This is a genomic window from Pseudomonas sp. B21-031 (assembly GCF_024748985.1).
Lineage (GTDB): Bacteria > Pseudomonadota > Gammaproteobacteria > Pseudomonadales > Pseudomonadaceae > Aquipseudomonas > Aquipseudomonas kermanshahensis.
On record NZ_CP087181.1, the window covers coordinates 3,321,791 to 3,377,704 of the forward strand.

Consider the following 55,914-nt stretch of genomic DNA (forward strand, 5'->3'; position numbering starts at 1 on the left):
TTGCAGCCAAGCTTCTCGAGTTTTTCCAACATGCGCGGCAGAACGGGCTCGGTGGACGATGTGCCGAGCACCACCAGAAACTCCTCGCGAAAATACCGCAGCAGCTTCCACAGGCTGAAGCCGTGCGCCCGGCAGATCCCCCCCAGCACGACCAGCACGAAGAATGCGCAGGCGATATAGAGTGTACCTACCAGCTTGGCCAATGCGCCCAGGGACGTCACGCCATACTGCCCGACAGTGAAGGCCAGTGCACCGAAGGCGCCGATTGGGGCGAAGCGCATCAGGTAGCCGAAAATACGAAACACCATGGTCGAGGCCGATTCCAGTACATCGAGTACTGGTTTGCCCTTCTCGCCCATTGACGACAGAGCAAAACCGCTCAGTACAGCGATGAACAACACCGGCAGCACTTCACCCTTGTTGAACGCCCCCATGAAGGTGTCCGGAATGATGTGCATGAAGAAATCGACCACACTGAGCTTGGCCGCAGAGGCGGTGTACTGGCTGAGGCCTACAGTGCTGAGCGTAGCCGGGTCGATGTTCATGCCAACACCCGGACGGAACAGGTATACCGCCCCCAGGCCAATGATCAGGCTGACCACCGTCAATACCAGGAACAGCAGCAAGGTCTTGCTCATCAACCGCCCAAGGGAGCGCTTGTCGGTCATGCCGGCGATGCCGGTGACGATGGTGCAGAACACCACGGGGGCGATCATCATCTTGATCAGCTTGATGAACGCATCACCCAGTGGCTTCAGCGCAACGGCCTGTTGCGCCCAGAAGTGACCAACCACCACGCCCAGCAGGACAGCGCAGAGGATCTGGAAATACAGTGACTTCGCGAGTTTCATGAGGCATCACCCATTGTTGAAATTGTGCGGATGCGATGGTTGCCAACGTGATCCGCCCCTTCCTACCCTGCCATCCTGCGCAAGGTCGGGGCGTAGACGAAGCCTGAAAAGAGTCGGCGTGCGGTTCTCACCACGGAGGCCTGAAGTGTCTTGCCATCGGCACCGCTGCGCGTAAGCGCCACGTCGATACCGCCGCTCGGGTGCTCCAGACGAACCTCTTTCAATTGCTGGGCTTGATCCCCAAGCATGTCCAAGATCACCGTGCCAGGGCTGACGCAGGCAGTCGCCAGGCCAATGGCACCGGTAATGGCCAGGGCGCGGTGGCAGTTATGGGGCATGAAGTAGCGGACCTGCAGCGTGCCATCATAGCGCGCCGGAGAAACCAACACTGGCTTTGGAATCACCATGCCGCTGACATCGCCCAGCCCCATCGCCTTGCCTGCCTTCAGGCGCAACGCCTCTAAACGTTGCAGCAGGCGCGTGTCCGCATCCAGCTGCGCCGGGGTCTCGGAGCCCGTGACACCCAACTGGCTGGCATCGACGATCATCATCGGCATGGCCATGTCGATGCAGGTGACTGGCACACCGTCGATGACATCCTGGGCCTGGCCAGTCGGGAACAGCTTGCCAGTCTTGCTGCCCACCGCATCGAGGAAGGTCAGGTGCACCGGGGCGGCAGTACCGGGTACCCCGTCGATCGCCGTACGGCCTTCATAACGGACGATGCCGCCAGGTGTTTCCACCAGCGAGTTGACGAAGGTGTTGGTGTTCAAATTACGGATGCGTACCAGGGTCTTGCCATCCTGGGGCTTGACCAGCCCTTGCTCAATGGCGAACGGGCCAACGGCGCACAGCATGTTGCCGCAGTTGGGCGCAGTATCGACCCGGCGCTGGGCAACCATGACCTGGACGAAGAGGTAATCGACGTCGGCGTCGGCATGCAGCGAAGGGCTGACGATTGCGACCTTGCTGGTTTGAGGGCTACCACCGCCGATACCGTCGATTTCCAGTTCATGTCCGGAACCCATCAGGTTGATCAGCAGTTCGTCGCGTTCGACCACATTGGCAGGAAGATCCCATGCATGGAAAAAGGGCCCCTTAGAGGTGCCACCGCGCATGAGCACGCAGGGAATTCGTTGCATGATTTTGCACTCTTGTTGATCAATGGACATCATTGATGTTGTGGGCACAAGACTGACAGCTCTGTATAAATCATTCCAATGCAAATATCGTAGGCATTATTGCGATTCACACATCAATTTACGACCAAGGTTTGGAGTCAACTCAGATGGAATATGAGCTTCAAGACATTCGATCTTTCGTTAAAATCGCCGAACTTGGCAGTTTCCATGAAGCTGCAGAAGCCTTGCACCTGTCCCAACCGGCACTCAGCCGGCGGATAAAGAAGCTGGAGGAAGGACTAGGGACCTCGTTGCTGGAACGCACCACCCGGCGCGTTAGCCTCACCAGCGTCGGGCGGGACTTTTTGCCCAAGGCCAGGCGCTTGCTGGATGACTTCGAAGATTCGATCCTGAGCATTCGCGAACTCGCCGAACGACAGAGCGGCCAGGTCACCCTGGCCTGTATCCCGACGGCAGCGTTCTATTTTCTGCCGTCGGTAATCCGCGACTACAACGAGCAGTACCCGAAGATCCGTATTCGCCTGCTGGACCTCAGCGCCAATGACGGGCTCGAAGCCGTACTGCGGGGCGAAGCGGACTTCGGCATCAACATGATGAGCGGCCAGCACCCAGACATCGAGTTCGTCTCCCTGGTGCAGGAGCATTTCGTCCTGGCCTGCAGAAGAGACCACCCGTTGGCGAACCGTGACTCCGTCACCTGGACAGAGCTGGCCGACTACCGGCTGATCGGCGTAGGCCGCCTGAGCGGTAACCGGATGCTGCTGGACCATGCGCTGTCCGGGCTCAACCTGCGGCCAAAGTGGTTCTATGAGGTTCAGCACCTGTCCACCTCGCTGGGCATGGTCGAGGCCGGGCTGGGCGTGTCGGCCATGCCCAGCCTGGCCATGCCAAGCGCCGACCACCCGACGCTGGTCAGCGTGCCGCTGATCGACCCGCAGGTAACCCGTACACTGGGATTGGTCTATCGCCGAGGGGCGTCTCTGTCGCCCGCAGCGGAGAAGTTCGTGTCGATCTTGTTGGACAAATGGCCGAACCGTTGAAAGCAATGCGCGTCTTCCGGCCTGACGCGACGCAGGGTAACTAGGGGCTGCGTTCATGGCTCACTCGTCCCCCAAACCCAGTGGGTTGGGCCGGCGCTTTTCGATCGCAAATTTGAGCAATGCGGCGCTGCGGAACAGGCCATGGGCGAACTTGCCGTATGGCAGCGTGATGAATAGCGCCATCACCGCACCCAAGTGAATCGCCAGCGCAATTGCCATTGCTGCAGTGTCACGCAGGCCCAGCAAGGCCAGGCCAGTAGCGCTGACCAGCAGCAGAAGCAGGATGAAAGCCCGGTCCATGGGGCGCTGGGCAACATCGCCCTGCTCCGGTGCCCTACGAAGGTTGAGCATCAGTAGCCCGGCCGGCCCGATGATCAGGCCAACGCCGCCCAAGGTTCCCAGCAGCACCGGTGCACTCAGCAATGGATACGGCGCCTGCTGGCCCAATAGGTAGTGGTACCCGGTAGCGACCACAGTGGCAGCGAAGCACAACAGGAAGCCGTAGAAGGTGAAATGATGGAAACGACGGCGCCAGAGCGTGTATCGATCATCGACATCAGTGCAGCCTTGGCCATGCCCACCGTCTAGATACGTCAGGGTCAACGCCGCGCTCGAGGCCTCGAACACTGCCCCCTTGGCCGGTTGCGCCAGGGCCTCGGCAGGCGAGACCGAACGCCAGAAACGCCGTATCGCCACCGTCAGCGCCACCGCTGCCGCGGCAAAGACACCGCCGAACATCAAGGCCAAGGTGTTGTGCGGGAAGACAGCATAGAAGTTCCCCGCCAACCGCCCCGGCAGCAACGTGCCGTTGACGTACAACGTCAGCAGCAAGAACAGTGACAACGCGATTACCAAAGCACCGGCGACGAAGGTGCCGTTGTGCCGATACAGTCGACCAAAGAGGGGCGGCCAGGCGTAATCGGCATATGTCTGCCCACGCACCCTGGCCATCGCCTGTGGCACGTTCACGGCAAATTCGTGGGGCTGAGCATACTGGCAGGCGTGCAGGCAGGCGCCGCAGTTGTGGCAAAGGTTGGCCAGGTAATGGATATCCGCCTTGCCGAACTCCAGCCTGCGGGTCATCGCGGGGAACACAGCGCAGAAACCTTCACAGTATCGGCAGGCGTTACAGATCCGCATTTGCCGATCGACTTCCTGCTCTTCCAGGTTCAACACCGGGATCAGTGCGAGGCCCGGCTGGGCGGCAGCCGGTTGGCGTGGTTCAGGCAGTTGTGCGGTCATGGCGATTCTCTTGTTCTGGATAGACGTGCCCTGCTGCAGCCGCGGCGCTGGTCCCCGCGATGCGGCCGAACGCGGTGCCGATGGACATGCCGACACCTGCGGTGTAACCCTTGCCCAACACGTTGCCCGCCATCATCTCACCGGCGACGAAAAGGTTCGGGCTGGGGCGCCCCTCGAAGTGAACCGCGGCGGTTTCATCGGTGCGCAGCCCCAAGTAGGTAAAGGTCACGCCAGGACGCAGGGGGTACCCGTAGTAAGGCGGAGTATCGAGCGGGCGCGCCCAGTGGCTTTTGGCCGGTTCGAGGCCCACGGTGTGGCAGTCATCAAGGCGCGTGTGATCGAAGGTTCCCACCTGGCAGGCACGGTTGTAGGCCCGCACGGTTTCAACGAAGGCCTGCACGGGCAAACCCAGCAAGCCGGCCAACGCCTCCAGGCTGTCGGCGGCGGTGCCCGGGAAAACCGGCGGCATGAACCGACCGAGCGCTTTCTGGTCGATGATCGAAAAACCAACCTGCCCCGGCTGATGCGCCACCAAGCGCCCCCAGATGGCATAGCGCTTGGGCCAAAAATCCTCGCCCTCATCGTAGAAGCGTTCACCGTCGCGGTTGACCACCACGCCCAGCGACACGCAGTCGATACGGGTGCAGATACCCCCGTCGTACAGGGGGGCACGGGCATCGATCGCCACCATGTGCGCCTGTGTCGGGTCGCCAATCTTGTCAGCGCCCTTTTCAATCATGCGGCGCAACAGCACGCCGTCATTGAAGCGCGTACCGCGAATCAGGAAATTGTCCGAAGGCCACTCCCCCCGCTCGTTCTGCCCCCAGGCCTCACGCAACCATGGGCGATTGGACTCGAAGCCGCCGGCGGCGAGGACGCAACTGCGCGCTTCGATGCGCTCGGCCGGCAGCTGTCGCCCGTGGGACTCACGTGCCGGCACATGGGCCGCAACGAAGCGACCGCCCTGCAGCTCAATGTCAGCCACCGGTGAGTCGTAGCGAATCTGTACCCCGAGGTTTTCGGCGCTACGGTAGTAGGCATTGACCAGCGCCTTGCCGCCGCCCATGAAAAAGGCATTGGTCCGTGCGGTGTGCAGCGCACCAGACAACGACGGTTGAAAATGCACGCCATGACGGCGCATCCACCCGCGGCAATTGGAGGACGCGCGAATCACCAGGCGCGCGAGCTTCTCGTCAGTCTGGCCACCGGTTACCTTCAGCAGATCCTGCCAGAACTCTTCTTCCGGGTACGCCTCCACCAGCACGTCCTGCGGGGCATCATGCATGCACCGCAAGTTACGCGTATGTTGCGAATTGCCACCCCGCCAGGCGCGGGGTGCAGCCTCGAGCAGCAGCACGCTGGCTCCGGCCTCGCGCGCCATCAGTGCGGCACAGAGGGCGGCATTGCCCCCTCCGATGACTAACACATCGATCATTTCGCCTCCAGGTCGCGAAGAGCCGAATGTTCGGGGGCTCTTCATGGCCACGGACTTTAATGAGTGCCCGGAGGGTGCGAAACGCGATCGCCGAGGGGAGGCATTTAGTTTTACTAAAGGGCTTGGGTGAGAGGCCCCCGAGCCTGGCTCAAAGCAACCGGGCCCCAGGCCATCGGCCCTGTTCCACCAAGTCCCGGGCGACCTCCTGCAATACAATCCGTGTCGCCAACGCGGCCGGCGAAAGCTCGTCATCAGTCAGGCTGACAATCACATTGCGACGCTGCGCCTGTGCTTCATCGATGGCGAACACGCGCAAGCCAGCCTGATGCGCCCGGGCCACCGTCGCGCCGGGCTGAAGGGTGGCGGCATGACCGGCACAGACGCAATCCATCAATAACGACAGGCCATCGACTTCCATGACGATGCTGGTCTCTAGCCCCGCCCGTTCGAAAATCGCGCGCATTGTCGTGCGCAAACCATGCTGTGTACTGGGCATCACCAAGGGTAGCGTCGCGATCTGCTCCAGTGTTAACGACTCGCCCCACTCTGCGTTGACCAGCGGCGCAGGAACCAGCACGAACAGTCGCTCTGTCAAAAGCGCCCGCACCTCTAATCGCGGCCCTGTTTCCGTCTGAAACAACACCGCCAGGTCAAGGTGCCTGGTATTGAGTTGGTTGGTCAGATAGCCAGACAACATTTCCACCAAGTGCAGACGAATGTTGGGATAGCGTTCGCGCATTCTGTCGATCAATGCCAGGCCAAGAATCGACGCCGTGGTCGGTGCCAGCCCCACGCTGGCATAGCCGCTCATGCGCCCGCTTTGTGCCGCCAGGACGGCATGTTCTGCCTGGCGAAGCGCCAGGCGAGCATGGTATTCGAAGGCCAGGCCCGCTGCCGTCGGAGAGACGCCGGTACTCGAACGTGTCAAAAGCCGGGTACTTAACTCGCTCTCCAGCTTCGACAGTTGCTGGCTCAATGCAGAGGCGCCAACCCCAAGCTCGACCGCAGCCCTACCCAGACTGCCGTACTCCAATACACCCAGAAAATAGCGAAGTTGACGCAGCTCCATACAAATCTCTTTCAACGACGGGCCCAAGTGCTGGGCCATGTTACCGAACGGTGCCAGTCCATGCTCGACACCGTCTGTGGATACGACGCACTGCGCTAGCGACGTTACAAGTTCAGCACTGGCCCGCGCGCCTAAGCGTCATTGCGCAGATAGGCCGACATAGCCAGGGCATCGCCCAACGCGGCACCGTTTGCAGTGTTGTCGAACACGCACCACGTAGGTAGCCGCGCAGCCCGTCGAACGTTCAACTGGGCCGCCAGGCGCTGCAGATACTCGCTGCCATAGGCGCTGCGGTAGATCTGCGGCTCGCCATGCAAACGCCAGTAGACCAGCCCCGGCCAGCCTCCTGGCAGCGCATCCACGCCAAAGCGCGCCGGGCTGGCAGCGACCTGAGCGACCTGAAAGTCGACAAGCAACGGCTGCGCTGCCGACCATGATCGATGCCTGGGTTCAACGGCCAGCGCCCCTGCATAACGCTTTCGCACGGACTCAAAAAATCGATAGGCCACGGCACCGTCGTACGCCAACGAAGGTGGCAACTGCACCAGCAGGCAGCCGAGGCGACTGCCCAAATGCCCGCACTCATCAAGGAACCTGTCGAGCGGCCCGTCACACGCTTGCAACCTCTGCTCATGCGTGACGGCCTTGGGCAGCTTGACTGAAAAGCGAAAATCCTCAGGTACCGATTCAGCCCATCGGGCATAGGTTTTTGAGCGATGAGGACGGTAAAACGACGTGTTGATCTCAACCGCATTCAAGCGTGCCGCGTAACGCTACAACTGGCTTCCCTCTGAAGCAAACTCATTGCCGTAAAGGCGTGACAAGCTCCAGCCGGCGCAACCGGATAAAAAGCTGTACAACTTCGTTGACTTGTACAAATTTAGTCATAGGCTTCAGCTGTATCCCTACATCAGCTCACTGTTGCTGAGGATCATCTGGAGCCAAACATGTCCGTTTTTCAGCCATTCGCCAAGCTCTTCAACAATTTTGAAAGGGGCAATCTCGACGCCCATTTTTGTCCGGCCGGTGAATGATGCCCAGCAGCTGGCTGGTCGCCAATGCACTCTGGTTGCAGGCCGGTTGGTGGGCTTGCGTGCTGGGCGCTCGGTACCCTGGGTTGTTGCTGCTGGTGCCACTCGGCCTGGCCATACACCTGTGGCTGTGCCCGGACTACAAGGTAGAAATCAAGGCATTGTTGCGTGTCGCATTGGCCGGCTGCGTGCTGGATAGCGTGCTCGGGGCACTGGGCGTATTCAGCTTCGATATGTGGCCCCTGCCCTTGTGGCTGGTATTGCTGTGGTGGGTGCTGGCCAGCGGCCTACGCCATAGCCTGGCCTGGGCCGGCCGGCCCTACTGGCGCGGCGCGTTGCTGGGCGCCTTTGGCGCCCCACTGGCCTACGTCGGTGGCGCCAGGTTGGCGGGGGTCGGCCTGCCGCTGGGTGTGATTGAAACCGGCTTGTTGCTTATGCCGGTGTGGGCCCTGGCCCTGCCATTACTGCTGCACATCGCGGCGCGGCGCTGACCGGCGGCAGCGTTCGGAGCAATAGCGCACCTCGGCCCAGCAGCGTGCCCAGCGCTTGCGCCAATTGAAGGGGCGGCCACATACCACGCAGGTTTTGCTGGGCAGCAGGCTCTTTTTCATACCACCTCACCAGCATCCAGCCGCGCCAGCAGTGACTGACCACGCTGCCACACCGCTTCGCGATGGCCAGGCGGCATGCCGTCCAGGTTACGGTAGACCATGGCCAGGCGTGGATTGGCCGACAGCTGAGCGCGGTGACGTATCAGAAAATGCCAGTACAAGGCATTGAATGGGCAGGCATCCTCTTCGATCACATGGTCGACGTTGTAGCTGCACGCCTTGCAATGGTCGGACATCCGCTGGATGTAACGACCACTGGCACAGTACGGTTTCGACCCCAGGTACCCACCGTCTGCATGCATGACCATGCCCAGCGTGTTGGGCAGTTCGACCCAGTCGAAGGCATCCATGTACACGGCCAAGTACCACTCGCAAATGGCGTCTGGCACGATGCCGGCCAACAGGGCGAAATTACCCGTGACCATCAGCCGCTGGATGTGGTGGGCGTAACCCAAGCGCAACGTCTGCCCGATGGTTTGCGCCATGCAGCGCATGCGGGTGGCGCCCGTCCAGTAGAATTCCGGTAAGGCACGCTGGTTACCCAGATGATTGAGCCCGGCATACTCAGGCATTCGCAGCCAGTAGATGCCGTGCACATACTCGCGCCAGCCAATCAACTGGCGGATGAAGCCTTCGGCGGCATTCAGCGGCACCCGCCCCTCACGCCACGCCTTGTCGACGTCGTCGCACAGGCAACGCACATCCAGAAGGCCAATGTTGAGTGCCGCGCTGATGCGCGCATGGAACAGGTACGGTTCGCCTTCTGCCATGGCGTCCTGGTAGTCACCGAACGCCGCCAGGCCGAAATCGAGAAAATGCTGCCAGAGCTGATGAGCCTGCTCATGGGTCACGGGGTAGTTGAACCCGTCCACGGCCCCGTAATGGTCACTGAAACGCTGCCGAACCAAGGCCACTACCGCTGTCGTGATCGCGTCCGGCTCAAACTGCGCAGCGAACGGCCCTCGCAACTGGCGCGGCAACGGCTTGCGGTTGTCCCCATCAAAATTCCAGGCACCGCCTGCGGGGCTGCCATCGGCCTCCAACAGCAACCCGCAACGCTTGCGCATGCCGCGGTAGAAATGCTCCATGCGCAGTTGCTTACGCCCCTGCGCCCACCGCGCGAAGGCTTCACGCGAGCACAAAAAGCGCGTATCGCGGTGCCACACAAGCGGCAGCTGCGCATCGCGTAGCGCCTGCTCCAGGCGCCATTCACCGCACTCTGTCAGGTGAATGTGCGTGGCGCCCAATGCCTGCTGCCAGCGACGCAGCTCGCCTGCAATGCTACCGCTGTTGCCGGTAGCGTTGAGCTCGACATAGTGCACCTGCCAACCCCGCTCCCGCAGCGCCTTTGCGAAATGCCGCATGGCACTGAAGATGAGGATGATCTTCAGCGGATGATGCGGCACGTAGCGGGCCTCGCCCTCCACTTCCGCCATCAGAATAGCGTCGCGGGTAGGGTCCAGGGCCGCCAGGCTTGCCAGGTCGAACGACAGTTGGTCACCGAGCACCAACCCCAGCCGCGGGGGCCGGGCTACCATTGGGTCGTCAGCGTCACGGGCACCCGCAGCGGCGCGATAGGCCCGTCACGCTGCCCGCACATTTCATCATGCACCACCTGCTGCACCAGCATGCACGGCACCGGTGGCAGCTCGGCCAACAAGTGGCGCAGCTCGGTGGTGGAGCGCAGGCGAACGGGCTGACCACGATCATCAATCAACGTGACCGGGCCGGCACCGGTCAGTGCGCGGAGGATGTAGAAGCCACCTTCGAGCGACAGCAGTTCAAGCTCTTTAACTTCACCGGCCGTAACCCGTTGAGTAAGCGCATTCAGGTTCATGGTGTGCCCTCCGGCAAGCGGCGGAAGAACAGCGTGATCTGCCCAATCTCCACGCCCAGTTTGCTCATGCTCGAGCGGTTGATCAGCGTGTCGTCATCCATCAGGTACATCCAGTCGTCCAGGTCCACCTGCCAATGCTCCCCGTCTACCGGCAGGTCCAGCCGGTAGCGCCAGCGCAGCGCATTACCGGCCGATTCGCCACGGGCCTCACCGATCACGTCACCCGCTGTTCCTCGCCAGCGGCCCGCACCTTCCGGTATCAGCGTCCAGGTTCGCTGCTGACGCGTGCCATCGCTGTAAAGAAAATGCTCATCGAGGATCAGCCGCTCACCGTCGCGGCGGCTGTCGATACGCACGTGAAAGCGCTTCACCACCTCTCCGGAACGCTTCTGGAACATCCCCCAGGCTTGCACCGGTCGCGAGAAGTATGCCGCCAGGTCGAGTTTCGGCTGCTCCTTGGCGTAGTGCTCGACACCGACGTTGCCACAACTGCCGAGGAGCAGGCAGCCAACCAGTAACAGTGCTCTGTACATGTTCACGTCCCTCGGTCGTTGCCCGCCAGCCCGAGCAGGCGCTGGCGCAGCTGTGGGTCCCTGGCCCGTGGGTCGAGCCAGATGGCGAAGAATGCTCGGGAAAATTCCGGGTCGGCGATTACCTGGCTGAGTGCGCCATCGACATAGAAGCGAGACCCTTGCCCTGGCAGGTACACACCCGTGATACGCATACCCGGGCGCACATCCACGAATGCCGCTTCAAGCGCCTTGCTCCACGCTGCGCTTTGCTGCGGCGTGATGTTGGCGTTAAGGCGGCGTATCTCCGCAAGGCTCGCGTCTACCAGCGTCTCCTTGGACAGCGATCGGTGGTAGCGAAGTTCCAGGGCAAAGGGCTGGTTCCAGTCCTGAACCGGGCCCACCGTCCACAGCCGGGCGCTGTAAAGGCGCACGCCGAACCACGTGAAATCGCCAGCTCCCAACGGTTGCGCCGTTGGCAATTCGGCTCGCCAGTCCGCCGCCACGGTCGACAGCGCAACCATCAGCAAGCACAGGCTGGCCCAACGCGCAGGAGGCACCATGCTCACCTCGAACAATTGGGAAATTCCTGTACAAGAATAGCTTTTTGTATAGGTTTCAACAAACCCTTGTACAGCTCTGATGAGGACGGTAAACACGGGTCATGCGCCGCTAAAAAAAACCGCTGAAACGGTTGCTCTGAACTTTGTCCTGCCCAACGGATTCCCCTGCTTACTCACTGCAATATCTGCTGCACAGCCGGCTTTCAGAAAAGGGGTTTTCACCATGATCGATCAAGCGACAGGTATGAAACCAGGCGAGCGCTATTGCGTGGAGAACGTCGAGCGCGCCCATCAGTTCCCGGGGTACTTTCAAGACGGCAAGTATTACCTCGGCCCCGAACTGCTGACTGCGGTCGGCTGGCTCGAGGGCACGCAGTTCATCTACGACAGCCTGGATGCTGAAGGCGAACCCGTCTTCCCGGATCGGATAGCGGGCACCATCGAGGGCTTGAAGCTGGTAATGGCTGATGGAACCACCCTTGAGCTTTGCCCCCTAGAAGCCAGTGCCACACTGCCGTCTAACGACAGCGAAGACGCACCAGCCCCAGAGCACTCCATGCCGATGAGCCCGATGCCAATCAAAGGCCCACTACGCGGAAAGGTCGTGGTCATCACCGGCGCCTCCAGCGGCATAGGCCGGGCGGCTGCGCATGCGTTTGCCTGCAAAGGTGCCCGCCTGGTGCTCGCGGCACGCGATGAGGAAGCGTTGTTCGACGTGCTGGATGAATGCACCGACTGCGGCACGGACGCTGTCGCCATTACCACCGACGTCACCCACAGCGATCAAGTGGCGGCCCTGGCCACCCAAGCTGCCGAGTTTGGCCATGGACGTATCGATATCTGGATCAACAACGCTGGGGTTGGCGCGTTAGGCAGCTTCGACGAAACACCGCTCGAAGCGCATGAGCAGGTAATTCAAACCGACCTGGTCGGTTATCTGCGCGGCGCATACGTGGTGCTTCCCTACTTCAAGGCACAACGCAGCGGCATACTGATCAACACCCTGTCGCTTGGCAGCTGGATCGCCCAACCCTATGCGGCAGCTTACTCAGCGAGCAAGTTCGGCCTACGTGGCCTGACCGAAGCGCTGCGCGGCGAGCTGACAGAGTTCCCCGGCATTCATGTCTGTGATCTTTATCCGGCCGTCATGGACACGCCAGGCTTGCGGGATGCAGGCAACTACACCGGCCACGCGCTGACACCCCCAGGGCCGATCTACGACTCGGAACGGGTGGCAAACGCCATGGTAGCCTGCGCCATTTCCCCGAGCGCGCGCACCACTGTCGGCGCTGCCGCTCGCCTCGCCCATCTGGCCAGCTATCTGGTACCGGGGCTGCCGCAGTTGTCAGGGTGGCTCACGCGCTGGAGCTTGAACCGCAGCCCCAGCGCTGCGATATCTTCTGGGAATCTGTTCGAGCCACCCGGTGACCGGCGAAGTGTGGACGGTGGCTGGCGAACTCAGAAAGATAAAACGTCGTTATGGGTGGGTGCGGCGCTGCTGGGTGTCATTGCCGGGTTTGTCTTCACGCGTTCGCAACGCAAGCGCCGCTAGGACTTGCAGGCAGTCATTTGCGCACAGCAGCGCGCCCGTCACGCGAGCTGGATATACACCGAGTAGCTGCCCAGCAAAACCCAGAACCCGAGAAAAATCCAAGGTGTGCGAAGGGAGAACAGCAACGATTTCCGGTGCCCGGCCCGGGACGTTTCAGCCTCGCAGAATAAGGGCGATTCATCATAGGCCAGGCCCATCATCGGCTCACTGCGCAGTAAGTGGCTCTGCTTCAACTGCCAGTGCTCGATGATCCGGAACGCCGCGCGGATGCCTGGCCAGGCATTCAACGAGCTCAACACGCCGAGCAGGGCGAGAAACGCCGGCACGATCAACGTGAACATTTCCCCCCAGCTCTGGTTAAGGTTGCTCATCGAAGACACGAAGGCGATGACCAGGAACGACTGAGCGGCCAGATACGCATCGGTACGGTTGGCCAGGATAGTGGTCTCGTACTGGATTTCGCGTCGATAGAAATCCAGGCGTTCCTTGGGCGTGCCGAACATCCGCGCATTCTGCTGATCGATCTCATGCTCAGAGGTGGTGGGCGTAATGATTCGAGGCACTTGGGCGCTCCTGAAAGGGGTGAGAGCAGCGCACTGCTGATCAGCGATAGAGCGATCCCTTCAACGAAAATTCATTGCAAGTGGGTGGCAGGCCGTCCGTCGTTCAAATCCAGCATCCACTTCAACACTGGCTTCTCGCACCGTTCGAACGGTAATGAGCGTTCTCAACTGCAGGAGCTTTGACCATGAGCGACTACCCTACTCCGCCATTCCCCTCGCAACCGCAAAGCGTCCCCGGTTCGCAGCGCAAGATGGAGCCGTACCCGGACTGCGGTGAGCAGACCTATACAGGCCACAACCGGCTCGAAGGCAAAATCGCCTTGATCACCGGCGCCGACAGCGGCATCGGTCGGGCCGTTGCGATTGCCTATGCGCGTGAAGGTGCGGACGTTGCCATCGCCTACCTGGATGAGCACGAAGATGCGCAAGAAACCGCGCGTTGGGTCGAAGCCGCGGGCCGCCAGTGCCTCCTCCTGCCCGGTGACCTGGCACACAAGCAGCACTGTTACACCATCGTCGACAAGACCGTGGAACAGTTCGGTCGCATCGACATACTGGTCAACAACGCCGCATTCCAGATGGCCCATGAGAGCCTGGACGACATTGACGATGAGGAATGGGTGAAGACGTTCGACACCAACATCACCGCCATCTTCCGCATCTGCCAACGGGCATTGCCGTCAATGCCGAAGGGCGGCTCGATCATCAACACCAGCTCGGTCAATTCCGATGACCCGTCACCCAGCCTGTTGGCCTACGCCGCCACCAAAGGCGCCATTGCCAACTTCACTGCAGGCCTCGCCCAGTTGCTGGCGAAGCAAGGCATCCGGGTCAACAGCGTGGCGCCAGGCCCGATCTGGACGCCGTTGATCCCCGCCACCATGCCGGATGAGGCCGTCAGAAACTTTGGCTCGGGCTACCCCATGGGGCGGCCAGGGCAACCGGTCGAGGTCGCGCCGATCTACGTTTTGCTGGCCTCTGATGAAGCCAGTTATATCTCGGGTTCACGCTACGGCGTCACGGGCGGCAAACCGATCCTCTGACGACCATGACGAGGCTTGCTGTTGCAGGCCTCGTCGCTTCATCTGCACGCTGCGAGCCATGCGGTAAAGACTTGAACCATTCGCACGCCCATCACGTCCACCGCAACAGTAGCGATGAGTTTGTACCCAGCAATCCGTGTTTCCCCGACCGCCATGAGGTGCCTGCATGAACGCTATCGACCTGTTGATTCAAGACCATAAATTGGTGAAGAAGCTGCTGGCTGAATTGTCTTCAACCACCGAGCGAGCCGTGAAAAAGCGCGCCGAACTGCTGCACCGGATCGAGCAGGAGCTGCAAGTCCACACTGCACTGGAGGAGGACATCCTCTACCCGGCCATCAAGAAAGCCGGCGGCAAGGAAGAAGCGAAGATGTATTACGAAGCCAAGGAAGAACACCGTACCGTGGATTCGCTGGTGCTTCCTGATCTGCTTCATACCGAAACCGGCACCCTCGAATTTGCCGGGCGGGTGAAGGTGATGAAAGAGCTGCTTGAACATCACATCGAAGAAGAGGAAGGCGAACTGTTCCCCACTGCGAAAAAGCTGCTGGGCAAAGATCAGCTGGAAGAGATGGGCGTTGCCATGGAGGCGCACAGGAAAATGCTCAAGGGTGAGCAGCGGGCTGCTTGACAACCGGCGCGGCGCATTTCTGCCTGGCAGTCCGCTTCATCTTTGGTTCAAATGCCTGACCACGTGCTCCGCTACCTGCGCCAGGCAGCCTTTGAAGAAGTGATTAGCCGCGCTATAGACGACGACCGGGCGGTGCTCTGGCCGTGCCCAATCAAGCAGGTTGGCCAGCGGCGCCATCTCGTCGTGCTCGCCATGTAGCAACAGGCAGCGGGACGGTAACGGCAGCGCTGGGTAGAACCGCCCGCCAGGCACCTCTCCGACCGGCAGCCCCAACAGCGCGACAGCATGCAGCGAGCTTTCCAGCGTGACCGCGACCCGGGCAAACACGTGCGCGCCAAACGAGAAGCCGACGAGTGCGATGGGCAGCTCGGGGTAACGTTCCTGCAGGTGCCTGACGACGACAATGCTGTCTTCGGCCTCACCTACTCCTTCGGCATGTGCGCCAGCGGTTTGTCCCACTCCGCGAAAGCTCGGGCGCACCACGCGCCAGCCTGCAGCGCACAGCTTGCGGGCCAAGGTCAGCGGTACCACGTGGTGCGGGCTGCCGCCCAGCAAGGGTTGCGGATGGCTGACCACCGCCACGCCCCTGACCGGCAACACCGGTTCATCGACAATCAATTCGATCAGCCCGGCCGGGCCCGTGATCAGCTGTTCGCTTCGTGCATCATCGTGCATCGCTATCTCCATCGACCGCTATCGTTTCGTCCGTTTCATTCGGCGCCGACTTGGCTGCTGGCAACGCGCGCAACACCATCACTACCAGCCCGACATTGATTGCCGCCAAGCAACCCAACGCCATGAGCACCCCCATGGCACCGAAGTGCTGCAGCAGGTAGCCGCCAACTAACGGTGTCAGTGCCTGGCCGATCAGTGAAGGCCGCGACATCTTGCCCATCAGCACCACGTACTGCGACGGTGGCATCAACGCCAGCGGTAGCAGGCCGCGAACGATCGCTCGCAGTCCGTTGCCCAGGCCGTAGAGTAACAAGCCCACCGCTGTCGCGCCTGGCGCAGACGCGACTAACAATACGCCTACCGCAACCAGCACGACTGACACCAGTGCAGTCCAAATGGGGTGGCGCTTGCCCGCTAGCATCTGCAACACCCGCGAGGCGACCTGGCTCGGCCCCAACAACGCCGAAAGCGCGATGGCAGCAGCCAGCGAATAGCCCAGCCCTTGCAGAACGGCGACCAGTTGCACCGAAATGGAGGTCATGATGACCGCCCCCAGCGCGAAGATCCACGTCAGTTGCCGGTACACGCGTCGGTTCACGCCCGCGCTGCTCTGTTCGATGAAGCGCTTGCGCGGCGCTGACCGGACGGCGCTCGGCAGTACCTTGAGATAAAACGGCGTTGTCACCAGAAGCACTGCGGCATAACCGACACACGCGTAGCGCCAGCCCACATGCTCGATGGCAAATGCCACCAGCGGCCAGCACAGGGTTGTGGCAAACCCTGTAATCAGGGTGATGCCGGTAATGGCTTTACCCGCACGCTCGGCATACAGCGCACCCAATGTCGCGAACAGCGCTTCGTAGAGCCCGGCGGCCATGCCAACACCGATGATCACCCACGCGAGCAAAAACGTCGGCAACGTCTGGCTAGCCGCGACGATCAACAACCCGAGAGCAACGATCACGCCACTGCTGGCCAGTTGTGTCCGGCCACCATAACGGGCAACCAGGCGGCTCGACAGCGGCGCAAGCAGGGCCGAGACCATCAGGCTCAGCGACAACGCGCCGTACACCCACTGGCTGCCCCAACCGGTCTCGCGCGTTATCGGCTCGCCCATGACCGCCAGCAAGAAGAACGAGCCGCCCCAGACCAGAATCTGCAGCATGCCCAGGCAAAAAATGCCAGGGGCCCCGGGTAGACGAGCTTCGGCGTGCACGGTAAACCTTCAACAAGACGAACGAATCAGTGCGCGGGACGCACGCGCCTAGTTTAAGGCGATGCTGCGAGCGGTGCTAAACCCTCTGGGCATAACAGCTATTGACCCCTGCACCTGCAGGGGCCAGCACAATGCCACTTAGGATTTGCGTTGCAAGGTGTGGTAATTCAGCGCTTCGCGCGCTTGCTTGAGGGTGCGCCCTTCGCTGATCAACGCGCGGATATCCGCTTCGACTGCTTCGATCTGACGGGCAACCTGGGCAACCTCTTGCGCCCGTTCACGTGGCACTACAACGACGCCGTTGGCATCGGCAACGATAATGTCACGGGAGCAGACACGGGCCTGGCCGATGGAAACCGGCTGGTTGACCGATTCGACCTGAACACGGTCTTTGCCTGTGCGCATGAAGCGCCCCTGGGTAAACAGCGGATAGCCATCGCCCAAGGCCTTGTTCACATCGCGGCAGACACCGTCGATCACCGTGCCAGCAATCTTCCGGGCCCCGGCATACTGGGTCATGATATCGCCCCACACGGTGCAGTCGGTGCGGCCATCATTGTCGATCACCACGATATCGCCCTCAGCGACCTCTTCGATGAAATCACCAACGGTGCCCGGTGGCACGCTCGCCGACACGTACTTCACCGTAAACGCCGGCCCCACGACCACCTGCTTGTAGTTGTCGAGCGGCATCACACCAAAGCAATGGCCAGGCAGGCCGAGCTTGTCCAAGGCATCCGAGACGCCGGGCGTGTCCAGCCCTTCGAACAGTGCAACCAGCGCTTTATCTTCTGCGTGCATCATTAGCTCCTTTCAAACAGACGGATTGATCACAACGGGTGACACCACAGGCCGTGAGGTCACACCTTTTGAGTCTTCGGCACCGGCTCCAGAATCGTCAGCAACAGCACAAAGCTGGCGAACGAACCCATCGCAAGGTAAGAGAACACGTAGTTCCAGCCATAACTGTCAAGCAACAAGCCGGTCAAAAACGGCGTCGCCGCGGCCCCTAGCTGCCCGACCATGTTGACGATGGCGTTGGCGACGGGGAACGTCTGCTTGGTCGCCAGTGCCATGGGGTAAACCATGTAAGAAGAGAACCCGAAGCTCAGCACGATGCCGGTCGCCATCAGCAACAGGCCGTACGAAAACGGGTCGGCAGGCGAATGAATCAACAGGTACATCATCACCGAGGTACCCAGCGCTGAAAGCAGCATCCCAGGTTTGCGCCGCCCGCCCAACCAACGGTCCGAGCAATAGCCGCCCAACAAGTTGCCCAGCACTGCCCCAACCCAAGGCGCAGCCGAGACCAACCCCATGTTCATCAACGAGAAGCCTTTGACGGTGATTAAGTAGGTGGGGATCCAGGACAACAATACGCTGGAAACACCCAGCTGGAAGCAGTACGCCAGCGCACTGCCCCAGATCAACCACGAACCGAAGACCTGGCGCTTGGTCTCCAGCGCCGCTACCTCGCGCCGACGAATGAAGAAGTCCAGGCGTTCAAAGCCCCGCCCTGAGGTCGTCTTCACGTCGGGTTCATTGCTGGCGACGTTGTCGCGCGGCGTGTCGTCAGTGATGTAATCAAGCTCCGCCTGATTGACGAAGCGGTTTTTCGAGGGGTGATCGGCAATCAGAAAGTACCAGGCGATCGACAGCAAAATGCCCGGCACGGCGAAGAAATAGAACACCTCGCGCCAGCCCCACACCGCGATGATCACGGCACACAGCGGCGGTACGATGACCGGGCCGAACTTGACCGCAGACAGAAAAATGCCTGAAGCAATGCCCTTTTCTCTCGGCGGAAACCAGTTGTTGATGGTGGTGGTCATGCTGATCGGCAGCGGACCTTCGGCAAGGCCCAGGCCGAACCGATAGATTTTCAACGCCAGCAGTGAGCCTGCGGTACCTACCAACCCGGTCAGCACCGACGTCATGACCATGGCGGTCGGCAAGATCCGGCTCACGCCCAGGCGACTGAAGGCCAAGCCTGCCGGGATTTGCGCCAAGGCATAAGCCAGCAGGAACAGGCTCATCAGCCCACCCGCTTCGGCGTTGCTCATCTCGAACTCTTTGCGAATAAAAGGCAACGCCACGCCGAGATTGGCGCGGTCGGCGGCAGCGATGGTGTAGATCGAGAAGATCATGCCAGCCACGATCCACCGGTAACTGCTGCGCCCTTTGGCATAGGCAACTTCAGCGATCGACATAGGTACATACCTTTGTTTTTGTAATTCGGCGGTAATCTAGGCGCCGTAAAGGTAGAAAAAAAGCGACAAATACTCACCACTTATCATCACTTTTAGTGGATAATCGCCTTCATTTACCTGCCTTGAAATCACTTCGGGGCCGCTCTGAAACGGGCTTTTCACACCTGGAGCACGCGATGATCACGCTGAAGCAAATCGAGGCCATCTACTGGATTGTCGAGCTGGGCAGCTTTGAAGCGGCTGCCGCCAAACTCAACATGTCTCAATCGGCGATCTCCAAACGCGTGCAAGAACTCGAGGATGCCTTTGGCGTAGCCATCTTCGACCGCTCGAAACGCAGCGCCCGCCTGACCCAAAAAGGCCTGGAGCTGCATGGCTGCGCCGTTGAAATGTTGCGCCAGCGGGATAACCTGCTGGAGCGCGTCAGCTCGAAAGAAACGCTGGTCCGACGCTTCAGGCTTGGCGTAACGGAACTCACGGCGCTCACGTGGTTGCCGAACCTGGTCGATCAGATTCACCAGACCTACCCCAAGGTCGATCTGGAACCCTCGATCGAGTTGAGCACCGACCTGTTGCGCCGGCTCGAGGCTGACGAGCTTGACCTGATCATCGTGCCTGACATCTTCCGCGATGCCCGCTTCATCAGTACCCCGCTCGCGTCTGTCGAGAACGCGTGGATGTGCTCACCCTCGCTGTACCCGAGTGACGCCCCCATGGACTTGCAATCGCTGTCGTCGTTTACGGTACTCACCCAGGGAGGCAGCTCAGGCACCGGGAAAACCTACGAACGCTGGCTGGCGGAACATGACGTGCGGCTGACCAAGACACTCACCAGCAACTACCTGGTCGCACAAGTCGGGTTGGCGATTTCGGGTGTCGGGCTCAGCTACCTGCCCAGGCAATGCATGAGCTCGATGATCGAGCAGGGCCGATTGAAGGTCATACAAACCGACTTGCCACTGCCACCGATCAGCTATGTCTGCGTGCACCGGGCTGACCGCTACCAAGGGCTCAGCAATGAAGTGGCGCGGTTGGCGCAACAGGCCTGCGACTTCACCCGGCTTATCATCACCTGAGGCGATGTTTTTTAATCAAAAAATATCGCTAAAAGTAACGGCAGTTCTCTCCTACCATCGACCCATACCCCACTGGGTCAAGCCATTTCCAGGAGATTGTCATGCTGTTACCCGGGTCTCGTATCCTGCCGTCGCCAACACTCGCCCCTGCGCATGTGATCGAATCGTTCCGCTCGGTCGTCACGCCGCACATCAGCGACAACCTGGGTCGACACATTGGCGCGCGAGGGCTTACCCGCTACAACACCTCGGGCAAGTTGGTCGGCACTGCGCTGACCGTCAAAACCCGTCCCGGCGACAACCTGTTCATCTACAAGGCGCTGACGCTGCTCGAACCCGGTCACGTACTGGTCATCGATGCCCAGGGTGACACCAACAATGCGGTCATCGGCGAGTTGATCAAGCTCTACGCAGAGCAGCGTGGCTGCGTCGGTTTCATCGTCGACGGGGCGATTCGCGACGTTGAAAGCTTCAAGACCAGCCCATGCTATGCACGGGCTGTCGTGCACTGCGGCCCTTACAAGAGCGGGCCGGGCGAAATCAACGTGCCGGTTTCGATTGGTGGCATGCTCGTCTCACCCGGTGACATCATCGTCGCTGACGAAGACGGCATCGTCGCCTTCCCTCAGAACGTGGCTGAACTCGTGCTAGGCAAAGCGCGCGAACACGAGGCTCACGAAGAGGCCGTCAAGGCAGAGATTGCCACGGGTGCATTGGACCAGTCTTGGCTCGATAAGGTGCTGGATAAAGCAGGCTTGTCGAACTGAGGTGAACTGATCGCCAGGGGCTGCTGCGCAGCCCATCGCAGCGGCCCCTTTGGCCCTAACAGTCCTACCCCAACAACTGGCTCAACACCGCCCGCAACTTCCCCGGTTTGACGGGCTTGTTCAGCAGCGGCGCGCCAAGTTTCTGCAAGGCGCGCCGGCACTGATCGCTGCGGTCTGCGGTAATGATCACCGCAGGAATGGCGACGGCAAAATGCTCGCGCAAGTGCCTGACCACCTCGCAACCCACAACGCCGTGGTCCAAGTGATAATCCGCCAGGATCAACTCCGGCGCCTGCCCCCGCAAGGCCGCCAGGGCACCGGCCTGATCGGTCGCAGTCACCACCTCACAGCCCCACTGCCCAAGCAGCGCGCCCATGCTTTCGAGGATGCTCACTTCGTTGTCCAACACCAGCAGCCGGCGGCCGGGTAACGGGTTTCCGGCGCTGGCTTGCGGCATAGCCGGGTGAGCAGGCAGCGGCACTTCTGTGCCGATCGGTACCTCAATGCTGAACATCGAGCCACGCCCCGGCCACGACCGTACCTGGACGCGGTAACCGAGAATCTTGGCGATCCGCTCGACGATAGCCAACCCCAGGCCCACGCCTTTGCGATCGGCAGCACGGCCGACGTCCAGTTGGTTGAACTCAAGGAAAACAGCTTCCAACCGATCTTCGGCAATGCCCCGCCCGGTGTCCCAGACCTCCAGGCGCAAGTGGCTGCCGCGACGCCTGGCCCCGAGCAAGATCTTGCCTTCGTCGGTGTAGCGGCAGGCGTTGCTGAGAAAGTTGCGCAAAATCCGTGTCATCAGCCGCAGGTCGGTGTTGATGGCATAGTCGCCAATGTGCGCCCGCAGCTTCAGCCCTTCAGCGTCCGCCACCGAACTGAACTCCGAGACCAGCGGGCCAAACAGTTCGTCGAGGCGGTACAAGGCCACGTCGGGCTTGACCGCCGCCTGATCGAGCCGGGAGATGTCCAACAGGTCGGTCAGCAGGTCTTCGGCGCCCTCCAGTGCCTGGTGGGTGCGCTCCACCAGCACCTGCTCCGCCTCCGGCAACTGCCGTTCGCGCAGGGTCGAGATCAGCAGGCGGGCGGCATTGAGCGGTTGCAGCAGGTCATGGCTGGCAGCAGCCAGGTATTTGTCCTTGCTGCGGTTGGCGGTTTCGGCGGCGTCGCGGGCATCGCGCAGGGCGCGGGCAATCGCTTTACGCTCGGTGATCTGCTGCTGCAGATTGCGGTTGGCCTCGAGCAGTTCATCGGTCCGCGCGGCGACCCGTCGTTCGAGTTCGTCATTGAGTTGCTGCAGGTGCTGCTGGGCCTGCTTACGTTCGGTAATGTCGGCGACAAAGCCTTCGACCAGCCCTTCGTGGCCAGGCTTTAGTAGCAGGTTCATCAGCACATCGAGGTGGCTGCCGTCGCGGCGCCGCAAGCGGGTTTCGTAGCCGTGCAGGCTGTGTTCGCGGGCGAGCGTCGCGGTGATCGCATGCAGCTCTTCGGCGCCGCCAACAAACAGGTTGGCGGCCAGGTCCGTCAGGGAAAACAGCACCGCCTGCGGGCTGTCGTAGCCAAGCATGCGCGCCAGCGCGGGGTTGGCGGCACGCATGCCTTCTTGCAGGCTGGCCTGGAAAATGCCGTGGACGGCATTTTCGAACAGCCATTTGTAGCGGTTGCGTTCGGCCTCCAGCTCGTCCAGGCGGGCTGCCAGCTCCGGGTAATGGCTCTTGCGTGCCGAGTGGTCGCCCAGCCCCAGCAGCCCGGCGAGCGCCCGCTGCTGCTCGTCAGAGGGCCTCGCCATAAACGACCTCGACATCACGCTGGCTCGACTCGCGGGGGTTGGTGAGGATGCACGGGTCATCCATCGCATGTTGCGACAGGAACGGGATGTCGGACGTACGCACCCCATGCAGGCCCAAGGTTTCGTGGAAGCCGATCGCGTGCTTCAGGGCAATCAGGTGCTCCACCAGGCGCCCGCAGATCTGCCGGTGGTTAAGCCCGCGGCAGTCGATGCCGAACACCTCGGCAATCACCTTGAAACGCTCGGGTGCCGAGCTGTAGTTGAACGCCACCACGTGCTCCACCAACACTGCGTTGCACAAGCCGTGGGGCAGGTCGAGGAAGCCGCCCAGGCTGTGGGACATGGCGTGGACCGCACCCAGAATGGCATTGGAAAACGCCAGCCCGGCCTGCATGCTGCCCAGCATGATCTTCTCGCGCAGGGCGATATCGGTCGGGTTGGCGATCATCTGCACCAGGTTGCCATTGATCAAGCGCATGGCTTCCAGCGCATGCGGGTCGGTCAACGGCCCGTGGCCGGTAGACACAAACGCCTCGATGGCATGCACCAGCGCATCGATGCCGGTGCAGGCAGACAGGAACGGGTCCATGCTCAGGGTGGTTTGCGGGTCAATCAGCGAGACGTCGGGCACCACCGCCTTGCTGACGATGGAGAACTTCATTCGCTCCTGCTGGTTGGAAATGATCACGAACTGCGACACGTCGGCCGAGGTGCCGGCCGTGGTGGGGATGAGGATCAGCGGCGGGCTGGGCACGCGGATCATGTCCACCCCTTCGAACTCGAGAATACTGCGCCCGTGGGCGACCACGATGCCGATCGCCTTGCCGCAATCCATCGGGCTGCCGCCGCCGACGGCGACGATCACGTCACAGTGGTTTTCCCGGTAGATCTCGGCGCCGAGCATGACCTCTTCGACCCGCGGGTTGGGCGACACGGCCGTGTACAGGCAGTAGTCGATGCCTTGGGCCTGCAGGCTGGCCTCGACATCCGCCACCCAACCCGCAGCAATTACGCCGGGGTCGCTGACCACCAGCACCTTGCGCGCACCGAAGGTCTTGGCGTAATTGGCGACGTTGTGCCGGCAGCCGGCACCAAAGATGATTTCAGGCGAAACGAACTTGCGAAGCGGGCTGAAACTCTGGCTCATTGGAAAGCCTGTTCTTATTGTTCTGGAAGGTAAACGCCAGCGTAAAGCATCCCGCAGCGAAAGCAACCAGACCAAAGCGGGGGCCCGGCTTAGCCACGAAAAATCAGCCGCGACGCCTGCTCGTTGCGCAGGGTCAGCTGCGCCATGCCCTGCCCTGCGGTCTGCGCTTGCTCCCGGGCCTTGAGGACCACCCCATGGTGCGGCGACTTGCTGCATACCGGGTCTGCGTTGGCGGCATCGCCGGTAAGCATGTACGCCTGGCAGCGGCAGCCGCCCAAGTCCTGGTGCTTTTCATCGCACGAGCGACAGGGCTCCTTCATCCAGTCATTGCCACGGTAGCGGTTGAAGCCAAAAGAATCGTTCCAGATGTGCTCGATGCTGTGCTCGCGCACGTTGGGGAAGGCCACCGGCAACTGGCGGGCGCTGTGGCACGGCAGCGCAGTGCCGTCTGGGGTGATATCGAGAAACAGGTTGGCCCAGCCGTTCATGCAGGCCTTGGGGCGTTCTTCGTAGTAGTCCGGCGTGACGAAAATCAGCTTGCACGGATGCCCCTCCGCCTCCAGCCGCTGGCGATACGCTTGGGTAATGGCTTCGGCCCGCTGCAATTGCTCGCGGGTCGGCAGCAGGCCGGCACGGTTGAGCTCGGCCCAACCGTAGAACTGGCAGGTCGCCAGTTCCACGAAGTCCGCCTGCAACGCCAGGCACAGCTCGATGATGTCGGCAATCTGGTCGATATTGTGCCGATGGGTCACGAAGTTCAGCACCATCGGGTAACCCTGGGCCTTGACTGCCTTGGCCATCGCCAGCTTCTGGGCGAACGCTTTGCGCGAGCCGGCCAGCATGTTGTTGACCGCCTCATCTGCGGCCTGGAAGCTGATCTGGATATGGTCGAGCCCGGCGACCTTGAAGTCGCGGACTTTCTGTTCGGTCAGGCCAATACCCGAGGTAATCAGGTTGGTATAGTAGCCCATGTCCCGCGCGGCCTTGATCAGCTGCGCCAAGTCCTGACGCACCAGCGGTTCGCCGCCGGAAAAGCCCAGCTGCGCGGCGCCCATCGCCCGCGCTTCACGGAACACGCGGATCCACTCGTCAGTGGTCAGCTCCTGGCCATGTTGGGCAAAGTCCAACGGGTTGGAACAATACGGGCATTGCAACGGGCAGCGGTACGTCAGCTCCGCCAGCAGCCACAGCGGCGGCCCCGGGCGCGTGTCATTCGATCCAGTGCTTGCCACGGGCCACCTCCAGAAACGCCAGCACATCCTCGTCCAGCCCCTGTACATCGGGGAAGCGCTGCGCCAAGCCGTCAATGATCGCCGCTACGCACCGCTGGCCGTCCAGCATCTCCAGCACCCAACCGGCGCTGGCATTGAGCTTGATCATGCCCTCGGGGTACAGCAGCACATGGCAATCCTGGCGCGGCTCCCATTGCAGGCGGTAGCCGCGGCGCAAACCCAGCACCTGTTCGCCGTCGATCAGTTTCACAGGGCGATCCCCCGATGCCAGACGTTTTCCTGGGTCACGCTGTGATAAGGCGGCCGCTCCAGCTCATACGCCATGCTCATGGCATCGAGCATGCTCCAGAGCACGTCGAGCTTGAACTGCAGAATCTCCAGCATCCGCTGCTGGCCGGCACGCGTGACGTAATGCGCCAAGGTGATGCGCAAGCCATGTTCCACGTCGCGCCGCGCCTGGCCCAGGCGTGTGCGGAAGTAGTCGTAGCCGGCGGCATCGATCCAGGGGTAGTGCTGGGGCCAGCTGTCCAGGCGCGACTGGTGGATCTGCGGCGCGAACAGTTCGGTCAGCGAACTGCTGGCGGCCTCCTGCCAGCCTGCGCGGCGGGCGAAATTGACGTAGGCGTCCACGGCAAAACGCACCCCAGGCAGGACCATCTCCTGGGAGAGGATGCGCTCACGCGTCAGCCCGACCGCCTCCCCCAGGCGCAACCAGGCTTCGATACCCCCTGCGCTGCCCGGCGCGCCATCGTGGTCGAGCACCCGTTGCAACCATTGCCGGCGCACTTCACGGTCTGGGCAGTTGGCGAGGATTGCCGCGTCCTTGAGCGGGATGTTGACCTGGTAGTAGAAGCGGTTGGCAACCCAGCCCTGAATCTGCTCTCGGGTCGCACGCCCGGCATACATCGCCTGATGGAAGGGATGGTGGATATGGTAATAGGCGCCCTTGGCACGCAAGGCCGCTTCGAATTCAGGGGGTGTCATGGGGGTGTCGGTCATTGCGGTTCTCCAGGGCGCGCGGTGCCAGCCCTTACAGCGTGATAGACAAGCCGTCGTACGCCACTTCAATCCCCCGTCGATCCAGCAAGGCCCGTTCGGCCGAGTCTTCATCGAGGATCGGGTTGGTGTTGTTGATGTGGATGAGGATCTTGCGCTGGCGGCTGAAGCCCTCCAGCACGTCGAGCATGCCGCCCGGGCCACTCTGCGCCAGGTGGCCCATTTCACTGCCCAGGCTTTGGCCGACTTCGCACACACGCATCTCGTCGTCGCGCCACAGCGTGCCGTCCAGCAGCAGGCAGTCGGCATGGCGCATCCAGCTCGCCACTTCGGCATCGACCTGCCCCAGGCCCGGCGCATAGAAAACCGAGGCACCACTGCGCCGGTCCTCGATGAGCAGGCCGATGGTGTCGCCCGGTTGCGGATTGCCGCGGTTGGGCGAATACGGCGGCGCGTTGCTCAGCAACGGGATCGCGCGAAATTGCAGGTTTGGGCAGGCAGCGATGCGAAACGGTTCGCGGTCCAGGCCGATGCATTGCCACTGCAAGCCACCGTTCCAGTGCTTGAGCAGGGTAAACAGCGGGAAACCGCTACTCAGGTCTTCATGCACCCGCTCGGTGCACCACACCGTGTGCGGGCACCCTTCGCGCAGGCTGAGCAGGCCCGTGCAATGGTCGATTTGGCTGTCCAGCAGCAATACCGCGCCAATTGCCGTGTCGCGCAGGCGGCGCGCCGGTTGCAAAGCGGGGAAGCTTTCGAGCTGGGCGCGGATGTCGGGTGAAGCGTTGCACAGGATCCACTGCTCGCCATCGTCGCTCACCGCGATCGAAGACTGCGTGCGCCGCTGCGCCCTCAGGCTGCCATTACGCACACCGGTGCATTGGCGACAGTTGCAGTTCCACTGCGGAAAACCACCGCCAGCGGCGGAGCCGAGAACACGAATGTGCATGGACAACGATCCCCATAGAAGGAACGGCCATCGCAGCGATGGCCGCAAAGCCATCAACGATTGGCGAAATACATCGTCACTTCGAAGCCAATGCGCAGGTCGGTAAAGGCGGGTTTAGTCCACATGGGGCAGTCCTCTTCTTGTGCCGGGCAATTCCGGTAGAGGCATTAATGCACGGGGGGCGGCGGGGCCGAATGCTACTTTGGAACGAACTTGCGGGGTGCGTTGGTAGGGGGTGACGCGGGCTTTTACCCACACGGGTGACGCACGCGGGGAGGCGCCCACCCAGAGCCCTCCCCACGTGCGTCGTTGCATCCAGGCCTGGCGGCACCCTACCGCCGGGCCTGTGTGCCCTTAGAAGAAGCCCAGCGGATTGATGTCATAGCTCACCAGCAGGTTCTTGGTCTGCTGGTAATGGTCGAGCATCATCTTGTGGGTCTCGCGGCCCACGCCGGATTTCTTGTAACCGCCAAACGCCGCATGCGCCGGGTACAGGTGGTAGCAGTTGGTCCACACGCGACCGGCCTTGATCGCCCGGCCCATGCGGTAGGCGCGGTTGATGTCACGGGTCCACAGGCCTGCGCCCAGGCCGAACTCGCTGTCGTTAGCGATGGCCAGGGCTTCAGCTTCGTCCTTGAAGGTGGTTACGCCCACCACCGGGCCGAAGATCTCTTCCTGGAACACGCGCATCTTGTTGTGGCCCTTGAGCAGGGTCGGCTGAATGTAGTACCCGGTCGACAGGTCACCGTCGAGCCGCTCGGCAGCGCCGCCGGTGAGCAACTGCGCGCCCTCCTCCTTGGCAATCTCCAGGTAGGAGAGAATCTTGTCGTATTGCTGCTCGGAGGCCTGGGCACCCACCATGGTGTCGGTGTCCAGCGGGTTGCCACGGGTGATCTTGGCGATTTTCTTCATCACCTCGGCCATGAACGGCTCGTAGATCGATTCCTGGATCAGCGCCCGCGACGGGCAGGTGCACACCTCACCCTGGTTGAAGAACGCCAGCACCAGGCCTTCGGCGGCCTTTTCGATGAACGCAGGCTCGGCCTGCATGATGTCCTCGAAGAAGATGTTCGGCGATTTGCCGCCCAGCTCGACGGTAGAAGGGATGATGTTCTCGGCCGCGCATTTCATGATGTGCGAGCCCACCGGGGTGGAGCCGGTAAAGGCGATCTTGGCGATGCGCTTGCTGGTGGCCAGGGCCTCACCGGCTTCACGGCCAAAGCCCTGGACAATGTTCAACACACCGGCTGGCAGCAGGTCGGCGATCAGCTCGGCGAAAATCGTGATCGACAACGGCGTCTGTTCAGCGGGTTTGAGCACCACGCAGTTACCGGCGGCCAGGGCCGGGGCGAGCTTCCAGGCGGCCATCAGCAGCGGGAAGTTCCATGGGATGATCTGCCCGACCACACCCAGGGGTTCGTGGAAATGATAGGCCGTGGTCAGCGCGTTGATCTCTGCCGCCCCACCTTCCTGGGCACGGATGCAGCCGGCAAAGTAACGGAAGTGGTCCGCCGCCAGCGGCACGTCGGCATTGAGGGTTTCGCGCACGGCCTTGCCGTTGTCCCAGCTTTCGCTAACAGCCAGTACTTCCAGGTTTTGCTCGATGCGGTCGGCGATCTTCAGCAGCACCAGGGCGCGGTCCTGCACCGAGGTTTTGCCCCAGGCGTCGGCAGCGGCATGCGCGGCATCCAGCGCGTGGTCGATGTCCGCGGCGGTGGAGCGCGGGAATTCGGCAATCGGCTGGCCATTGACCGGCGAGCTGTTGGTGAAGTACTGGCCACCGGACGGCGGCACGAACTCGCCGCCGATGAAATTGCCGTAGCGGGGTTTGAACGACACGATGGCGCCTGGGGTTCCGGGTTGTGCGTAGATCATGCTGAGCCTCTGCGGGTCGATGCCTGTCCAACGACAGGCGATGGACCGATGGTAAAAAGCCCCGCGTGCCAGACGTATGCATCGTTGGCAGCGGAGCTCTCGTCCTTTGGTAGTAGGGCCGCAAGCGGCCCGGTGTCAGCTTTGCGGCTTGGCGCTGGGTGCTGGTGCCTCGGCACTGGCCGCTTGCTGCAGCTGTTTAGGCAACTTGAAGGTCCAGAGCATGCCGCCCTGGTTGAAGTCCTTCACCCGCTTGGCCACTTCGCCGCCCCACAGCGGCACCGCGCCGCCCCAGCCGGACAGCACCGAGACGTACTGCTCGCCGTCCATTTCCCAGGTCACCGGCGAGCCAAGTACGCCGGAGCCGGTCTGGAACTCCCAGACTTTATCGCCGGTCTTGGCGTTGAACGCCTGCAGGAAGCCTTCCGGCGTGCCGGTGAACACCAGGTTGCCTTTGGTGGTCAGCACCCCGCCCCACAACGGCGCGAAGTTCTTGTGGCGCCAGACTTCCTTGCCGCTGACCGGGTCGATGGCGCGCAGCACGCCGATGTAGTCTTCGTTGAGCGGTTTGATGGTGAAACCGGCCCCGAGGAACGCCGCGCCCTTCTTGTAGGCAATCCCTTCGTTCCAGATGTCCATGCCCCATTCGTTGGACGGCACGTAGAACAGCCCAGTGTCCCTGTTGTAGGCCATGGGCATCCAGTTCTTGGCGCCGAGGAAGGCCGGTGCGACGAACACGGAACTGCCCTTGGCCTCAGTGCCCGGAGCCCCTGGCCGGCTGGCCTCGTTGTAGATCGGGCGGCCGTTCTTGTCCAGGCCGGTCGCCCAGGTGATCTTGTCGACGAAGGGGAAGCCGCGGATGAATTTGCCGTTGGTGCGGTCCAGCACGTAGAAGAAGCCGTTGCGGTCAGCGGTTGCGGCGGCCTTGACCTCCTTGCCGCCGTCCTTGTAATTGAACGAGATCAGCTCGTTGACGCCGTCGAAATCCCAGCCGTCATGGGGCGTGCTCTGGAAGTGCCATTTGATGGTGCCGTCGTCCGGGTTCAAGGCCAGGCGCGACGAGGAATACAGGTTGTCGCCTGGGCGCAGGTGGGAGTTCCACGGCGCCGGGTTGCCGGTGCCGAACAGCAACAGGTTGGTTTCAGGGTCGTAGTAACCGCCCAGCCACGGCGCTGCGCCACCGGTCTTCCACAGGTCGCCGGGCCAGGTCTTGCCCGCCTCGCCGCCCGAGATACCGTTCTCGATGGCCTTGCCGTCTTTGTAGACGTAGCCCATGTGCCCTTCCACGGTCGGCCGCATCCACAGCAACTCGCCGTTTTCCGGGTTGTACGCCTGGATCTTGCCCACCACGCCGAACTCGCCACCGGCCACACCGGTGATCAGCTTGCCGTTGACGATCATCGGCGCGGCGCTGATGGAATAGCCTTCTTTGTGGTCGGCGACCTTCTTGCTCCAGACCACCTTGCCGGTGTCTTTGTTCAGGGCCACCAGCTTGGCATCCAGGGTGCCGAAGAACACCAGGTCGCCGTACAGCGCCACGCCGCGGTTGATCACGTCACAGCAAGGGCGGATGTCATCTGGCAGGCGCGCATCGTATTGCCAGAGCTTTTTGCCGGTACGGGCGTCGACGGCGAACACCCGCGAGTAGGAGCCGGTCATGTACATCACGCCGTCCTTGATCAGCGGCTGGGCCTGCTGGCCGCGCTGCTTCTCACCGCCGAAGGAAAAGGCCCAGACTGGCCGCAGTTCCTTGACGTTGCCGACATTGAGCAGGTCCAGCGGGCTGTAGCGCTGGCCCTGGACCCCCAGGCCATTGGTCACGATCTGCTGCGGGTTTTTCGGGTCCTGGAGGATTTCTTCATCGCTGACAGCGGCCTGTGCCGCGCCGGACAGCAGCATGGCGCTGAGCACCAGGCTCACGGCGAACAAGGGACGACGTGGGGATCGGGTCATGACGGCTACCTTTGGTTTTTTTGTTGTGCCCGGGAAATTTTCCCGGTGTGCCGAGAATTCTTGTGCCCGACCTGCTTGCCAACAATTGCCCGCAATGTGGAGTTTTCTAGTTCCTTGGTACATGAGGTGAGGTTTTGGGGAGGCGTAGACCGAGCGCCGCCCGCGCGGCGCTTCGCAGCACAAGGCTGCTCCTACATCTGTTTCGGGCCAATTATTCCTGAGGCATGGGCGCGCGGCCCCTTACCGTCCACCTCAATATCGAGTTGGACCAACAAGGCGGTCGCGCGCCAACATCACAGGCCTCACTGGCCCGAAACAGATGTAGGAGCAGCCTTGTGCTGCGAAGCGCCGCGCGGGCGGCGCGCGATGTCCCAGGCGCTGAAAATCCAAAGGCAAACGCTACAAACCCGCGCCCCCCTCATCGATACGCTGCAACCGCAAACGCTCATACCGCGGGTACAGGTGACTGACGCTGCGAATCAACTCATAACGGGTCAGGCTGATACCGGCAAACCGCTCAGGGATCGGGCTGCGGATCATCTCGACCATGTCATCCCCACGCGCTGCGCCCTCGCGCATCAAGCCATCCAGCCAGCCCAGGTAATCACGCATCTGCGCAAAAGGCTTAGCATCGCTGGCCACCGGCCCATGCCCCGGCACGAGCTGCTTCCAGGGCAAGGCCTGCAAGGTGTCCAGGTCCTTGAGCCAAACGTCCAGCCCTGGGCTGTTGGGGGTGGTCAGGGCGCGCTCGTAAAACACCAAATCGCCGGCAAACAGCACGCCAGTCTTCTCATCGAGAATCGCCAGGTCCGCACCGGTATGCCCGCCCAGCGCCAACAGCCGCAACCGGTGCCCACCCACCTCATGCACACCCGGTTCCAGCACCCGTGTCGGCAGCACCACCTCAGTGCCGCGCATCCAGTCACCGACCAGGCGGTACATGTTCTCGGCCATCGCCTCGCCCTGCTGGTGCAACAGGTCGCCTGTGCCAGCCAGGGCACCAATAGGCACGTCGGTAAAGGCCTGGTTGCCCAGCACATGGTCGGGGTGATGGTGGGTCAGCAGCACTTCGACCACCGACTTGTCGGTGGTGGCGGCAATGGCTTGGCGCAGGGCCTCGCCGTAACGCTTGGACGGCCCGCTGTCGATCACCACCACGCCGCTGTCGGTGACGATGAACGCGGTATTGACGATATTGCCGCCATTGGCCTTGGCGAAATTGTCGGTGCTGCCCTCCAGCAGCCAAGTGCCTTCCGCGATTTGCCGGGGCGTGAGTCGATAGTCCAAGTCAGCCCAGGCCGGTAGGCCCAGGCACAGCAACAACAGCAGCATCCAACGCATGACAGGCGCCTCTGGTCAGGGGGGTGAAGGCAAGCAACGCGCTCACGGCACCGCCGCTTCGAACTGGTTACCGCTGTTGTCCCGCAACAGCAGCCGGGTAAGCCCGGGGCCCTGGATATCGAACCCCAGGTTGGGGTTCTCGCTGACTGCCGGATACAGCGCGAGGCTGGCCAGGCGCTGGCCATCGGCGCCTTGCAACTCGGCATGTTCGAGGAAGAACTCAGGGATGCCGCTGACCAGGCCGTTGTCCATCGGGTGAGACACCTGCAGGCGCAAGCGGCTGCCATCACCGCGCGGGTAGCGCCCGCCCAGCACCTCACCGACATGCTCCTCCCAGCCAGGCTGGGTGCGCACCACGCTGGGCGCGGTACAACCACCGCCAGCCGCATCGATCAGGGTCGAGCCGACATGCCACAGGCCGTCACGCGTCAGCACCGCAGCGCGCAGCGGCGTGGCCTGTTCGATGCGGATGCGGATCGACAGCCACGGCAGCACACGCTCGCCAGGCTCGAAGTCGACGATACGCGGCAGGGGGTTGAGTTCGGCCCAGGCAAGAATCCGTACCACGTCGCCCGCGAATGCGCGGGCGTCGATCTCCAGCGGCACTTGCCGGGCGTCCTCGGCAAAGGGCGGCGCCAACAGCTTCACCCGCTCATCGAAAACGAACGGCGCCTGCCCCAGCAGTTGCTTGTGGTAGAAATCCCACATCACCGAGGGTACCGGGTCGGTCTTGCTGATAGGCTCACCGGCCTGGGCAGCCCAAGGCATCCAGCAGGCCAGCAGTAACGTCGCTCGCCAGTTCATTGGTACATCTCCGGAACCTCGTAGCGCAGGCCGTAGGTGGCGTACAGCGCCTTCAGCCGGCCATCGCGGATCATCGCCTCGAGGGCTTCCTCCACCGCATAGGCCAACTGCCGGTTGCTTTCATGCACGGCCATGCCGATGTCCCATGCCTGCTTGCCCAGGTTGGGGTAGGCGTTTTCCGCCAGGGCCAGTTGCGGGTCGGCGGCCTGATGCAACTGCCAGTCAACCTCGCCGCGCATCGCCATCACCGCGTCCACCTGGCCGGCCTGTAGCGCGCCGAACGCCTGTTGCACGCTGGGGTAATGGTGGGTGTTGGCGCTGAGCATGCCGTTGAACACCGAGGTCAGGTAGAACGACGGCACACTGTCCACCTCGACCCCGATGGGGTGCTGCTGGAACACCGCGACACTGGCCACCGAGGGCAGGCGGCGGCGGTCATAGGCCACCTGCCAGCGCTCCTCCTGATAGGGGCCGAACATCACCACCTGGGCGTTTTCCAGCTCGCCCAGCTCGTTGCGCTTTTGCGCGTAGGCGTGGTCGTAGGGCACCCGCATCATCAGGTCGGCCAACTGCTGGTGGCGCAGCGGGCTGCCGCGCCAGATGTAGTCGCGCAGGTCATCGTCGAGCTTTTCCCCTGGCGGCGCCCAGATCAATTGCAGGTGCACCCCCAAGGCCGTGGCCAGCGCTTGCGCAAGCTCCACATCGACGCCACGCGGCTGGCCGTGGTCCTCGAAGCTGTAGGGCGCGAAATCCTTGTACACCGCCACCTTCAATTCACCGGCAGCAATGATCGCGTCGTAGTTGCGCACCTGTGCCTGCACTGCCGCACAGCACAGCAGCAAGCCACTCAACAGCACAGCCGACAGACGCATGGCGATCACTCCTCGACGTGCACGCTGTCCAGATAGGTGCGTACCGCCCACAGGGCTTCCTGGCTCAGGTAATCGGCCATCTTCGGCATGTACACCCGCCCGTCACGCACCGCGCCGTGGCGCACCCGCTCGACGAACCACTCATCCCCGGCCTCGCCCACATCGAGCAGGCGCAAATCCGGGGCGATACCGCCAGACTTGGCTTCCAGGCCATGGCAAGCAGCGCAATTCTGGTTGTAGGCCGAGGCGCCGATTTCTACGGCTTTGTCGTGCTCGGGGGAGGTACGGTACGGGTTGACCGCGGCCCAGCCGTCGCCGTCCAGGCTTACCCCGGCGTCTTTGATCGGGGTCAGGCCCTGGGTTTCCACCGCCTGGGGCACCACATTGCCATGAGCCCACACCGTGCCCGTCAGCAAAGCACCGGCCAGCAGGCCTGTAGCGAGCAAGACGTTGCGTTTTTTTGTCATTGTTATGCCCTCAAGAATGCACGCAAGGCCTCAACCACAGAGGCCGTGCCGCCATCTTAGAAACAGCCCGCGCGCGGCCGTATGCTGCTTTGGTGGCCGGGCCTTACTCCCTTGGTAGTAGGGCTTGTGGCGAAGGGCCAAATGAGGTGCCGCCCGGGAACTATTCCCGGCAAGGGCGGGACTTTTTCCGTATCCCCAGCCGCCGTCCCGCCGCCACCCTGTGCAGGCCAAAACCTCCACAGGGAACTGCAACCATGACAATAAGATCGCTACCCGCCCTTTCCCCTCTGGCCCTCAGCGTGCGGGCCTTGCTGCTGGCCGGTAGCCTGGCCCTCTGCACGGCGGCCACCGCGGCCACCGCCCCCGCGGCACCTGCCAGCAAGAACGTGACCTGGGAAGACATCGCCAACGACCACCTGACCACCCAGGACGTGCTGCAGTACGGCATGGGCACCAATGCCCAGCGCTGGAGCCCGCTGGCCCAGGTCAACGACCAGAACGTGTTCAAGCTGACCCCGGCCTGGTCCTATTCCTTCGGCGACGAAAAACAGCGCGGCCAGGAATCCCAGGCCATCGTCAGCGACGGCGTGGTCTACGTCACCGGCTCCTACTCGCGGGTATTCGCCCTCGATGCCAAGACCGGCAAACGCCTGTGGACCTACAACCACCGCCTGCCAGACAACATTCGCCCGTGCTGCGACGTGGTCAACCGCGGGGCGGCCATCTTCGGCGACAAGATCTATTTCGGCACCCTCGACGCCCGCCTCATCGCCCTCGACAAGCGCACCGGCAAGGTGGTGTGGAACAAGAAGTTCGGCGACCACAGCGCCGGCTACACCATGACCGGCGCCCCGGTGCTGATCAAAGACAAGACCAGCGGCAAGGTGTTGCTGATCCACGGCAGCTCTGGCGATGAGTTCGGTGTGGTCGGCCAGTTGTTCGCCCGCGACCCGGACACCGGCGAAGAAGTGTGGATGCGGCCCTTCGTCGAAGGCCACATGGGCCGCTTGAATGGCAAGGACAGCACCCCGACCGGCGACGTCAAGGCGCCGTCCTGGCCAGACGACCCGACCACCGAGACCGGCAAGGTCGAGGCCTGGAGCCACGGCGGCGGCGCCCCCTGGCAGAGCGCGAGCTTCGACCCCGAGAGCAACACCATCATCGTCGGTGCCGGCAACCCTGGCCCTTGGAACACCTGGGCGCGCACGTCCAAGGACGGCAACCCCCACGACTACGACAGCCTCTACACCTCGGGCCAGGTCGGCGTCGACCCAAGCACCGGCGAGGTGAAGTGGTTCTACCAGCACACGCCGAACGATGCCTGGGACTTCTCCGGCAACAACGAGCTGGTGCTGTTCGATTACAAGGACAAGGACGGCAAGGTGGTCAAGGCCACCGGCCACGCCGACCGCAACGGCTTCTTCTACGTGGTAGACCGCAACAACGGCAAATTGCAGAACGCCTTCCCCTTCGTCGACAACATCACCTGGGCCAGCCATATCGACCTCAAGACCGGTCGCCCGGTGGAAAACCCCGGCCAGCGGCCAGCCAAGCCGCTGCCCGGTGAAACCAAAGGCAAGCCGGTGGAAGTTTCGCCGCCGTTCCTGGGGGGCAAGAACTGGAACCCCATGGCCTACAGCCAGGACACCGGCCTGTTCTACATCCCCGGCAATCAGTGGAAGGAGGAGTACTGGACCGAAGAAGTGAACTACAAGAAGGGCTCGGCCTACCTGGGCATGGGCTTTCGCATCAAGCGTATGTATGACGACCACGTCGGCACCTTGCGCGCCATGGACCCGGCCACCGGCAAGCTGGTCTGGGAGCACAAAGAGCACCTGCCACTGTGGGCCGGCGTTCTGGCGACCAAGGGCAACCTGGTGTTCACCGGTACTGGCGACGGCTTCTTCAAGGCCTTCGACGCCAAGACGGGCAAGGAGCTGTGGAAGTTCCAGACCGGCAGCGGCATCGTCTCGCCACCCATCACCTGGGAACAGGACGGCGAGCAGTACATCGGCGTGACCGTGGGCTATGGCGGCGCGGTGCCGCTGTGGGGCGGCGACATGGCCGAACTGACCAAGCCGGTGGCCCAGGGCGGCTCGTTCTGGGTGTTCAAGATCCCAAGCTGGGACAACAAGACCGCGCAGCGGTGATCGCCTGCGGGGAGCGCCCAGCGCCCTCCCCGCACCCGCCCTCCTTTCACCGAGAGTCTTCGCTCATGAATTACCTGCCCTTTGCCCTGCTGTTGCTCCTTGCCCCTGCCCTGGCCGTGAGTGCCGACGACGACGGCAACGATGCGCCCTTGACCGTCAACGGCTGCGTGATCGCCGAAGGCAGCCAGTGCCCTGGCGCCAATTTGCGTGGCGCCAACCTGGCCAACCAGGACTTGCGCAAGATGAACCTGGCCGGCGCTGACCTGCGCGATGCCGACCTGCGCCATGCCCGCCTGGACCTGGCCAACCTGGAAAAGGCCCGCTTGCAGGGCGCCAACCTGACCCGCGCCAGCCTGCAGCAGAGCAACCTGCGGTTGGCAGACCTGAGCCATAGCACGTTGATTGCCATTCAAGGCTGGGGGCTGTTTGCCCAGGGTGCGCAGTTCGAAAAGGCCGACCTCAGTGCGGCGTACCTGCAGTTCGCCAGGCTTTCCGGGGCGAAAATGCACCAGGCCAACCTGCGGGCGGCGGACCTGGAGATGGCCTGGCTGAGCAAAACCGACCTGCAAGGGGCCAACCTTGGCGATGCCAACCTGCAGGAAGCCAAGTTTGGCCAGAGCAACCTGGCGCAAGCCGATCTGCGCGGCGCGCGGCAGCATTATGGGAATTTTCAGGATGCGAATATGGAAGGGTGTGTGGGCTGTCCGGGGAGTTGGGATGATTGAGCAGGGTGTTCGCCGTGAGGGGTTTGGCGCCTGTGAGATCGTGCGCCGCGCGGGCGGCGCTCGATCTCCCAGGCGCCAAAAATTCCAAACCGAACCCCAAGGCCACAAAATCTCCCACAAAACCTCACCCCGCCACCCGCACCACCCCCAAATCGATCCCCAGGTGCACCAGCTCCGCATGGGAACTCACCTGCAACTTGCTCTTGAGCAAAGTCAGGTGGTTGGAAACGGTCTTGGCACTGATGCACAGCTGTTCGGCAATCACCCGCACCGGGGTGCCCTTGGCCAGCATCACGAAAATCTCCAACTCGCGCTGGGTCATGCGCTGCAAGCGCGGGTCGCTGGCGTTCTGTTGCGGTGTGCAGGCCAGTTGTGTGGCTAAAGGCTGCTCGATATAGGCATGCCCGGCCAACACCCGGTGCACCGCCTCGATCAACACCTGGGGCGCCGAATTCTTGGTCAGGTAGCCCGAAGCCCCCGCCTCCAGGGCTTGGCGCACCAGGGGCAGCTCATCATGCATGCTGAAAAACAGCACGCGCAGTTGCGGCAGGCGCTGGCGCAGCCGGCGGGTGGTCTCCAGGCCGCTGATGCCGGGCAGGCCGAAGTCCATGATCACCAGGTTTGGCACTTGCTCCTGAACCCGCACCAGCGCCTCTTCGCCGCTGGCGGCCTCGCGCACTTCCATCGCCGGCAGCACCGCCCGCAACAGGCTGGCATAACCCTGGCGCACCACGGCGTGGTCATCCACCAATACGATATTCATCAGGCCTCCATGGGAATGTTCAGGGCCAACGCCCAGCCGGCACCCGGCCGACTGAAGATGCGTAATTCGCCCCCCAGGCTGCGCGCGCGCTCGGCCATCGAATGCAGGCCTACGCCGGGCCGCTGGGGCTGGCTCGCGCCGCAGCCGTTGTCACGCACCAACAGGCGCAAGCCCTTGGCACTGCGTTGCAGGCGCACCCGCACCTGGCTGGCGCCGGCATGCCGGGCAACGTTGGTCAACGCCTCCTGCAGCAGGCGATACAAATGCGTTCTGCTGGGGCCAGGCAGCACCGGCAGGCGCTCACCGACCCGCAAACGGCAATCGATGCCCTGGCTGGCCTGCCATTGACTCACCAGCACACCAAAGGCTTCGGCCAGTGGCACGTGTTGCAACGCCACCGGATACAAGTCGTGTACCAACGCACGAAAGCCTTGCTGCAGGCGTTCGCAATTAAGCTCCAGGGCTTGCGCGGTCTGCTCCACCACCGTCGGCTGGCCTGCCACCAGGCGCAGCAGGCAGACCTGGGCGCGGATACCCGCCAAGTACTGCCCGAGGTCATCGTGCAGGGCCTGCGCCAGGTGGGTGCGTTCCTGTTCCTGTACCGCCAGCAGGGTTTGGGTCAGTTGGGCATTGTCAGCCCGGGTCTGCTCCAGGGCCGCGGTCATGCGGTTGAAATGCGCCGCCAGCTGGCGTGCCTCCGGCAGGCCGGCCTCGCGCAGGCGGGTGGTCAGCTGCCCACCCGAGACCTGGCGCAACGCCCGCAGCAGTTCATCCAGCAGGCCCAGGCCACGCCGCACCGCCCAGCGAATGGTCAACAGGCTCACGAGCAAGGCCAGGCCACATAAGCCCAGCAACTGCTGCAGGGAATCCCGGACTTCGTCGATTTCATCCCGCGCGTCCACGGCGATCAGAACCCGGCGCCCGTCGCTCAAGTCCAGCATGCGGGTGCTGTGGCGGCGATCACCGAACAGCTGGCGCCCCAGCCAGGCATCCAGGCCGGCCTCCAGCGGCATCTGCGTGGTTTCGTCCGCCGCCAGCCAGTGCACCCGCACGTGGCGCAGGCTCTGGGTCAGCCGCGGTTGCAGGCTCGCCGGGTCGCGCTCGGCCGTGTCGGCGAGGTACGCCACCACAGCTTCGGCAGACTGCAATTCGCGCTCGACATCGGCCACCGCCTGGTGCAGCAGCAACCCGCCACAGGCCACGGTGACCAAGGCGAAAAAGAACGTGACCCACAGGTTGATCCGCCACTGGGCCGACAGGTTGATGAGGCGCATTGGGCAGTTTCCTCCGGTTGAACGCGGCCAGGGCTGCGACCCATCGTAAAACTGAGGCCTTAGCGGTGATTTACTACCTTGGTACTGGCCGAGCGCTACTTTCTGCATATTTCCCCCTCCCGGCCGGCTTCCTATGCTGGCGCCATCTGCCGTGGAGTGCGTTTATGCGCCAGCCTGCCCCTCTTGCCCTGACCTGCCTGCTGGCGCTGGCCACCGCGCTGTGTTCGGCCTTCGCATCGGCCGCCCCGCCAGAGCAGCAATTACAGGTGCGCATCGGCTACCTGGGCTATCGCCCCGACCCGGGCCCGCTGCTGTCCAACATCATACCCGAGCCCGCCGACGCGGGGCTGCAGGGCGCCGAGCTGGCGGTTGTCGACAGCAACAGCACGGGGCGTTTTCTCAAGCAGGCGTTCACCCTTGTCAGCACCCAACTAGACAGCCCCGAGGCCCTGCTGCAAGCCGCCAAGGCCCAGCATGACCAAGGCCTGCGGCTGTTCGTGGTGAACGCGCCGGCCGCCAGCCTGCGCGCACTGTCTGCCGCCCTGCCCGACAGCCTGCTGTTCAACGCCGGCAGCCCCGACGACAGCCTGCGCAGCAGCCAGTGCCTGGGCAATGTGCTGCATAGCCTGCCCAGCCGCGCCATGCTGGCCGATGCCCTGGCGCAGTTTCTGGTACTGCGCAAATGGCAGCGGGCGTTGCTCGTCGTCGGCCAGACCGAGGACGACCAGGCCTACGCCGCGGCCCTGCGCCGGGCGGTGAAGCGCTTCGGCGTGCAGCTGGTGGCGGAGAAAACCTGGCGCTTCGACAACGACCAGCGCCGCAGCGCCCAAGCCGACATGCCCCTGTTCACCCAGACCGCCGAGTACGACGTGGTGCTGGTGGCCGACGAGCGCGGTGACTTCGGCGAATACCTGCCCTACCAGACCTGGTACCCACGCCCCGTGGCCGGCACCCAGGGCCTGACCCCCACCGGCTGGCACAAGACCGTGGAAACCTTTGGCGCGGCGCAGTTGCAAAAACGCTTCGAAGCCCAGGCCGGACGCTGGATGAACGACCGCGACTTCGCCGCCTGGATGGCCGTGCGCAGCATCGCCAGCGCCGTCAGCAAACTGCGCCAGGCCGAGCCACGCGCCCTGCAGCAACTGCTGCTCAGCGACCAGCTGCCGCTGGATGGCTTCAAGGGCCGCAAACTCAGCTACCGCCCATGGAACGGCGAATTGCGCCAACCCATCCCGCTGGTTCAGCCACGCGCGCTGGTCAGCACTTCGCCCCAGGAGGGCTTCCTGCACCCCTTCAACGAAATGGACAGCCTGGGCTTCGACAAGCCCGAAGTGACCTGCGGCTACCCCTGAAACCGATAATCACAAAAAAAGGATTCCGCCATGCGTCACCCCCTTTGCTACCGGCCTGTGCTTCTCCCCACCCTGCTGGTCGGCGCGCTGGCGCTTGCCACCGGGCACGCCAGCGCCGCCACCGCCTGGGTCTCGAACGAGAAGGACAACAGCCTCAGCCTGATCGACCTGCAAAGCCTGGAAGTTACCGAGACCCTGCCCGTGGGCCAGCGCCCACGTGGCCTGCTGCTGTCCCACGACAACAAGCGGCTGTACATCTGCGCCAGCGATTCGGACCGGGTGCAGGTGATGGACGTGGCCACCCGCAAGATCATCAAGGAACTGCCCTCCGGCAAGGACCCCGAGCAGTTCGCCCTGCACCCCAATGACCGCTGGCTGTATGTGTCCAACGAAGACGACGCACTGGTAACGGTGATCGACACCGAAACCGACAAAGTGCTCGGGCAGATCAACGTCGGCATCGAGCCCGAGGGCATGGCGGTAAGTCCCGATGGCAAATGGGCCGTCAATACCAGCGAAACCACCAACATGCTGCACTGGATCGACACCAGCACCCAAACCCTGGCCGACAGCACCCTGGTGGATCAACGGCCGCGCTTCGTCGAATTCAACCAGGATGGCTCGCGGCTCTGGGCCTCGGCGGAAATCGGCGGCACGGTGACCATTCTCGACGTGGCCACGCGCCAGGTGCTGAAAACCCTGAACTTCCAGATCAAGGGCGTGCACCCGGACAAAGTCCAGCCGGTGGGCATCAAGCTCAGCGCCGATGGCCAGTACGCGTTCGTCGCCCTGGGCCCAGCCAACCATGTGGCGGTGATCGATGCCAAGACCTACGAGGTGCTGGACTACCTGCTGGTTGGGCGGCGGGTCTGGCAGCTGGCGTTCACCCCAGACCAAAGCCAATTGCTGGCCACCAACGGGGTCAGCGGCGACGTCTCGGTGATCGATACGAAAACCCTCAAGGTGCTCAAGTCGGTAAAGGTCGGGCGCTACCCCTGGGGCGTGGTGGTCACGCCATGAATACCCTCGACGTCAGTGACGTGAGTTTCGCCTACGGCCAGCGCGAGGCGCTCAAGCACGTGGGGTTCAGCGTGGCGCCCGGGCGTTTTGCTGCGTTGCTGGGCCCCAATGGCGCGGGCAAGTCGACCTTGATCGCACTGCTCACCCGGCTTTACGACGTGCAACAGGGCGACATCCGCGTCTGCGGCTGCTCGTTGCGCAACGCGGCGCGCCCGGCCTTACGCCAGCTGGGCGTGGTGTTTCAGCAAAGCACCCTGGACCTGGACCTGAGCGTCGAACAGAACCTGCGCTACCACGCCTCGTTGCATGGCCTGTCGCGGCGCCAGGGCAACCTGCGGGTGGAGGCCGAACTGGAACGCCAGGGCCTCGACGAGCGCCGGCGCGAGCCCGTTCGTGCGCTGAACATCGGGCACCGGCGCCGGGTGGAAATTGCCCGCGCCCTGCTCCACCAACCGCGCTTGCTGTTGCTCGACGAAGCCAGCGTCGGCCTCGACCCGGCCAGCCGCCTGGCGCTCAACCAGCACCTTCGGCACCTGTGCCGCGAGCAGGGGCTGAGTGTGCTCTGGACCACCCACCTGCTGGATGAGGTGCAGCCCAGTGATGACCTGCTGATCCTGCACCAGGGGCGCCTGGTCGCCAGTGGTACCGCCGATGCCCTGACCCAAGCGCACGGCGGCGACCTCGACAACGCCTTCGCGCGCCTGACCCGCGCGCCCGGCGCCACCCCAGGAGTGAAGGCCTGATGAACGCCTACTGGCAATGTTTCAACGGCATCCTGCTGCGCGAATGCCTGCGTTTCGTGTTGCAGCGCACGCGGTTTCTCAGCGCCCTGGTGCGCCCTCTGCTGTGGTTGCTGGTGTTTGCCGCCGGGTTTCGTGCGGCCCTGGGCATAGCGATCATCGAGCCCTACGACACCTACATCCCCTACGAGGTGTACATCATCCCCGGCCTTGCCTGCATGATTCTGCTGTTCAACGGCATGCAGGGCTCGCTGTCGATGGTCTATGACCGCGAGATGGGCAGTATGCGCGTGCTGCTGACCAGCCCCTTGCCGCGGGCGTTTCTGCTCGGCAGCAAGCTGCTGGCGACCTCGTTGATTTCCCTGCTACAGGTTTATGCGTTTCTCGCCATCGCCTGGCTGTATGGCGTGCAGCCCCCGGCTGCGGGGTTGTTGCTGGCGCTACCGGCCTTGTTGCTGGTGGCCCTGATGCTCAGCGCCCTGGGGCTGTTGCTGTCGAATGCGATTCGCCAGTTGGAGAACTTTGCCGGGGTGATGAATTTCGTGATCTTCCCGTTGTTTTTCCTGTCCTCGGCGCTGTACCCGCTGTGGAAGATGCGCGAGGCCAGCCAGTGGCTGTATTGGCTGTGCGCCCTGAACCCCTTCACCCACGCCGTGGAACTGGTGCGTTTCGCGCTGTACGAACGCTTCAATCTACTGGCGCTGGCGGTCTGCCTGGGCCTGACCGTGCTGTTCACCCTGCTCGCGATACTGACCTTCAACCCCCAGCACGCAGCGCTGCGCAAGCCGCGCTGACCCCTCATGCCTTGCGAAAACCCCTGTAGGAGCAGCCTTGTGCTGCGAAGAGGCCAGTGACAACACAATGAATCTTCGCTGCTGTTGCCGACCTCTTCGCAGCACAAGGCTGCTCCTACCGGTCCGTGCTGAGCGAAGGAATAACTGAGCACACGCAAGGGCTTTGCAATGATTATGGGGTGACGCTGAGCCAATCGTCATGTGCAATCTCTGTAGGAGCAGCCTTGTGCTGCGAAGAGGCCAGTGACAACACAGAGAATCTTCGCTGCTGTTGCCGGCCTCTTCGCAGCACAAGGCTGCTCCTACCGGTCGTGCTGAGCGAAGGAATAACTGAGCGCACGCAAGGGCTTTGCAATGATTATGGGGTGACGCTGAGCCAATCGTCATGTGCAATCTCTGTAGGAGCAGCCTTGTGCTGCGAAGAGGCCAGTGACAACACAATGAATCTTCGCTGCTGTTGCCGACCTCTTCGCAGCACAAGGCTGCTCCTACAGTGGCGTGCGTCAGCAGCGGGTTAGGCCCTACTACTTTAGTACTGGCTTTACTGTCTATCGTCGCATTCACAAAGCACCGCCGCTGGCATGTAATGGGCCTATAACAAAAAGGATAAACCCCATGCCTCGTGCCCTGCCCAGGCTGCCACGTGCTTTGCTGGCAGCCCTTTCACTGAATCTGCTGCTGGGCGTCGCCCAAGCCGACACCACGCCGCTGTTTTCTGCCGAGGGGTATCGCACCACCCTCTACCGCAGTCCGACACCGCACCAGGTCGAGGGCGCCCAGGTCATCGACACCGCCACCTTGCAAAGCCTGCTGGGCCAGAACCCCAAGCCGGTGCTGGTCGATGTGTACCGCCGGCAATGGCTGCAAGGCCGCTTCATCGAAGACGAACCCCACGCCAACCTCCCCGGCAGCCACTGGTTGGCCAACACCGGCGACGGCGAGCTGAGCCCGGCCTGGCAAGACTATTTCGTGCGCCACCTGCAAAAAGCCACCGCCGGCCGACCGGAGCAACCGCTGGTCTTTTACTGCCGCTCCGATTGCTGGTTAAGCTGGAACGCGGTAAAACGCGCAGCATCTTTGGGCTATAAGACGCTGTATTGGTACCGCGACGGCCTCGACGCCTGGGAAGCCGCCAACCTGCCACTGCAGCCAGCCCAGCCAGAGCCCTTCCCCTGAACTCACCACCGGTAAACGCGTGCGCGCCCCATCCAATAAAAACGAGGTGAAAAGGCCATGTACAAAATTCTGATTGCCGACGATCACCCACTGTTTCGCGAAGCCATCCACAACGTCATCAGCGATGGTTTCCCAGGCAGCGAAGTCATGGAGACTGCCGACCTGGACAGCGCCCTGGCGCTGACCCTGGAACATGACGACCTCGACCTGATCCTGCTCGACCTGAACATGCCCGGCATGCACGGCCTCAATGGCCTGATCACCCTGCGCAACGAGGCACCGACCACACCGGTGGTGATCGTCTCGGCCGAGCAGGAAAAACAAATCGTGCTGCAGGCCATCACTTATGGCGCCGTGGGTTTCATCACCAAGTCGTCGCCACGTTCGCAGATGATCGAAGCGATCGAGCAGATCCTCACCGGCAATGTGTACCTGCCACCCGACATCATTCGCGCCAACAAAAGCAGCACCAGCCGGCGCCAGAGCGATACCCCAAGCTTCCCGCCGGAGATGCTCCAGGCCCTGACCCGCAAGCAATTGCTGGTGCTCGAGCGCATGACCAAAGGCGAGTCGAACAAGCAGATCGCCTACACCCTGGACATCGCCGAAACCACGGTCAAGGCCCACGTTTCGGCGATCTTGCGCAAACTCAACGTGCACAACCGGGTACAGGCCATCCTCAGTGCTGGCGATATCGACTTCGGCGACTACCTGCGCCGTTAAAGCGGCTGACCGGGGCTGTTGGCCAGCAAATGGCTCATCGCCGCCTTGAGTTTCATTGGCCGCACCGGCTTGTGCATCAGGGTGTGGCCCCGCTCGCGGATCTGTTGCTTGAGTTCATTGCTGTAGTTGGCGGTAATCATCAATGCCGGAATCGGTACGGCGCGGCGGGCACTGATCCGCGCCACGGCATCGACACCATTGCAGTCGTTGTCCAAGTGGTAGTCGGCGATCAACAAGTCGGCTTCGGCGTGGTAGTTGTCCACCTGCCGCGCCAGGTCTTCCTCCGACAGCGCAGTGACCACCCGGCAACCCCACCCTTCCAGCAGGGTGCGCATGCCGGCGCAAATCGCCGCATCGTTATCCAGCACCCACACCCGCGCACCGCGCAGGCGTTCGAGCATCGGCTCGCTGATGGCCAGGCTCGGCGGGGCCTTGGGCGCGGTTGCGCTCAGCGGCACCTCGACGGCGAACACAGAGCCTTTGCCGAGCCAGGAACGCACCCGAATCCGATGGCCGAGAATGCCCGCGATCTTTTCCACGATCGCCAGGCCCAGGCCCAAGCCACGGTCTTGGTCCGGGCGCTGTACATCGCCCCGTTTGAACTCCTGGAACATTTCGTCCAGGCGCTCTTCGGCAATGCCGATCCCGCTGTCCCAGACTTCGATCCACAGGCCCCGGCGCTGGCGCCGACAGCCCAGCACCACGCGGCCGCTGCGGGTGTAGCGGATGGCATTGCTGAGCAGGTTGCGCAGGATCCGCGCCAACAGCTGGATATCACTGTGCACCAAGGCCGAACAGCCCACGAAGTGCAGCTCCAGCCCTTCGCTGCGCGCCACCTGGGCGTATTCGGCGGCCAAATTGTCCATCAGTTCGCTAAGGGCGAAGGGGGCGATATCGGCCTTGATCACCCCGGCGTCCAGCTTGGAAATATCCACCAGGGTGCCTAACAGGTTTTCCACGTCCTCCAGGGAATTACTGACGTTGCGCACCAGTTGAACACTCTGGTGCGGCTCGCGGCGTTCGAGCAACGCGCTGGTGAACAGCCGCGCCGCGTTCAGGGGTTGCAGCAGGTCATGGCTGACCGCAGCGAGAAATTTGGTCTTCGACAGGTTGGCCTGCTCGGCCTCGCGCTTGGCCTCGCGCAACCGTGATTCGGCCCGGCTGCGCTCATCGATCTCGCGCAGCAACTGGTCGTTGAGGCTGGTCAGCTCGGCGGTGCGCTCGCGCACCCGTTGTTCAAGGTTCTGGTATGCCTGGTGCAGCGCCTCGGCGCTCTTGCGCCGCTCGGTAATGTCGCGGATCAACACGAAGATCCCCACCACTTCGCCATTGGCCAGGCGGTTGGGGACGTAGGAGCGCAGCATGTAGCGCTCCTGGCCGTTGATGTTGTTTTCGGCAAACTCGAAGGTCACGCTCTCGCCCGCCAACGCGCGCGCCACGTAGGCCTCCAGGCGTTGGTAATGCGACTCGCTGTGGGCCTCGCGCAGGCTTTGGCCCAACATCACGCCGCGGGGCCAGCAGTACCACTCCTCATACACCTTGTTGGTGAATTCGTAGACCAGGTCGGCATTCAGGTAAGCAATCAGCGCTGGAACATGGTCGGTGATCAGACGAATCAGTTGCGATTTCTGCGCCACCGCCTGCTCGCGGCGCAAGGTCTCGCTGAGCTTGACCTCGGTGATGTCGGTGAACAGGAACACCCGCCCACCTTCGCAAGTAGGCCGTTCGCTGACTTGTAGCCAGCGCCCGCTCTGCAGGCGGTACAGCAGGTGCTCATCGGCCGGCCCGCGGGGCTCTTCGGTGAACACCCCGCTGGCGGTCATCAGTTGCTTGACCTCGGCCAAGCGCATGCCGGCGATGATCCGCACCCGGCTGTTGGCCCAGAACGCCTTGAAACGGCTGTTGCACAGCACGATGCGCTGGTTCTGGTCGAACAGCACGAAGGCGTCGGAGATGCTTTCGATGGCGTCGATCAAGTGTTGGTGGGCGGTCTCGGCCCGCAGCCGCGCTTCACTGAGCAGGTGGTTACCGGCCTTGAGCTCGGCCATGGCCTGGTTGAGGGCGTCAGTGCGTTCGCGGACCTGCTCAGCCAGCACCACCGAGTGCTGGAATGCCGCGTAGGGGTCGTTGCCGCGGGTCACGCCCGACTCGACGCGTTCGATCAGCGCAGTGTTGATGCGCTGCAGCTTGCGGTTCTCATGCTGCAGCCGAACGACCTCGGCCTGCAGTTCAGCGGCTGACGGGTGGCCGGTTGCGGGCAATGGCGACCCCGGTGAAGGTCTGGTTGATATGCATGCCATTGAACTGTTCTCCATAGGTGTTGAAGCCCATCACCCGCTGCTCGCGCAAGAACGCGCCGACCTGCTCCAGGCCGTCGTGCGCTTCCAATTCCAGGCGCCGCAGGAAACAGTCGCAGCCAATGGTCAGCAGCAAGGGGCCCAGGCGCTGGTGCAGCCCGTCGAACAGGGTGTGCAGCTTTGGCAACAGCGGGCCCGGTGTCATGGCCGTGAGCACGATGCCGTTTTCCACCGCACAGTAGAAACTCAGGCTCAGGTCCGGGTGCACCTGCTGGATTGCCCGGACGTAATACTGATCGTGAATCCGCACCGCCAACGGGTGGGCAGCGAATACCCGGTGATCGAGCTCGGCCACCGGCACGCCGATGTGCCGGGCGTATTCCTCGGCAGCGGGTTCGGCATTGAGTTCGAAGACCCGCCGCTGAGCGCTGTCGGCGCCGGTCACCACCAGCTTTTCATCACGCGGCAGGATGTGGTGCGTGGTGAACACTTCAAAGTCGAGCCAGGTATTGACCAGCACCACTACCGCCGCGCCGCTGTGGAACGCCCCGCCGAAGTACACGTGGGTACGGGTCAGGTAATTGTCGTCGCCGGCCGACCCGCCAAAATGCGGAATGTCCCCCAATGCCGCGCTCAGGGCGCCAAGGAACATCTCCTCGCGGCTGGACAAGCCGTCGAGCAGGGTCAAGGCAAAGCTGTGGCCTTTGATCGGCGCGAGGGTATTGCTGCGGCAGGTGCCGACCAGCCGTTCGACCATCTGCTGGGCGTCGATCAGGCTGAAGCGTTCCATTTCATCGATCAGTTCGGTGGCGATGGAAAACTGCCGATGATCGAACCCCAGCGCCGTCACGCAATTACGGCCGTAGCCTAGCGGGGTGATTTCGCCGGCACTGGTGCAGCCCACCAGGCGAATGCCGCCGAAACCTTGTTCCAGGGCCTCGCCCAGTTCCTGCAGGTCATATTCGGCAGAACAGAAGAACAGCACGAACCCCAGGTGCGGGTGCAGCAGCTGCCGCGCCAGGTCCTGGGCTGCAAGCCGCGCATCGGTTGCCTGGGACATGGCGCTGACCACACCGTCGTTCTGGGCCTGCTGCATCGTGGTCTCCGGCGCGGGTTGTCTGAAGGTTGAGTGTACGTAGGACTCCCCGGAGGGCGAATGCTACTTGGGTAGCGGGTGGGCGGTTCCATGGGAGTATGGGTTGCACGTGCAATTGCTGGGGCCGCTTCGCGGCCCCAGCGGTCTACCAGGTCAGCACCGCCCCCAATGCAAGGGTATCGGTGTCTTCGTTCTGATCGCTGGTGTCATGCCCATCAATGGAAAACTGGTTGTACTCGGCCACCAACGTGAGGTTGTCGTTGACGTCATGAAACAGCGCCACACCGCGAGTCTCGTAATCCGCGCCACTGCCCACCACCCCGTTGCCATCGTCCTTGGTCTTGCCGTAGGACAACGCCAGGCGGTTTTTGCCAACTTTGTACGACCCTTGCAGCAGGTAGCCGTCGCTGTCGACATTGCGCAGGGTCGGCTCGCCGGCGTTGTTGGTGAAGAACGGGTTGATACCCTTGGCCTGGAAGCCGGAGCCGGTGAGCGACAGCCCGCCCATCTTCGCCTGCACGCCATAGCCGACACCTTTGGAGGTGATCGACTTGACCGTCGAGTCGGTGTTGTCCGAGGTCTGGTAGCTGCCATTGATCCAGCTGTAGATCTTGGCGCCGGCCAGGTCGAACTGGTAGGTGATCTCGCTCTCGGTGCGGGGGTTTTCCTGATAAGCCTTGCCGGTCGGGCTACTGTCGTTGGTGTCCACCGGGTCCATGATGCCCACCGCCACCCGCAGGCCATCCATCACCGGTGTGCGGTAGGTGATCTGCGAGGTGGGGAACGGGTACGGGTAACCGCTGCCGATGTTGCCGAACGATACCCCGCCGCCGTCCACCAGCCCCAGGCTGTCACTGACCTGACCGTAACCGGCAAGCAGCTCGTCCAGCAGAATGTTGGAACGCGCAAACAGCCCGAAGTCCTTGCCGATCAGCACCTCGCCCCACTCGGGGTTGGCCACGGTGCCGTAGAACTGACGCACGTCGATGGCGGTGTCGGTGCCGTTGGTTTCGCTGTCGTTGATGGTCACCCAGAACGAGGCACGCGCCCCGAGCTTCAGGTCATCCATCTGTTTACCCATGTTGAAGCCCAGGTAGTTGGGCAAAAAACCCATCTTCACCCGTGACTGGCGGCGATCGAATTGATCACCCGCCCGGTCGACATCACTGTTGACGTAAAAGGCATTGATGTAGCCGTCGGTGGAAAACGTGGTCTGGTCCTTGTCGTACAGCATGATCTCGGCCTCGGCGACGCCGCTCAGGCCCAGGGTCGAAAGGCTGGCGATGACAGCCGTCAGGATACGAGGCGATAGTTTCTTATTGTTGTTGTGCATGACGCGCTCCAAAAACGTGGGCTCGGTGTTGGAGGCGATTATCAGAAGCGGGCATACCGCTCGGTACGCTGCCTTGGAGGGGGTTGCAGGCTGCTTTGGGCCGGCGCGCGTGGCGCGATGATTAAGGCCCGAGACCGGCTTAGGCCAGGAGGCAACACCAAGGGTGTACGCCTGATGATCAGCGAAGGATCAATACCCCAGGCTGAAGCGCCCGTTTACAGCAAGGGCAGTGACAATGTTGCGGCCAACCCGCCGTCGGCGCGGTTGTCCAGGCGCACCTGCCCGCCCATCCGTTCGATGATGGTGGCCACGATCGAGAGCCCAAGCCCTGCGCCATTCGGGCTGTTGCGGCTGTAGAAACGCTCGAACACACGGGTGAGGCTGGCCTTGTCGATGCCCGAGCCTTCGTCTTCGACAGTCAGCTCGAAGCGACTGCCCAAGCGCTTGAGCGAAACCGTGATACGCCCGCCGGGTGGCGAGTGTTCCACCGCGTTGGAGACCAGGTTCTGCAATGCGATACCCAACGCGGCAGCATCGATCGCCAAGCGAAGATCACCCGCGCCAATCTCCAGCGATGGCTCAAGGCCGCGGTCCAGTATCCAGGGGGTGAGCTCTGCCAGGATATCGGTGACGACCTCGCCCAGATCGACCTCGATGGTGGCACGCTGACCGAGGCGCGGTTCGACCCGGGCCAGGGTCAGCAACTGGTTGACCACCCGGGTCAGGCGGTCGACGCCGCCAATCAGGTAGCCCAAGGCTTTCTGCCGCTCGGCATCGGTATTGGCGGCCTGGGCGTTCTGCGCATGCAGGCGCAGGATGGCCAGCGGCGTGCGCATTTCATGGGCCGCATCGGCAATGAACCGGTGTTCACGGCGCAGCAGGTCTTCGATGTGCGCCAACAGGCGGTTGATGGCGGCCTGCATGGGTTCCAGCTCCGACGGTAGCGGCACCAGTTGCAGGGGTTCGAGCGAGTCGGCATGCCGTGCGCGAATGACATTGGCCATGTTCTGCAACGGGCGCAGGCCCCAGCCAATGGCGGCCCAGACCAACAACGCCAAGCCCAGGCTGCCCAACAGGAACGGGAACAACGTATGGCGCACGATGCGGTCAATCAGGTCGAAGCGCACATCATCGCGCTCGCCCACCCAGATCATCCAGTGCTTTTCCGGCACTGGCAGAACGAAACCGCGCCATTGCTCGCCCTCGCTGGAAAAATCATAAAAACCCGGCGCCGTGGGCGGTGGGTCGAGTGTCGGTGCACTGGGCGTGTGCACCAGCAGCCCTGCCCCGTCCCCCCAGACCTGGAACGCCAGTTTGCTTTCGTAAGGGTGCCCAACCCGGTGGCGCCCGGCCTTGCTCAGTGCCTCGTTGAACGCGCGATACAGTTGCTCGCGGTTGCCCTCCTGCACCGGCAAGCTCATCACCCCCTGTAGCAGCCTTGCATTCTGCGCCAGGTGGGCATCGTAGACCTCATTGATCTCGCGCCGGCTGTCATGGTAGTTGTACAGCGCCAGCAGCCCTGTACCGATCAACATCAGCAGCATCACCCGCCACAGCGTGCGTTGACGCAGTGAGCTCATACCTTGCCCTCGACCAGATAGCCGATGCCGCGAACGGTGCGGATCAGGCCGTTGAACAGTTTTTTGCGCAGTTGGTAGATGTTCACCTCCAGGGTATTGCTCTCCGGTTCCTCGTCCCAGCCGTACAGCAACTGGGTCAGGCGCTCACGGGTGAACACCTTGCCCGGCTGCGCCAGCAACTCGTGCAGCAACCGGTACTCCTTGGGCGTCAAGACCACGGGCAGGCCGTTGTAGTGAACCTGCTGAGTGCTGGGGTCAAGGGTCACTCCGGCGTGTTCGATGAGCACCTTGGCCCGACCGGCGCTGCGCCTGAGCAGCGCGCGCAGGCGGGCCTTGAGCTCGTTGAGGTCGAACGGCTTGACCAGGTAGTCGTCGGCGCCAGCATCCAGCCCGACGATGCGGTCCTCGGTGGCATCACGGGCGGTGAGCACCAGCACCGGCAGGCTGTCGCCCCCCGCCCTGAGCCGGCGCAGCAACTCGATACCGTCCAAGCGCGGCAGTCCCAGGTCGAGGATGGCCAGGTCGAATGTCTCGTGCTGCAGGGCATGCAGCCCGCTCACGCCATCGCGCAACCAGTCGAGGGTGTACCCCTCTTGGCGCAAGCCGTCGCAAATTCCCTCGCCCAGTGCGGTGTCGTCCTCAACCAGCAGCAGCCGCATGTTCAGTCCTGTTTGTCCTTGATGGCTTTGAGTAAAGCATCGATATCACCACGCCGGCCCTGGTCGGCCAGTTCACGCCCTGGCCGAGGGGGCGCCTGCCGCGCTTTCTGAAGGGCTGCGGTGGCTTCGGCATAGCGTTTTTGCCGGTAAAGATGATCGGCCCAGAAGTAATTGCTGTCGATACCGTTGGGGTTGATCTGCAGCGCCTTGCGCAGCAAGGCATCAGCCTTGTCACTGTCGCCGAAGCCGATGGGCCAGCCGGGTACCTGGTCGTACAAGGTCCCCAGGCTGGTGTAAGCGGAACCTTGCAAGGCGGTGGGGTCCATTGCCATCGCCTGTTCCAGGCTGGCCTTGGCGGCCTTGACCTTGCCCAGCGCACTGAGGCCGCCGATGGCCCCGGCCCAACTGCTGTTGATGATGCCGTCCCAGATCAAGGGTTCGGCCGACCCTGGGTGCTGGTGGACCAAGGCCGAGGCGTCGGTCGACAGTTTTTCGAAGGCATCCGCGCGCTTGTCCTTGGGCGTCTGATACTGGATCTGCGCCCAGCGTTGCTGCAGCGCGGCCAACTGCTGCGTGCCCGCCTGGTCCAGCGCCCAGGTCAGGGGTGTGAAGGCCAGCAGCCCGACAACGAACAGACGTTTCATTTGAGCGACTCCTTGGAATGGCTACCGATGTAGCGACGAATGACCGGCAGTTGCTTGCGCAGAGCGCGGTCCACCACGCCGGGCAGCATGCCGTTGATGCGCACGAAGAGCTTTTCTGGCCAGCCGAGGTAGAGCTCGCTGCGCTCGGACTGAACCGCCTGCAGGACGGCGCGGGCCACGTCGGCGGGGTCGTCCATGCCGACCTTCAGCGCTTCGTTGAGCGCCGTGGCTGCACTGCTGTTCATCGCCGTGCGGGTCGCCCTGGGGGCCGCGTACAGCACGTTCACCGAGGTATCGGCCAGTTCGCGGCGCAGTGCCTCGGAGAACCCACGCAGGGCAAATTTGCTGGCGCAGTAAGTGGCATAACCCGGGTAGCCGATAGAACCGTAGGTAGAGCCGACATTGACCACCAGCGCCTTGGGTTGCGCACGCAGCAGTGGCAGGCAGACACGCGTGAGCTGCAAGGCCGCCTTGATATTGATGTCCAGCAGTTCGTCGAGGGCCTGCTCGTCCAGCTGGTCGAGCAAGGCAAAGCGATTGACGCCGGCAGCGTTGATCAGCACGTTGACACCGCCCATGTCCCGGGCACGGGCGAGCACCTGCTCACGGCCGTCTGGGGTACGCAGGTCGGCCGACTGCCAGCGCAGCCTGTCAGGGTAGCGGTTCATCAGGCTGGCGAGCTTGCCCATCTGCCGGCTCACCGCCAGTGCCCGGGCACCGGAAGCGCACAACTGCTCGGCCAATTGCAGGCCAATACCGCCGCTGGCGCCGGTCAGGACTACCACGGATTCAGACAAGCGCATGGTGCACCTCTTGCTGGCCCAGCTGGCTGCCACGCGGCAACCCCTGGAACATCTCGGTGTACAGGCGGTACACCACCCTGGCGGCGTGGACCACCGCTTGCTGATCGTCAGCAGTGTCCAGGCGGTCCATCAGGCGCTTGTAGGTGACCATATGGTCCTGATCCAGCGCACCGTGCGAACTGAGGTAGCTGAACGCCTTGTCCGGCAGCGCCAGGGTGCGCTGGATGCTACCGGCGGCATGAGTCGCCAAGGCAATGCTGGTGCCTTCAAGCACATTGACCATGCCAAACAACCCGACCGGGTTGCCGCGGGCGATCAGGTCGTAGAGGTAGGCGACCATCAATTCGATCGCCATTGCCGGCCGGCCGTCACGCACCGCTTCGCAGTTACCCCCACAGGCATCGATATCGTTGAGAATCCACTGCTCGTGGCCGTACTCCTCCTCGATGTACTCGCACACGGCCCCGCGTAGCCACTCCAGGCGTGATGGCAAGCGTGCGCCGCACGCCATCATCAGTGGCACGGTGTGACGCACATGGTGATACGCCTGGGTCAGGAAGGCGACGTAGCTGTCCAGGCTGACCTGGCCGGCCAGGGCTTCACGGATCACCGGCACACTGAACAGTGCCTGGCGCTCGTCGGTGGTTTGCAGTTGCAGCGTGTCGAAAAAGGACATGGCGAACCTCACAATGGGATGTCGGATAACAAGCCTTGGTAGTGCTGCAAAATGGCCTCGCGCCGTGGTCGGCCATTGGCGGTCAGGGTGTCATCGGCGCAGCTGAGGGGGCTGGGCAGGCGTCGCCAGGCATGAACCCGGGCGTAGTCCGGCAGTGACGCATTGCTGTGCTGCACGGCCTGGTCGATCGTGGCATCAGGGGTACTGGGATCCAGTGGCCAGAGCAGTGCCACATTGCGCGGCATGCCCTCGCCGTGCACGAACGCCTGGGCGATGACACCACTTTGGGTCAGTTCGGCCTCCACCCACTCAGGGTTGACGTTGCGCCCGAAACTGGTGATGAACTGGTGCTTCTTGCGCCCGTTCAGGTACAGGTAGCCATCCTGATCGACATAGCCGAGGTCACCGGTGGCCCACCATGGCGTGGACACAGGGGCTTCGCCCAGGTAGCCGAGCAGGAGCGAACCTGCCACCAGCACCTCACCGTCGTCGGCGATGCGCACCTGCACATGGGGCAGTGGCTTGCCGACACTGCCGAGGCGCTGGGCGCCGGGGCGGTTCAACGCCACCACCGAAGCACACTCGGACAGGCCATAGCCCTCGAACACCGGTAGGCCGATCGCTTCGGCCCTCGCCAGCAGGATGGGCGAAACCCGCGCGCCCCCGACCGCGACGAAGCGCAGCGGCCCCACCCGCATCAGGCCGCGCTCGATCGCGGTAATCAGCCCCATTAACAGCTGCGGCACCAGAATCAGGCTTTGGGCGCCGCTCAGGGCAATGGCACTCAGCAAGCGCTTGAAGTCGACCTGGCTCGCGCCCCCCATGCCCAATTGCACCTGGGGATAGAGTTGCACGCATGCCCCTGCGATCAGCGCGGCGTACACGCCAAGGTTTTCCAGCAGCACGCCAAACGGCAGCACCGCCAGATAGCGCTGGGGGGCGCTCGGCCGGCTGGCTGCTTCCAGTTCCCGGGCCACGCGCAGCATGGCATCGGCGCCCAGGCAAACGCCTTTGGGCTGGCCCGTGCTGCCAGAGGTGTAAGTGATCTTGGCTGTACCGCTGGGCAGCGCCCCCCCCGCACCGACAGGCCGGGCCCAAAACGCGTCCTGCTGGACAAACCCCAGCTCGGCGAGCGTATCTATCCACTGCGCCTCGCACAGCACATGGCTGGCGCCGCTTTGCTCAATGCAATGCCTGAACTGTGCAGTACTGAAGAACCCAGGCACGATCACGCAAGGGCGCTCGGCAAACAACGCCGCCAAGTCCCAGAACAGCAGTTCAGGGCCGTTATCCAGGGCCAATACCAGCGGGCCTCTCGATTGCGCACGCAAGGTGTGGGCCCGTGCTTCGACTTCAGCCAGCAGTTGCCGGAAGGTGAAGCGCCCTGCTACACCTTGCACGGCTACGGCCCGCTCCTGCTCACTTGCATACTTGAACAGCAACTGACGGAAGTACTCCAGCTCATGCGGCATGGCCGGTCTCCTCGATGATCGATGGCAGACCCAGGCGCTGAAACACGCCAGCCTTGCTCAGCGCCTCGAAACCGAGCCCGATGTTGCCGGCGAACACCTGCGGATGCTGGTCGTAATAGGTTCCCCAGCGGTCCATCTGCTCGCCCAAC

Annotated in this window: 56 protein-coding genes (2 of these 56 only partly in view); 15 read left to right on the forward strand and 41 right to left on the reverse strand. The window is 62.8% G+C overall.

Annotated features, from left to right (window positions below; translation table 11 throughout):
* Positions 1–851: the 5' portion of a C4-dicarboxylate transporter DctA gene (gene dctA / locus LOY53_RS14555; RefSeq protein WP_027596500.1), read on the reverse strand. 463 nt of this gene lie to the left of the window's left edge; 851 of the gene's 1,314 nt are visible here — the first part of the coding sequence; it begins with the start codon at positions 849–851; its stop codon lies off the left edge, out of view.
* Between the two features lie 62 nt (positions 852–913).
* The gene (locus tag LOY53_RS14560; protein WP_027596499.1) at positions 914–1,993 is read right to left on the reverse strand and encodes a 4-oxalomesaconate tautomerase; all 1,080 of its coding nucleotides are present in this window, start codon (positions 1,991–1,993) and stop codon (positions 914–916) included.
* Positions 1,994–2,139: 146 nt separating this feature from the next.
* On the opposite strand from LOY53_RS14560, the gene LOY53_RS14565 reads away from it, so the two are divergent.
* The gene (locus tag LOY53_RS14565; RefSeq protein ID WP_027596498.1) at positions 2,140–3,033 is read left to right on the forward strand and encodes a LysR family transcriptional regulator; all 894 of its coding nucleotides are present in this window, start codon (positions 2,140–2,142) and stop codon (positions 3,031–3,033) included.
* A 60-nt stretch (positions 3,034–3,093) separates the two neighbouring features.
* Here the strand turns inward: LOY53_RS14565 and tcuB are convergent, their stop codons facing one another.
* The 4 genes from tcuB to LOY53_RS14585 form a co-directional block, all read right to left on the reverse strand.
* Positions 3,094–4,275 (reverse strand): tricarballylate utilization 4Fe-4S protein TcuB, encoded by a 1,182-nt coding sequence (gene tcuB / locus LOY53_RS14570; protein ID WP_258702843.1) that lies wholly within the window; start codon positions 4,273–4,275, stop codon positions 3,094–3,096.
* Positions 4,256–5,710: an FAD-dependent tricarballylate dehydrogenase TcuA gene (gene tcuA / locus LOY53_RS14575; protein WP_252824510.1), complete on the reverse strand. Its 1,455-nt coding sequence runs from the start codon at positions 5,708–5,710 to the stop codon at positions 4,256–4,258. Before tcuA ends, tcuB begins: the two co-directional genes overlap by 20 nt.
* A gap of 148 nt (positions 5,711–5,858) precedes the next feature.
* Positions 5,859–6,779: a LysR family transcriptional regulator gene (locus LOY53_RS14580; RefSeq protein WP_258702844.1), complete on the reverse strand. Its 921-nt coding sequence runs from the start codon at positions 6,777–6,779 to the stop codon at positions 5,859–5,861.
* Between the two features lie 131 nt (positions 6,780–6,910).
* Entirely contained in the window at positions 6,911–7,537 is a 627-nt protein-coding gene (locus LOY53_RS14585) for a DUF72 domain-containing protein (RefSeq protein WP_309475926.1), read from the reverse strand.
* A 275-nt stretch (positions 7,538–7,812) separates the two neighbouring features.
* Here LOY53_RS14585 and LOY53_RS14590 point away from each other — a divergent pair, with 275 nt between their 5' ends.
* The gene (locus LOY53_RS14590; protein WP_252827428.1) at positions 7,813–8,301 is read left to right on the forward strand and encodes a DUF2878 domain-containing protein; all 489 of its coding nucleotides are present in this window, start codon (positions 7,813–7,815) and stop codon (positions 8,299–8,301) included.
* Here the strand turns inward: LOY53_RS14590 and LOY53_RS14595 are convergent.
* From LOY53_RS14595 to LOY53_RS14615, 5 genes are read right to left on the reverse strand one after another with little or no spacing between them, the layout of a single operon-like run.
* Positions 8,272–8,421, reverse strand: coding sequence for a DUF2256 domain-containing protein (locus LOY53_RS14595; protein WP_099453884.1), 150 nt, complete (start codon positions 8,419–8,421; stop codon positions 8,272–8,274). The genes LOY53_RS14590 and LOY53_RS14595 overlap by 30 nt on opposite strands.
* Positions 8,418–9,959 (reverse strand): cryptochrome/photolyase family protein, encoded by a 1,542-nt coding sequence (locus LOY53_RS14600; protein WP_258702845.1) that lies wholly within the window; start codon positions 9,957–9,959, stop codon positions 8,418–8,420. The genes LOY53_RS14595 and LOY53_RS14600 overlap by 4 nt, the downstream gene beginning before the upstream one ends.
* Positions 9,953–10,258 (reverse strand): DUF6482 family protein, encoded by a 306-nt coding sequence (locus LOY53_RS14605; protein WP_099429573.1) that lies wholly within the window; start codon positions 10,256–10,258, stop codon positions 9,953–9,955. Before LOY53_RS14605 ends, LOY53_RS14600 begins: the two co-directional genes overlap by 7 nt.
* Positions 10,255–10,791: a DUF3833 domain-containing protein gene (locus LOY53_RS14610; RefSeq protein WP_258702846.1), complete on the reverse strand. Its 537-nt coding sequence runs from the start codon at positions 10,789–10,791 to the stop codon at positions 10,255–10,257. The genes LOY53_RS14605 and LOY53_RS14610 overlap by 4 nt, the downstream gene beginning before the upstream one ends.
* Before the next feature lie 2 nt (positions 10,792–10,793).
* The gene (locus LOY53_RS14615; RefSeq protein ID WP_258704172.1) at positions 10,794–11,330 is read right to left on the reverse strand and encodes a chalcone isomerase family protein; all 537 of its coding nucleotides are present in this window, start codon (positions 11,328–11,330) and stop codon (positions 10,794–10,796) included.
* A 223-nt stretch (positions 11,331–11,553) separates the two neighbouring features.
* Here LOY53_RS14615 and LOY53_RS14620 point away from each other — a divergent pair, with 223 nt between their 5' ends.
* Positions 11,554–12,882: an SDR family oxidoreductase gene (locus LOY53_RS14620; RefSeq protein WP_258702847.1), complete on the forward strand. Its 1,329-nt coding sequence runs from the start codon at positions 11,554–11,556 to the stop codon at positions 12,880–12,882.
* Positions 12,883–12,920: 38 nt separating this feature from the next.
* Here LOY53_RS14620 and LOY53_RS14625 read toward each other — a convergent pair whose 3' ends face one another.
* On the reverse strand, positions 12,921–13,445 hold the full coding sequence (locus LOY53_RS14625) for a hypothetical protein (RefSeq protein WP_027596487.1): 525 nt from the start codon (positions 13,443–13,445) through the stop codon (positions 12,921–12,923).
* 185 nt (positions 13,446–13,630) lie between these two features.
* On the opposite strand from LOY53_RS14625, the gene LOY53_RS14630 reads away from it, so the two are divergent.
* Positions 13,631–14,488 carry an SDR family oxidoreductase gene (locus LOY53_RS14630; protein ID WP_252824519.1) on the forward strand — a complete coding sequence of 286 codons (858 nt, stop codon included), beginning with the start codon at positions 13,631–13,633 and terminating at the stop codon, positions 14,486–14,488.
* A 166-nt stretch (positions 14,489–14,654) separates the two neighbouring features.
* A complete protein-coding gene (locus LOY53_RS14635; RefSeq protein WP_252824520.1) occupies positions 14,655–15,119 on the forward strand; it encodes a hemerythrin domain-containing protein in 465 nt (154 codons plus the stop codon).
* Positions 15,120–15,155: 36 nt separating this feature from the next.
* On the opposite strand, the gene LOY53_RS14640 is transcribed toward LOY53_RS14635, so the two are convergent.
* From LOY53_RS14640 to LOY53_RS14655, 4 genes are all read right to left on the reverse strand, one after another.
* Positions 15,156–15,794: an alpha/beta hydrolase gene (locus LOY53_RS14640; protein ID WP_252824522.1), complete on the reverse strand. Its 639-nt coding sequence runs from the start codon at positions 15,792–15,794 to the stop codon at positions 15,156–15,158.
* Positions 15,784–16,959, reverse strand: a complete 1,176-nt coding sequence (locus LOY53_RS14645) for an MFS transporter (protein WP_252824524.1) — start codon at positions 16,957–16,959, stop codon at positions 15,784–15,786. Before LOY53_RS14645 ends, LOY53_RS14640 begins: the two co-directional genes overlap by 11 nt.
* 189 nt (positions 16,960–17,148) lie before the next feature.
* Positions 17,149–17,811 (reverse strand): RraA family protein, encoded by a 663-nt coding sequence (locus tag LOY53_RS14650; protein ID WP_085273784.1) that lies wholly within the window; start codon positions 17,809–17,811, stop codon positions 17,149–17,151.
* 59 nt (positions 17,812–17,870) lie between these two features.
* Positions 17,871–19,220: an MFS transporter gene (locus tag LOY53_RS14655; protein WP_258702848.1), complete on the reverse strand. Its 1,350-nt coding sequence runs from the start codon at positions 19,218–19,220 to the stop codon at positions 17,871–17,873.
* A 176-nt stretch (positions 19,221–19,396) separates the two neighbouring features.
* Between LOY53_RS14655 and LOY53_RS14660 the strand changes: the two genes are divergently transcribed.
* Entirely contained in the window at positions 19,397–20,296 is a 900-nt protein-coding gene (locus tag LOY53_RS14660) for a LysR family transcriptional regulator (protein ID WP_252824530.1), read from the forward strand.
* 101 nt (positions 20,297–20,397) lie between these two features.
* Positions 20,398–21,063, forward strand: coding sequence for an RraA family protein (locus LOY53_RS14665; RefSeq protein ID WP_252824531.1), 666 nt, complete (start codon positions 20,398–20,400; stop codon positions 21,061–21,063).
* Positions 21,064–21,127: 64 nt separating this feature from the next.
* Here the strand turns inward: LOY53_RS14665 and LOY53_RS14670 are convergent, their stop codons facing one another.
* The 13 genes from LOY53_RS14670 to pedF form a co-directional block, all read right to left on the reverse strand.
* Positions 21,128–22,855 (reverse strand): NahK/ErcS family hybrid sensor histidine kinase/response regulator, encoded by a 1,728-nt coding sequence (locus LOY53_RS14670; protein WP_099453861.1) that lies wholly within the window; start codon positions 22,853–22,855, stop codon positions 21,128–21,130.
* Positions 22,839–24,002, reverse strand: a complete 1,164-nt coding sequence (ercA, locus tag LOY53_RS14675) for an alcohol dehydrogenase-like regulatory protein ErcA (protein ID WP_252824533.1) — start codon at positions 24,000–24,002, stop codon at positions 22,839–22,841. Before ercA ends, LOY53_RS14670 begins: the two co-directional genes overlap by 17 nt.
* Positions 24,003–24,091: 89 nt before the next feature.
* Entirely contained in the window at positions 24,092–25,234 is a 1,143-nt protein-coding gene (pqqE, locus tag LOY53_RS14680; protein WP_252824535.1) for a pyrroloquinoline quinone biosynthesis protein PqqE, read from the reverse strand.
* A complete protein-coding gene (pqqD, locus tag LOY53_RS14685; protein WP_252824536.1) occupies positions 25,212–25,484 on the reverse strand; it encodes a pyrroloquinoline quinone biosynthesis peptide chaperone PqqD in 273 nt (90 codons plus the stop codon). Before pqqD ends, pqqE begins: the two co-directional genes overlap by 23 nt.
* Positions 25,481–26,233, reverse strand: a complete 753-nt coding sequence (pqqC, locus tag LOY53_RS14690; protein WP_252824538.1) for a pyrroloquinoline-quinone synthase PqqC — start codon at positions 26,231–26,233, stop codon at positions 25,481–25,483. Before pqqC ends, pqqD begins: the two co-directional genes overlap by 4 nt.
* 31 nt (positions 26,234–26,264) lie before the next feature.
* Positions 26,265–27,179, reverse strand: a complete 915-nt coding sequence (pqqB, locus tag LOY53_RS14695; protein ID WP_252824540.1) for a pyrroloquinoline quinone biosynthesis protein PqqB — start codon at positions 27,177–27,179, stop codon at positions 26,265–26,267.
* A 53-nt stretch (positions 27,180–27,232) separates the two neighbouring features.
* Positions 27,233–27,304, reverse strand: a complete 72-nt coding sequence (gene pqqA, locus LOY53_RS14700; protein WP_003253598.1) for a pyrroloquinoline quinone precursor peptide PqqA — start codon at positions 27,302–27,304, stop codon at positions 27,233–27,235.
* 229 nt (positions 27,305–27,533) lie between these two features.
* The gene (locus LOY53_RS14705; protein ID WP_252824541.1) at positions 27,534–29,054 is read right to left on the reverse strand and encodes an aldehyde dehydrogenase family protein; all 1,521 of its coding nucleotides are present in this window, start codon (positions 29,052–29,054) and stop codon (positions 27,534–27,536) included.
* A 135-nt stretch (positions 29,055–29,189) separates the two neighbouring features.
* Complete coding sequence (gene pedH, locus LOY53_RS14710; RefSeq protein ID WP_252824543.1) at positions 29,190–31,004, reverse strand: PQQ-dependent alcohol dehydrogenase PedH; 1,815 nt, start codon at positions 31,002–31,004, stop codon at positions 29,190–29,192.
* Positions 31,005–31,403: 399 nt separating this feature from the next.
* Complete coding sequence (locus LOY53_RS14715; RefSeq protein ID WP_252824545.1) at positions 31,404–32,345, reverse strand: quinoprotein relay system zinc metallohydrolase 1; 942 nt, start codon at positions 32,343–32,345, stop codon at positions 31,404–31,406.
* A 42-nt stretch (positions 32,346–32,387) separates the two neighbouring features.
* Entirely contained in the window at positions 32,388–33,149 is a 762-nt protein-coding gene (locus LOY53_RS14720) for a quinoprotein dehydrogenase-associated SoxYZ-like carrier (RefSeq protein WP_252824546.1), read from the reverse strand.
* Positions 33,146–34,021: an ABC transporter substrate-binding protein gene (locus LOY53_RS14725; RefSeq protein ID WP_027596445.1), complete on the reverse strand. Its 876-nt coding sequence runs from the start codon at positions 34,019–34,021 to the stop codon at positions 33,146–33,148. Before LOY53_RS14725 ends, LOY53_RS14720 begins: the two co-directional genes overlap by 4 nt.
* A 5-nt stretch (positions 34,022–34,026) precedes the next feature.
* A complete protein-coding gene (gene pedF / locus LOY53_RS14730) occupies positions 34,027–34,488 on the reverse strand; it encodes a cytochrome c-550 PedF (RefSeq protein ID WP_027596444.1) in 462 nt (153 codons plus the stop codon).
* Positions 34,489–34,742: 254 nt separating this feature from the next.
* On the opposite strand from pedF, the gene exaA reads away from it, so the two are divergent.
* Positions 34,743–36,638: a quinoprotein ethanol dehydrogenase gene (gene exaA, locus LOY53_RS14735; protein WP_033694345.1), complete on the forward strand. Its 1,896-nt coding sequence runs from the start codon at positions 34,743–34,745 to the stop codon at positions 36,636–36,638.
* Between the two features lie 65 nt (positions 36,639–36,703).
* Positions 36,704–37,363 (forward strand): pentapeptide repeat-containing protein, encoded by a 660-nt coding sequence (locus LOY53_RS14740; RefSeq protein ID WP_252824548.1) that lies wholly within the window; start codon positions 36,704–36,706, stop codon positions 37,361–37,363.
* 124 nt (positions 37,364–37,487) lie between these two features.
* Here LOY53_RS14740 and LOY53_RS14745 read toward each other — a convergent pair whose 3' ends face one another.
* Both LOY53_RS14745 and LOY53_RS14750 read right to left on the reverse strand, forming a co-directional pair.
* Positions 37,488–38,126 (reverse strand): response regulator transcription factor, encoded by a 639-nt coding sequence (locus tag LOY53_RS14745; RefSeq protein WP_027596441.1) that lies wholly within the window; start codon positions 38,124–38,126, stop codon positions 37,488–37,490.
* On the reverse strand, positions 38,126–39,400 hold the full coding sequence (locus tag LOY53_RS14750; protein ID WP_252824549.1) for a sensor histidine kinase: 1,275 nt from the start codon (positions 39,398–39,400) through the stop codon (positions 38,126–38,128). Before LOY53_RS14750 ends, LOY53_RS14745 begins: the two co-directional genes overlap by 1 nt.
* Positions 39,401–39,564: 164 nt before the next feature.
* Here LOY53_RS14750 and LOY53_RS14755 point away from each other — a divergent pair, with 164 nt between their 5' ends.
* From LOY53_RS14755 to LOY53_RS14780, 6 genes are all read left to right on the forward strand, one after another.
* On the forward strand, positions 39,565–40,752 hold the full coding sequence (locus LOY53_RS14755; protein ID WP_252824551.1) for an ABC transporter substrate-binding protein: 1,188 nt from the start codon (positions 39,565–39,567) through the stop codon (positions 40,750–40,752).
* Positions 40,753–40,782: 30 nt separating this feature from the next.
* Positions 40,783–41,772 carry a YVTN family beta-propeller repeat protein gene (locus tag LOY53_RS14760; RefSeq protein ID WP_252824553.1) on the forward strand — a complete coding sequence of 330 codons (990 nt, stop codon included), beginning with the start codon at positions 40,783–40,785 and terminating at the stop codon, positions 41,770–41,772.
* The gene (locus LOY53_RS14765) at positions 41,769–42,515 is read left to right on the forward strand and encodes an ABC transporter ATP-binding protein (RefSeq protein ID WP_099453847.1); all 747 of its coding nucleotides are present in this window, start codon (positions 41,769–41,771) and stop codon (positions 42,513–42,515) included. The genes LOY53_RS14760 and LOY53_RS14765 overlap by 4 nt, the downstream gene beginning before the upstream one ends.
* Entirely contained in the window at positions 42,515–43,306 is a 792-nt protein-coding gene (locus LOY53_RS14770; RefSeq protein WP_252824554.1) for an ABC transporter permease, read from the forward strand. Before LOY53_RS14765 ends, LOY53_RS14770 begins: the two co-directional genes overlap by 1 nt.
* 615 nt (positions 43,307–43,921) lie before the next feature.
* On the forward strand, positions 43,922–44,482 hold the full coding sequence (locus LOY53_RS14775) for a PQQ-dependent catabolism-associated CXXCW motif protein (protein ID WP_252824556.1): 561 nt from the start codon (positions 43,922–43,924) through the stop codon (positions 44,480–44,482).
* A gap of 57 nt (positions 44,483–44,539) precedes the next feature.
* Positions 44,540–45,205: a response regulator transcription factor gene (locus tag LOY53_RS14780; protein WP_027596434.1), complete on the forward strand. Its 666-nt coding sequence runs from the start codon at positions 44,540–44,542 to the stop codon at positions 45,203–45,205.
* Here LOY53_RS14780 and LOY53_RS14785 read toward each other — a convergent pair.
* The 10 genes from LOY53_RS14785 to LOY53_RS14830 all read right to left on the reverse strand — a co-directional run.
* The gene (locus LOY53_RS14785) at positions 45,202–47,505 is read right to left on the reverse strand and encodes a PAS domain-containing hybrid sensor histidine kinase/response regulator (protein WP_258702849.1); all 2,304 of its coding nucleotides are present in this window, start codon (positions 47,503–47,505) and stop codon (positions 45,202–45,204) included. The two genes, LOY53_RS14780 and LOY53_RS14785, sit on opposite strands and share 4 nt — an antisense overlap.
* Positions 47,435–48,598, reverse strand: coding sequence for a nitric oxide-sensing protein NosP (gene nosP, locus LOY53_RS14790; RefSeq protein WP_027596432.1), 1,164 nt, complete (start codon positions 48,596–48,598; stop codon positions 47,435–47,437). Before nosP ends, LOY53_RS14785 begins: the two co-directional genes overlap by 71 nt.
* Before the next feature lie 145 nt (positions 48,599–48,743).
* Complete coding sequence (locus LOY53_RS14795; RefSeq protein ID WP_258702850.1) at positions 48,744–49,931, reverse strand: porin; 1,188 nt, start codon at positions 49,929–49,931, stop codon at positions 48,744–48,746.
* A 215-nt stretch (positions 49,932–50,146) separates the two neighbouring features.
* Positions 50,147–51,511 (reverse strand): ATP-binding protein, encoded by a 1,365-nt coding sequence (locus LOY53_RS14800; RefSeq protein ID WP_258702851.1) that lies wholly within the window; start codon positions 51,509–51,511, stop codon positions 50,147–50,149.
* A complete protein-coding gene (locus LOY53_RS14805) occupies positions 51,508–52,170 on the reverse strand; it encodes a response regulator (RefSeq protein ID WP_099453843.1) in 663 nt (220 codons plus the stop codon). Before LOY53_RS14805 ends, LOY53_RS14800 begins: the two co-directional genes overlap by 4 nt.
* 2 nt (positions 52,171–52,172) lie before the next feature.
* Positions 52,173–52,814, reverse strand: a complete 642-nt coding sequence (locus LOY53_RS14810) for a tetratricopeptide repeat protein (RefSeq protein ID WP_027596428.1) — start codon at positions 52,812–52,814, stop codon at positions 52,173–52,175.
* Positions 52,811–53,617, reverse strand: a complete 807-nt coding sequence (locus LOY53_RS14815; RefSeq protein ID WP_258702852.1) for an SDR family oxidoreductase — start codon at positions 53,615–53,617, stop codon at positions 52,811–52,813. Before LOY53_RS14815 ends, LOY53_RS14810 begins: the two co-directional genes overlap by 4 nt.
* Positions 53,604–54,293: a TenA family transcriptional regulator gene (locus tag LOY53_RS14820; RefSeq protein ID WP_252824564.1), complete on the reverse strand. Its 690-nt coding sequence runs from the start codon at positions 54,291–54,293 to the stop codon at positions 53,604–53,606. The genes LOY53_RS14815 and LOY53_RS14820 overlap by 14 nt, the downstream gene beginning before the upstream one ends.
* An 8-nt stretch (positions 54,294–54,301) precedes the next feature.
* Positions 54,302–55,765, reverse strand: coding sequence for an AMP-binding protein (locus LOY53_RS14825; protein ID WP_258702853.1), 1,464 nt, complete (start codon positions 55,763–55,765; stop codon positions 54,302–54,304).
* Positions 55,755–55,914, reverse strand: partial view of a thermostable hemolysin gene (locus LOY53_RS14830; RefSeq protein WP_258702854.1) — the final stretch only. 518 nt of this gene lie beyond the right edge of the window; 160 of the gene's 678 nt are visible here — the last part of the coding sequence; the start codon falls outside the window, past its right edge; it ends in the stop codon at positions 55,755–55,757. The genes LOY53_RS14825 and LOY53_RS14830 overlap by 11 nt, the downstream gene beginning before the upstream one ends.

Bases quoted from the DNA above. Each gene is read 5' to 3' on its own strand.
- LOY53_RS14560 (WP_027596499.1), bottom strand. From the start codon at position 1,993: ATGCAACGAATTCCCTGCGTGCTCATGCGCGGTGGCACCTCTAAGGGG.
- LOY53_RS14565 (WP_027596498.1), top strand. From the start codon at position 2,140: ATGGAATATGAGCTTCAAGACATTCGATCTTTCGTTAAAATCGCCGAA.
- tcuB (WP_258702843.1), bottom strand. From the start codon at position 4,275: ATGACCGCACAACTGCCTGAACCACGCCAACCGGCTGCCGCCCAGCCG.
- tcuA (WP_252824510.1), bottom strand. From the start codon at position 5,710: ATGATCGATGTGTTAGTCATCGGAGGGGGCAATGCCGCCCTCTGTGCC.
- LOY53_RS14580 (WP_258702844.1), bottom strand. From the start codon at position 6,779: ATGGAGCTGCGTCAACTTCGCTATTTTCTGGGTGTATTGGAGTACGGC.
- LOY53_RS14590 (WP_252827428.1), top strand. From the start codon at position 7,813: ATGCCCAGCAGCTGGCTGGTCGCCAATGCACTCTGGTTGCAGGCCGGT.
- LOY53_RS14595 (WP_099453884.1), bottom strand. From the start codon at position 8,421: ATGAAAAAGAGCCTGCTGCCCAGCAAAACCTGCGTGGTATGTGGCCGC.
- LOY53_RS14600 (WP_258702845.1), bottom strand. From the start codon at position 9,959: ATGGTAGCCCGGCCCCCGCGGCTGGGGTTGGTGCTCGGTGACCAACTG.
- LOY53_RS14605 (WP_099429573.1), bottom strand. From the start codon at position 10,258: ATGAACCTGAATGCGCTTACTCAACGGGTTACGGCCGGTGAAGTTAAA.
- LOY53_RS14610 (WP_258702846.1), bottom strand. From the start codon at position 10,791: ATGTACAGAGCACTGTTACTGGTTGGCTGCCTGCTCCTCGGCAGTTGT.
- LOY53_RS14615 (WP_258704172.1), bottom strand. From the start codon at position 11,330: ATGGTGCCTCCTGCGCGTTGGGCCAGCCTGTGCTTGCTGATGGTTGCG.
- LOY53_RS14620 (WP_258702847.1), top strand. From the start codon at position 11,554: ATGATCGATCAAGCGACAGGTATGAAACCAGGCGAGCGCTATTGCGTG.
- LOY53_RS14630 (WP_252824519.1), top strand. From the start codon at position 13,631: ATGAGCGACTACCCTACTCCGCCATTCCCCTCGCAACCGCAAAGCGTC.
- LOY53_RS14635 (WP_252824520.1), top strand. From the start codon at position 14,655: ATGAACGCTATCGACCTGTTGATTCAAGACCATAAATTGGTGAAGAAG.
- LOY53_RS14640 (WP_252824522.1), bottom strand. From the start codon at position 15,794: ATGCACGATGATGCACGAAGCGAACAGCTGATCACGGGCCCGGCCGGG.
- LOY53_RS14645 (WP_252824524.1), bottom strand. From the start codon at position 16,959: ATGCTGCAGATTCTGGTCTGGGGCGGCTCGTTCTTCTTGCTGGCGGTC.
- LOY53_RS14650 (WP_085273784.1), bottom strand. From the start codon at position 17,811: ATGCACGCAGAAGATAAAGCGCTGGTTGCACTGTTCGAAGGGCTGGAC.
- LOY53_RS14655 (WP_258702848.1), bottom strand. From the start codon at position 19,220: ATGTCGATCGCTGAAGTTGCCTATGCCAAAGGGCGCAGCAGTTACCGG.
- LOY53_RS14660 (WP_252824530.1), top strand. From the start codon at position 19,397: ATGATCACGCTGAAGCAAATCGAGGCCATCTACTGGATTGTCGAGCTG.
- LOY53_RS14665 (WP_252824531.1), top strand. From the start codon at position 20,398: ATGCTGTTACCCGGGTCTCGTATCCTGCCGTCGCCAACACTCGCCCCT.
- LOY53_RS14670 (WP_099453861.1), bottom strand. From the start codon at position 22,855: ATGGCGAGGCCCTCTGACGAGCAGCAGCGGGCGCTCGCCGGGCTGCTG.
- ercA (WP_252824533.1), bottom strand. From the start codon at position 24,002: ATGAGCCAGAGTTTCAGCCCGCTTCGCAAGTTCGTTTCGCCTGAAATC.
- pqqC (WP_252824538.1), bottom strand. From the start codon at position 26,233: ATGACCGACACCCCCATGACACCCCCTGAATTCGAAGCGGCCTTGCGT.
- pqqB (WP_252824540.1), bottom strand. From the start codon at position 27,179: ATGCACATTCGTGTTCTCGGCTCCGCCGCTGGCGGTGGTTTTCCGCAG.
- LOY53_RS14705 (WP_252824541.1), bottom strand. From the start codon at position 29,054: ATGATCTACGCACAACCCGGAACCCCAGGCGCCATCGTGTCGTTCAAA.
- pedH (WP_252824543.1), bottom strand. From the start codon at position 31,004: ATGACCCGATCCCCACGTCGTCCCTTGTTCGCCGTGAGCCTGGTGCTC.
- LOY53_RS14715 (WP_252824545.1), bottom strand. From the start codon at position 32,345: ATGCGTTGGATGCTGCTGTTGTTGCTGTGCCTGGGCCTACCGGCCTGG.
- LOY53_RS14720 (WP_252824546.1), bottom strand. From the start codon at position 33,149: ATGAACTGGCGAGCGACGTTACTGCTGGCCTGCTGGATGCCTTGGGCT.
- LOY53_RS14725 (WP_027596445.1), bottom strand. From the start codon at position 34,021: ATGCGTCTGTCGGCTGTGCTGTTGAGTGGCTTGCTGCTGTGCTGTGCG.
- pedF (WP_027596444.1), bottom strand. From the start codon at position 34,488: ATGACAAAAAAACGCAACGTCTTGCTCGCTACAGGCCTGCTGGCCGGT.
- exaA (WP_033694345.1), top strand. From the start codon at position 34,743: ATGACAATAAGATCGCTACCCGCCCTTTCCCCTCTGGCCCTCAGCGTG.
- LOY53_RS14740 (WP_252824548.1), top strand. From the start codon at position 36,704: ATGAATTACCTGCCCTTTGCCCTGCTGTTGCTCCTTGCCCCTGCCCTG.
- LOY53_RS14745 (WP_027596441.1), bottom strand. From the start codon at position 38,126: ATGAATATCGTATTGGTGGATGACCACGCCGTGGTGCGCCAGGGTTAT.
- LOY53_RS14750 (WP_252824549.1), bottom strand. From the start codon at position 39,400: ATGCGCCTCATCAACCTGTCGGCCCAGTGGCGGATCAACCTGTGGGTC.
- LOY53_RS14755 (WP_252824551.1), top strand. From the start codon at position 39,565: ATGCGCCAGCCTGCCCCTCTTGCCCTGACCTGCCTGCTGGCGCTGGCC.
- LOY53_RS14760 (WP_252824553.1), top strand. From the start codon at position 40,783: ATGCGTCACCCCCTTTGCTACCGGCCTGTGCTTCTCCCCACCCTGCTG.
- LOY53_RS14765 (WP_099453847.1), top strand. From the start codon at position 41,769: ATGAATACCCTCGACGTCAGTGACGTGAGTTTCGCCTACGGCCAGCGC.
- LOY53_RS14770 (WP_252824554.1), top strand. From the start codon at position 42,515: ATGAACGCCTACTGGCAATGTTTCAACGGCATCCTGCTGCGCGAATGC.
- LOY53_RS14775 (WP_252824556.1), top strand. From the start codon at position 43,922: ATGCCTCGTGCCCTGCCCAGGCTGCCACGTGCTTTGCTGGCAGCCCTT.
- LOY53_RS14780 (WP_027596434.1), top strand. From the start codon at position 44,540: ATGTACAAAATTCTGATTGCCGACGATCACCCACTGTTTCGCGAAGCC.
- LOY53_RS14785 (WP_258702849.1), bottom strand. From the start codon at position 47,505: ATGGCATGCATATCAACCAGACCTTCACCGGGGTCGCCATTGCCCGCA.
- nosP (WP_027596432.1), bottom strand. From the start codon at position 48,598: ATGCAGCAGGCCCAGAACGACGGTGTGGTCAGCGCCATGTCCCAGGCA.
- LOY53_RS14795 (WP_258702850.1), bottom strand. From the start codon at position 49,931: ATGCACAACAACAATAAGAAACTATCGCCTCGTATCCTGACGGCTGTC.
- LOY53_RS14800 (WP_258702851.1), bottom strand. From the start codon at position 51,511: ATGAGCTCACTGCGTCAACGCACGCTGTGGCGGGTGATGCTGCTGATG.
- LOY53_RS14805 (WP_099453843.1), bottom strand. From the start codon at position 52,170: ATGCGGCTGCTGCTGGTTGAGGACGACACCGCACTGGGCGAGGGAATT.
- LOY53_RS14810 (WP_027596428.1), bottom strand. From the start codon at position 52,814: ATGAAACGTCTGTTCGTTGTCGGGCTGCTGGCCTTCACACCCCTGACC.
- LOY53_RS14815 (WP_258702852.1), bottom strand. From the start codon at position 53,617: ATGCGCTTGTCTGAATCCGTGGTAGTCCTGACCGGCGCCAGCGGCGGT.
- LOY53_RS14820 (WP_252824564.1), bottom strand. From the start codon at position 54,293: ATGTCCTTTTTCGACACGCTGCAACTGCAAACCACCGACGAGCGCCAG.
- LOY53_RS14825 (WP_258702853.1), bottom strand. From the start codon at position 55,765: ATGCCGCATGAGCTGGAGTACTTCCGTCAGTTGCTGTTCAAGTATGCA.